Below are 56,180 nucleotides of genomic sequence, written 5' to 3'. Positions count from 1 at the left end.
CGGTCCGTCAACGGTCCCGTGCGTGACCTGGCGTTCTCGCCGGACGGTTCGTGGCTGACGTGGTCCCACCCCGGCATCGGGCGGTCCCTGCGCCACATCAAGATGGCCCGCATCGAGGGTCCTGGGCACCGCATCATCGTCGACGTCACCAACGGCCGCTTCGAGGACGAGAACCCGGTCTTCACCAGCGACGGCCGCTATCTCGCCTTCCTCTCCTGGCGCGGCTTCGACCCGGTCTACGACGTGCACACCGGCGACCTGTCCTTCCCGCTCGGCTGCCGCCCCTACCTCGTTCCCCTGTCGTCGGCGACCCCATCCCCCTTCGCGCTCTCCCCCGACGGCCGCCCGGCCGCGGGCGGCCTCGACCCGGCCGACGGCCTCTCGCCCGCCGGGTCCGCCATCGTCGAGGTGGAGGGCCTGGAGAGCAGGGTGACCCCGTTCCCGGTCTCGGCGTCCAAGTACTCGGCCCTCCACCCCGTCAGCGGCGGCGGCCTCGTCTGGATGCGCTGGCCGATCTCGGGCGCGCTCGGCGAGACGTTCGCCAACCCGGCGGACACCTCCGGGCGGCCCACCCTGGAGTACTTCAACATCACCAAGGGCAAGAAGTCCGAACTGGTCGACCACCTGGACCAGTTCGCACTCAGCGGTGACGGCTCGCGGCTCGTGGTGGTCGACGACGGCGACCTGCGCGCGGTGCCGTCGACGGAGTCCGGCGACAGCGACACGACCACCTGGATCGACCTGCGCCGCATCCTGCACGAGGTCGACCCCGCGGCCGAGTGGCGCCAGTCGTTCGACGAGGCGGGCCGCCTCATCCGCGCCTACTTCTGGGAGCCGCACATGTGCGGCATCGACTGGCCCGCGATCCTGGACCAGTACCGGCCGCTGGTGGAACGGGTCGCCTCCCCCGACGAGTTCGCGGACCTGCTCCGCGAGGTCCTGGGCGAACTGGGCACCTCGCACGCGTACGTCTCCCCAGCGCGCCGCAACGAAGGTCCGCCGCACTACCAGCGGGCGATGGGCCTGCTCGGCGCCAACCTCGTCTGCCGGGACGGCAGTTGGCTGGTCAAGCGCATCCTCCCCGGCGACTCGTCCGACTCCAAGGCGCGCTCACCGCTGGCGGGCGCGGGCATCCGTGAGGGCGCGATCCTCACCCACATCGACGGCCGCCCGGTGGACCCGGTGACGGGCCCCTTCCCGCTGCTCGCCGCCGCGGGCGGTACGACGGTGGAGCTGACGTTCCAGCCGGCGGAGCGGGAGGGCAGGTCGAGGAGGGTGGCGATCGTCCCGCTCATCAACGAACGCCCCCTGCGCTACCAGGACTGGGTGGCCAAACGGCGTGAGGTCGTACGGGAGTTGAGCGGGGGCAAGTGCGGCTACCTGCACATCCCCGACATGGGAGGGTCCGGCTGGGCGCAGTTCAACCGCGACCTGCGGCTCGAGGTCTCCCTGCCCGCCCTGCTCGTGGACGTACGCGGCAACGCCGGCGGGCACATCAGCGAGCTGGTGGTCGAGAAGCTGACGCGCAAGATCCTGGGCTGGGACCTGACACGGAACGCCCAGCCGGTGTCGTACGCGTCGAACGCGCCCCGGGGCCCGGTGGTGGCCCTCGCCGACGAGGCGACGTCCTCGGACGGCGACATGATCACGGCGGCCTTCAAGCTGCTCGGCCTCGGCCCCGTGGTGGGCCAGCGCACGTGGGGCGGCGTGGTGGGGATGACCGGGCGGCACGTCCTCGGCGACGGGACGGTCATCACGGTGCCGATGAACGCGGGATGGTTCGACGCGTACGGCTGGTCCGTGGAGAACCATGGCGTGTCCCCGGACCTGGAGGTGCTCCGCACGCCCCTTGACTGGGCCGAGGGGCGGCACGCCCAGCTCGACGACGCGGTCCAGGTGGCGCTGGACCTCCTGGAACAACAGCCGGCGGCGGAACCGCCGGGCCTCGATGACGTCCCGGACCGCCATCGACCGAAGCTGCCGCCGCGGGGGTAGACGGGGGGGGTGGCCGAGCCTCGTCGAGGCTCGCAACCACCCGTAATTGATCGAAATGCGAGGTTCGCGCCCTCATGTAAGTCTGGTCGAGGCCCTTCCAACCTCACCCTCTAGGAGTGAACCCGCATGGGTATCAAGGACCAGTTCCAGGACAAGGCCAACGACCTCGCCGGCAAGGCGAAGGGCGCCATGGGCAGCGAGAAGGACGAGGCGAGCGAGCGCGCCTCGCAGGCCCGTGACGACGCGCAGGAGCGCGGCCAGCAGGCCCAGGAGAAGTCGCGGGAGCGTTCCGCGAAGTCCCCGGACGAGGCGCAGCGGGCGGCGCAGGAGCAGCAGGACAAGTTCAACCAGGACTACGACGCCTGACGCTGCGCTGAGCTTTGACCAGTGGGGCCCCTGGGACGCCGGGGGCCCCACCGCTGTGGCACCCCGGGGGCAGGCGCCCGCCCCCGCAGGACCCGCCCCACCGCCAGGTGGGAACTACCCCCCGGTACGGGCCTGTTCGTCGGCGGAGCCGCCCGCTCCTACCAGGCCCGTGGAGACCGACCCCAGCCGCGGCTCGAACCTCCGCATCTCACGCTGCCCGACCGAGCCGATGACCCCGGGCAAGTACCCCCGGATACCCTGCATCCCCCGCAGCCACCACTGCGCGTAGACGTGACTCGACCGCCGCTCGATCCCGGCGACGATCCGGTCGACGGCCGGACCCAGCGGGTACGTCTTGTTGGACGGCCACGGCAGGCGCTGCCGCAACTCCCGCATGACGTCGTCCTGGTCCGCGCCCCGCACCATGTCCGTGTCCGTCCAGGACAGGTAACCGACGCCCACCTTCACCCCCTTGTAGCCGACCTCGGCCCGCAGACAGTGCGCGTACGCCTCGACGCCCGACTTCGACGCGCAGTACGCCGTCATCATCGGCGCCGGCGTGATCGCCGCGAGAGAGGCGATCTGCAGCAGATACCCCCGGCTCTCCATCAGGACCGGCAGGAACGCCCGCCCCGTCACCGCGCTGCCGATGAGGTTGACCTCGATCACCCGGCGCCACGCGTCGGGGTCGGACTCGACGAAAGGACCGCCGTTGGCGACGCCCGCGTTGGCCACGACGATGTCGACCTTGCCGAACCGCTCCTTGACCTCCTGAGCGACCCGCGCCATCGCCGCGTGGTCCGTGACATCCGCGTGCCAGGCCTCGGCCTCGGTGTGCAGCCGCCCCGCCACCTGCTTCAACTCATCCGGCTCCAGGCCGACGAGCGCGATCTTCGCACCCCGCGCCGACAGCTTGCGCGCGAGCAACTCCCCCACGCCCCGCGCCGCCCCGGTGACGACCGCGACCTGACCCTCAAGGCTGACCTTGCTCATGCGCTGCTCCCTTCGAGCCCCTGGACCTGCTGCTCGCCGACCCGTACGTACCTCTTCACGAGGTCCTTGATCCCGTCCGATATCGCTTCCGGCGCCTCGACGGGCGTCATGTGGCCGATCCCCGGCAGCTCGGTGAGACCGAGGGAGTCCGGCAGCATCGCGGCAAGGCGCCGTGCGCCCGCGACGGGCGTCATCCGGTCGGCGGTGCCCGCGATGATCGCGGTCGGCACCATCAACTCCAGTACCCCCGCGTCCAGTTCGAGCTCATCGAGCACGTGCGACCAGCGGTAGCGCACCACCCTCGGACACCCGTGCACGATCCGCGCGCACACCTCGACCCGCTCCGGGGGCGAACCGGGGCCCATCGTGGCGTACTTGAGGATCTTGCGAGCCATCGGCGTCACAGGACCCAGCGGCGCCTTCGCACCGAGGACCGACCGCGTGAGCCGGGTCCGCACCCGTCCTGCCCGCATCGGCACCACGAGCGACTCGGCGACGAGCCGCGAACTCCCCGTGCTGCACAGCACAACCGCAGCCGCGTGCTCCCGGAACCCGGGCCGCGTACTCGCGGCCATGATCGTCATGCCGCCCATGGAGTGCCCGGCGAGCACCGCCCGCTCCCCCGGCGCGAGGGTCGCCGCGAGCACGGCTTCGAGGTCGTCGGCGAGGGCAGTCGTGCTGTACCCCTGCGCCCCCGCCGGCGCGGCACTGCGCCCGTGCCCCCGCTGGTCGTACGCGATCACCCGGTGGTCGACCGCCAGGTCACGTATCTGCGCCGCCCAGAAGGCGGTCGAGCACGTCCACCCGTGCGCGAGCACCACCGCGGGCGCACCCTCGCGGCCGTGCACCTCGGCGTGCAACCGCGCGCCGTCCGCCGACACGACGGTCAGCTCCCGGGCCGCCGGAGGCGGCGCGAAAGGGCCGCTCGTCACATGCGTCAGCCTGCTCATGCCCCTGCCTCGACCTTCTTCGCCCCACGGGATTTCGGCGACACCGCCTGCGCAGTCACCTTCGGCGGCCGCACCACCTCGTACTCGGCGAGATCGACCCGCCGCGTGGCATTGCGGAACTCGGTCGTCGTACCCGGCCAGATCGTCGTGTTCACGCCGTTCTCGTCGAGGTACCAGCTGTTGCAGCCGCCGGTGTTCCACACGGTGCGCTTCATGCGCTCCTGCACCTTGTCGTTCCAGGCGTGCACGGCGCTCGTCCGCACGGCGAGCGCGGCCCGGCCACCGAGAACGTCCAACTGCCGTACGTAGTCGGCGAGATAGTTGAGCTGGGACTCGATCATCAGGATCATCGAGGAGTTGCCAAGACCGGTGTTCGGGCCGATGACCGTCATGAAGTTCGGGAAGCCGGCGGCAGTAGCGCCGCGCAGGGACTTCATCCCGTCCTTCCAGGACTCCATCAGCGTCCCGCCGTCGGCGCCCACCACACGGTCGGCGATCGGCATGTCCGTCACATGGAATCCCGTACCGAAGATGATCGCGTCGACCTCGGTCTCGGTGCCGTCGGCTGCGACGACGGTGTTGCCGCGCACCTCGCTGAGCCCGCTGGCGACGACGTCGACATTGGGCTGCGCGAGCGCCGGGTAATAGGTGTTGGAGAGCAGGATCCGCTTGCAGCCGATGCGGTACGAGGGTGTCAGCTTGGCCCGCAGCGCCGGATCCTTGATGGCGCGGGCGATGTTCCGCTTGGCCAGCTGCTCGACCGCGCCGAGCTCGTTCGGCCGCTTGGTGAACGCCTGGACCTGCAACTCCCGTATGCCCCAGAGGATTCCGCGCCGGGCGTGCGTGGTGAACGGCAGCTGGCGGTGCAGCCAGCGCTCGGCCTTGCTGATGGCGCGGTCCATGCGCGGCATCACCCAGGGCGGGGTGCGCTGGAAGAGGGTCAGTTTGCCGACCTCGCGCTGGATGGCGGGCACGATCTGGATGGCGGAGGCGCCGGTGCCGATCATCGCGACGCGCTTGCCGCGCAGGTCGTAGTCGTGGTCCCAGCGCGCGGAGTGGAAGACCTTGCCCTCGAAGGTGTCCAGGCCGGGGATGTCAGGGAGCTTGGGGTCGGAGAGCGGCCCGGTGGCGGAGACGACGACGTCGGCGGTGAGAGTGCCGTTGCTGGTCTCCACCTCCCACCACAGCTTGTCCGCGTCCCAACGCATTTGCCGCACCTCGGTGTTGAGGCGGATGTGCGAACGGAGGCGGAAGGTGTCGGCGACCTGCTCCAGGTACTCCTGGATCTTCCCCTGACCCGAGAAGGTGCGCGGCCAGTCGGGGTTGGGCGCGAAGGAGAACGAGTACAGATGCGAGGGCACGTCGCACGCGCAGCCCGGATAGCTGTTGTCCCGCCAGGTACCGCCCACGGCGGCGGCCCGCTCCAGGACGACGAAGTCGGTGACGCCTTCGCGGCGCAGCCGGACCGCGGCCCCGAGCCCGCCGAACCCGGACCCGATCACCGCCACCCGCACATGCTCGCGTCGGCCCCCTTGCGCACCCCCCGGCTCGCGCCCCTGCTCGCGCTCTTGCTGGCGCTCGTCCTCGGCCATGCCGCCGCCTCCCGAACTGCTTCACGACTCTGCCAGTGACCACTGGCGCAATTGGGAGAGTAGAACAGCTGCGTACTGATGGGTAGGGGTTCGGCGTCCCGAGTTACCGCCGGTACCGGCGGCGCGGGTCACCGCCGGGAGAGGCAGTACGGCTTACCGCCGGTAGAGGCTGTACCGGTTACCGCCGGTGGAACACGCGCACGATCCGGCAGCACATAGGCTGCTGCCGTGGCAGAAACACGCGAGTACCGCATGGAGGAGCTGGCCAAGGTCGCCGGCATCACGGTGCGCACCGTGCGCTTCTACCGTGAGCGCGGCCTGATCCCGCCGCCCCGCCGCGCGGGCCGCATCGCCTGGTACGACGACCATCACCTGGCCAGGCTGCGGACGATCGCCGCACTCCTGGAGCGCGGCCACACCCTGAGCGGCATCGCGGAACTCGCGGAGGCCTTCGAGAACGGCCGCGACGTCGGCGAACTCCTGGGCATCGGCGAATCCACCGAGGAGACCCCGGTCCGCCTGACCCCCGAGGAACTGGCCGACCGCTTCGCGGGCGAGGTCACCCCCGAGAACCTCGCCGCCGCCCTGGACCTCGGCTATCTCGGCACGGACGGCGACGAGATCGTCCACGTGAGCCGCCGCCTCCTGGACGTCTCATCCGCCCTGGTCCGCGAGGGCATCCCCCTGGCCGCGGTCCTGGAGGCGGGCCAGCGCGTGCGCGAACACGCGGACGCGCTCGCGGAGTTGTTCATCACGACCATCCGCGCGCACACGCCCGCCGAAGCGGGCAACGTCAGCATCGACCGCCTGCGCCCGCTGGCGAAGAGCGTGGTGGAGGCGGAACTGTCGATGGCCCTGGACCGCCGCCTGGCTTCGGAGAAGCCGGCCGAGGACTGAGGTACCCCCACCCGCCCGCACCCGAGCAGGCTCCCCCTACCGCGGCAGGAACCACCGAGCCTTGTAGATCCCGCCCCCGACCAACTCGTACTGCCCCCGCGGCCGATGGACACTCACCTTCGTCGTCCACCAGGTCTCCTCAAGACCGCCCTCCGGCACGGTGGAGATGACCTGCCCCGTCCGCGGATCGTCACCGACGGCCTTGACCGACTTCCGGGAGATCTCCTTCGCCCCCGCGAAATCCCGCACAAAGGCCCGGTCACCGATGTCGTACTGGAAGACGGACGCGTTCGTCGTCACCCAGAGCCGCCCCGACCGCCCGGCCACGGGGAAGAGATCATGCCCGCCGGGAGTCTTGCCGGGCGTCCCGACCGGAAGCCCGACCGAGGACCGGCGCCTCAGCGTCGGCCGCGCCCGCGTCCCACCCACCTCGTACCTGACCAACTCGTCGTCACCGATGGCCCACAGCACCTCGCGCGCACCGTCCCAGTGCAGCCCGTGCGCACCCTTCAGCTCCACCTCGGCGTACCGCGACGCACCCGGCCCCTGCGACGCCGCGTACAGCCTGACCAGCGCACCCGTGCTGCACGCCACCGCGACATTTCCGTCCGGCAGGATCTCCGCGCTGTGCGGATTGAAGAGGTCGTCACCGGGGCCGATCGCCGCGCCCCAGTAGCGCTTGCCGGATGGGTAGTCGACGACGGCGACGAATCCGAAGGACGCGGTGGTCAGGACGAACGTACGCCCCTTGTGTCTGCGCACCTTCGACTCGCACGGATACACCCAGCTGTCCTCCGGCCGGAGGTCCTCATACCCCTCATGCCGCGTCGGCGAGAACGCCCACCGCACGACGGACGGTTCGTTCTCGGGGTCCCAGACCCTGCGCCGCGGATCGAGCACGAGGATCTGCTGGGTGGCCTGCTCGGTGAGGAGGACCGGCGGTGTGCCGCGGGGCACTCCCCCGGTGGCGCCCGCGGGGGACGCGGCGGCCATCGGCAGCCCCGCCCCGATCCCCGCACCCAGCGCCCCGAGCAGCACACCGCGACGTGACGGTCTCGACATACCGGACATGAAGTCTCCCCCACACGGCTGACAGTTGAGACATTGTCAGGTACGCGCTCGCAACATGCCATGGCGCCGCGCGGCATCACATGTCGTAGACCACCGTGACGGGCGCATGGTCCGACCACCGCTGCTCATGAGTGGCCGCCCGCTCGACGAACCCCTTGACCGCGCGCTGGGCGAGGCCCGGCGTCGCCACGTGGTAGTCGATCCGCCAGCCCGTGTCGTTGTCGAAGGCACGCCCCCGGTAGGACCACCAGGAGTAGGGGCCCTCGACGTCGGGATGCAGCGCCCGCACCACGTCGACGTATCCGGCGTCCCCCTCGAAGACCTCACTGAGCCAGGCACGCTCCTCGGGCAGGAAGCCCGAGTTCTTCTTGTTGCCCTTCCAGTTCCTGAGGTCGGCCTCCTGGTGCGCGATGTTCCAGTCGCCGCAGACCACGACCTGGCGCCCCTCCGCGGCGGCCCGCTGCTTGAGCTCCTTCAAGTACGTGAGGAACTCCCCCATGAAACGGACCTTCTCGTCCTGCCGGTCCGTGCCGACCTCGCCGGAGGGCAGATACAGGCTCGCGACCGTGACGCCGGGCAGGTCGGCCTCGACGTAGCGCCCACTGCCGTCGAACTCCTGCGACCCGAATCCCACCTGCACGCGATCCGGCTCACGCCGCGTATAGAGGGAGACACCCGCGCGCCCCTTGGCGGCGGCCGGCGCGTGCACGACGTGCCAGCCCTCGGGCTCCCGCACCTCGTCCGGCAGCTGCTGCGGCTCGGCCCGCACCTCCTGGAGGCAGAGCACGTCGGCCGGGGTCTCGGCGAGCCACTCGACGAAGCCCTTCTTGGCGGCGGCCCGCAGCCCGTTCACATTCACACTGGTCACTTGGAGCATCCCGGAACGATACCGGCACACTTGATGGACACCTCCACCCCACCGCATAGAAGTACGATGATTCGCATGAGTATCCAGTCACCGTCGCAGAGGCCCGTCGTCGCGCTGCGCCCCACCCCCTTCGACCACCCCGACGCGGTCAAACTCAACGACCGCGTCCAGCTCGAGTACGCGGAGCGGTACGGCGATGAGGGCGACGTCACACCCCTCGACCCGGCCATGTTCGCCGCCCCGCGCGGTCTGTATCTCCTCGCGTACGACGAGAACGGCACCCCGGTGGCCACCGGCGGCTGGCGCGGCCACGAGGAGAACGACGAGGGCTACGCGCACGGCGACGCCGAGATCAAGCGCATGTACGTCACCCCGGAGGCCCGCGGCCTCGGCCTGGCCCGGCGCATCCTGGCGGCCCTGGAGGACGACGCGAGGGCGGCGGGACGCACGCGGATGGTCCTGGAGACGGGCACGAAGCAGCCGGAGGCCATCGCCCTCTACACGTCGGCCGGCTACACCCCGGCCCCCACCAAGTTCGGCCACTACCGCTTCGAGGACCTGAGCCGCTGCTACGTGAAGCAGCTGTAACCAACTCTGCGGCGCTGGAGTTCCGCGGCGCCGGAGTTCTGCGGCACAGCAAAGATCCCGCCCGGTTCGAAGAACCGGGCGGGATCTCATGTGCAGTGGACCTGTGGGGATTTGAACCCCAGACCCCCTCGATGCGAACGAGGTGCGCTACCAGACTGCGCCACAGGCCCTTGCAACGAGTGAAACTCTAGCATCCCGATCCGGGTGCTCGGAAATCCGTTCCTGGCTGGTCAGGCCTCACTCGTTGGCGGCCCTCGGCCGCTCCCCGTCCTCGTACTGATCGAAGAGAGGCGTACGTCCGCGTTCGCGGGCCCTGCGCGCGGAAGCGGCTCGCCGTGCTCCGCTGCGGCCACCGCCTCCGTCCACACCCTCGGCGCCCTCGGCGCCTTCCGCATCCGCTGCGTAGTCGGTGTACTCGCTCGCCTCCGCCTCGCCCCGCGCCTCGTCGGCGGCGGGCTCGACGGAGCTCGACCGCGCCGAGCTCCAGGCGTCGGGGGCTCCCAAGTCGACGTCACCGGTGGCCCGCGGGGCGACCGGCGCCGTCACGTACGTCGGCAGGGGCACCGGCACCGGGTCCCAGCTGTCGCCGTGCCCCGGGCGGCGCTGCCGCTCGCGCTGCTGGTCCACCCACTCCGCGTGGTCGGTCTGCTCGACCAGGGCGCGGCGGTCGGCGGCGAGTGCGGAGAGGCCGGTCTCCGTCTCGGGGGCCGGTCCTTCCTCCGCGTCGTCGACGATCGCGTCCGCGCCGGCCGCCGTGCGCCTGCGCGGCTGACGCTCCCGCAGCCGCTGCGCGGCGACCTCGGCCCGGCGCCGGTCCATGGTGTAGGTGAAGCGGCGCCGCTCCTGGCCCCGCAGATACACGATGTACGCGCTCAGGAGCGCGGCCGGGGCCGCCGGCGCCCAGAGGAACGCGAGTCCTCCGACGGCGGCGACGACCGTGCCGACCGTGAACGCGACGAACAGCATCACCGTCGTGCGCCGTCGGCGTGCGAGCACCTTCGTACGCCGGGCGCGCGCGGCGGCTTCCGCCGATGCGGCCCGCTGGGCGGGCGACTGCTGGGGTCGCGCTCCGGACGGGGCCGGGGTCGGGATCGGTGCCGGGGGCTTCGCCGCGGGCTGCGCCTGGGGCCGCGCCGGAGGCTGCTGCGCCTGCGGCCTCGCCGAGGGCTGCTGCGCCTGGGGGTTGACCGGCGCCTTGCCCTGCGGCTCGGGCCGCTCGTCCTGGCCGCCCTGTCGAAGCGGGGGCGCGACGAAGGCCCGGACGTCCACCGAGCCGGTGGCGTTGTCCGGGTCGCGCGACTCCTCCTCTTCGGGCGAGCGCGCTTGCAGGTCCTTGGCGTATCGGCGCTCCATCCCCGCACGTCCGGACAGAAGCCGGATGGCGGTGCTGAAGCGTTCCGTCGGACGGGCTTCATTGAGCTCGTCCTGCCTACGGAGCCACATCGGCACCAAGTAGGCGGCCCAGGCCCCGACGATGACTGCGTAGATGAGGCCGCTGCTGCTCACGCCTCACACGGTAGAGGGGTTTGCTTGAGGCCATCTGCCAATTGAGCCGGTGTGTCGCACGATCTGGCTGATATCTCGAACTTTTTTTGTGACTGGTGCGATCAACAGGCCACCGGGACCGTGAAATTAATGCCTCAGAGGGACCAAGTCGGGCCTGAGACGGTCGATCACCGATTAATTTCAAACACTTATTCTATTTACGCGGTGTTCCGGGGTCGTGCCTGGTGCCAGCGCCGCAGCAACCCTTCCGGTACCTCTTCCGTGGTGAGCGCGAAGACAAGATGGTCGCGCCAGGCACCGTCGATGTGGAGATAGCGTGGACGAAGCCCCTCCTCGCGGAATCCGAGTTTCTCCACGACCCTGCGGCTTGGCCCGTTCTCGGGGCGAATACAGACCTCGATACGGTGCAGCCCGACCGACCGGAAGCAATGGTCCACCGCGAGGGCCACGGCGGTCGGCATCACGCCACGGCCCGCGACGGACTGGTCGACCCAGTAGCCGACATGGCCCGAGCACATCGATCCCCAGGTGATCCCGGCAACCGTCAACTGCCCCACGAGCCGCCCCTGGTACTCGATCACGAAGGGCAGCATGCGCCCGGCGTGCGCCTCGGCGCGCAGATGCCGGACCATCTGACGGTACGTCGGGCGGTGCACGATCGGGCCGGTGGGCGTGGGCGGCGGGATGGTCGCCTCCCAGGGGCGCAGCCAGTCCCGGTTGCGCCGGTTGACCTCACGCCAGGGCCGCTGGTCGCGCATCTTTATCGGACGGAGGACGACATCGCCGTCCGTCAGCTCGACGGGCCAGGAAGGGCTGTTCAGCTCGCACCGCCTGGGGGTACCTCCCAGGCCTTTGGGGCACTGGGCGAGGGTCTTGGATGGTCGCCGCCCCGGAGCTGCTCGACGGCGTGCGCGAGGAGGGGCTCCAGGACCGCGATGCCGTCCCGCACGCCGCCGGTGGAGCCCGGCAGGTTCACGATGAGGGTGCGCCCCGCGACCCCGGCCAGACCACGGGACAGCGCGGCCGTGGGGATCTTCTCCCTGCCGTACGCGCGAATCGCCTCCGGGATGCCCGGCACCTCGTGGTCGATGACGGCGCGGGTGGCTTCGGGGGTGCGGTCGGTGGGCGAGATGCCGGTGCCGCCTGTGGTGAGGATCACGTCGTATCCGGCTTCGGCTCCGGCGCGCAGGGCCTGCTCGACGGGGCCGCCGTCGGGGACGACCTGGGGGCCTTCGACCTCGAAGCCGAGCGCGGACAGCGCCTCGGCGATGATCGGCCCGCCCCGGTCCGCGTAGACCCCGGCGGCCGCGCGGTTGGAGGCCGTGATGACGAGAGCCCGATAGGCGCTCATGCGCCGGCTCCTTCGCGGCTCCAGTCCCCGGACTTGCCGCCGGTCTTCTCCTCGACGCGTACGTCCGTGATGACCGCGCCCTTGTCGACGGCCTTGACCATGTCGATCACCGTGAGGGCGGCGACGGTCACCGCGGTGAGCGCCTCCATCTCGACGCCCGTGCGGTCCGTCGTCTTCACCGTGGCGAGGATCTCGACGGCGTCGTCCGCCACGGAGAGGTCGAGTTTCACTCCGGAGACGGCCAGCGGATGGCAGAGCGGGATCAGGTCGGGCGTGCGCTTGGCGCCCATGATGCCCGCGATCCGCGCGGTGGCCAGGGCGTCGCCCTTGGGGACGCCCTCCCCGCGCAACAGCTCGATCACGCGGGGCGAGACCAGGACGCGGCCACTGGCGCGAGCGGTGCGCGCCGTCACGTCCTTCGCGGATACGTCGACCATGCGGGCGGCGCCCGCTTCATCGATGTGCGTCAGTCGCTGCTGGCTACTCATGTGCTGTGGCGCTCCCGGTCCGGGCCCTCCCGCGGTGCGGCGCAAGGGGGCCTATGTGCGCGACACCGTACCGCGCGGACGCGCCTTTCAGCCGAGCAGGACCACTTCGACGTCGGTGCCTGTCTCCACCGACGTGGTGTCCTCCGGGACGACGATCAGCGCGTTCGCGTGCGCGAGTGCCGCGACGAGGTGGGAGCCCGCACCGCCCACGGGCCGCACGCTGCCCGCGTCGGCGTCGTACTGCCCGCGCAGGAACTGCCGCTTTCCCGCGGGCGAGGTCAGCGCCTTGTCGGCGGCGAGCGCCGCGCGCGCCGTGGGGCGGTGGACGTCCGGCAGGCCCATCAGGGCACGCACCGCGGGACGCACGAAGATCTCGAAGGAGACGTACGACGACACCGGGTTGCCCGGCAGGGCGAGCAGCGGGGTGTGGTCGGGGCCGATGGAGCCGAAGCCCTGGGGCTTGCCCGGCTGCATGGCGAGCTTGCGGAACTCGATACCGCTGCCCGTCTCGACGCCGTCCTCGTCGGCTCCCACGGAGGAGAGGGCTTCCTTCACGACGTCGTAGGCCCCGACGCTGACGCCGCCCGTGGTGACGATGAGGTCGGCCCGGATCAGCTGGTCCTCGATGGTGGAGCGCAGTGTCTCGGCGTCGTCGGCGACCGCGCCCACGCGGTAGGCGATCGCTCCGGCGTCCCGGGCCGCGGCGGTCAGGGCGAAGCTGTTGGAGTCGTAGATCTGGCCCTTGGCCAACTCCTCGCCGGGCTGGATCAGTTCGCTGCCGGTGGACATGACGACCACGCGGGGGCGGGGGCGCACCTTCACCGTGCCCCTGCCGATCGCGGCGAGCAGGGCGATCTGCGGGGCGCCGAGGACCGTGCCGGCGGTCAGCGCGCGGTCGCCGGCCCGGACGTCGCTGCCACGCGCCCGCACGTGCGCGCGTGCTTCGGCGGGGCGGTGCACGCGAACCTCACCGGAGGCTCCGTCGGGGGCTGCGCTGTGGGCGCGCATTCCGGAGACGGGGCCTTCGCCGAGGCCTCCGTCGGTCCACTCCACGGGGACGACGGCCTCGGCGCCGGGCGGCAGCGGGGCGCCGGTCATGATGCGGGCCGCCTGGCCCGCGCCGACATCCGGCTGCTCGCCCTGGCCCGCGGCCACGTCACCGATGACCGTCAGGACGGCGGGGAACTCCTCGCTCGCACCGGCGATGTCGGCGACCCGGACCGCGTAACCGTCCATGGAGCTGTTGTCGAAGGGCGGCAGCGAGACGGGCACCGTGACGTCCTCGACGAGGACGCAGCCCTGGGCGTCGAGGAGTTGGAGCTCGATGGGCTCCAGGGGGCGGACGGATCCGAGGATGTCGTCCAGGTGCTCGCTCACCGACCAGACGTGTTCCCGGCCGGTGACTTCGGTCGTCGCGCTGCTGCTCAAAGTGCTACATCTCCTCGGACACGTAACTGCGAAGCCAGGCCTGGAAGTCCGGGCCCAGGTCTTCACGTTCGCACGCGAGTCTGACAATGGCACGCAGATAGTCGCCCCGGTCGCCGGTGTCATAGCGGCGGCCCTTGAAGACGACGCCGTGCACGGGGCCGCCGACCTTCTCGTCGACCGCGAGCTGCTGGAGGGCGTCGGTGAGCTGGATCTCGCCGCCGCGGCCCGGCTCGGTCTTGCGCAGTATGTCGAAGACATGGGGGTCCAGGACATAGCGGCCGATGATGGCGTAGTTGCTGGGGGCGTCCGCCGCGTCGGGCTTCTCGACCAGGCCCGTGACCTTGACGACGTCGCCCTCGTCCGTGGCGTCCACGGCCGCGCAGCCGTAGAGGTGGATCTGCTCCGGGGCCACCTCCATGAGGGCGATGACGCTGCCGCCGTGCCGCTCCTGGACCTCGACCATGCGGGCGAGCAGCGGGTCGCGCGGGTCGATCAGGTCGTCGCCGAGGAGCACGGCGAACGGTTCGTTGCCGACGTGCGGGGCGGCGCACAGGACGGCGTGACCGAGCCCCTTGGGGTCGCCCTGGCGTACATAGTGCATGGTCGCGAGGTCACTGGACTCCTGGACCTTCGCCAGTCTCGCTTCGTCGCCCTTCTTCAAAAGGGCCGACTCCAGCTCGTAGTTGCGGTCGAAGTGGTCCTCGAGAGGGCGCTTGTTACGGCCCGTGATCATGAGGACGTCGTCGAGGCCGGCGGAGGCGGCCTCCTCGACCACGTACTGGATCGCCGGCTTGTCGACGACCGGCAGCATCTCCTTGGGAGTGGCCTTGGTGGCCGGCAGGAACCGGGTGCCCAGGCCTGCTGCGGGAATGACAGCCTTGCTGATCCTTGGGGGGTGAGACTCAGTCATGTCCGTAACCATAACCGGTGAGTATGTGCGGAATCTGTGGCTCCGGACATTTTGTTGTCATATGAGCGCACTTGAAAGGGTTTGTGAGCGCACCATGCAAGAAACCGGCTCTGACCAGCCGCCCGTTCAGCCAACCAAGCGCACGTTGCGCGGAGAATTCCTCGCGGTGAGAAGCCGGTTGACTAGAGATGACGCACAGAAGGCCGCCGCGGTTCTCGCCGACCGCGCATTGGAGCTGCCGGAGCTCTCCGGGGCGCGCACGGTCGCGGCGTACGTGTCCGTGGGGAGCGAACCGGGGACGCGCGCCCTCCTTGACGCCCTCCGCGCGCGCGGGACGCGGGTGCTGCTCCCGGTGCTCCTCGCGGACAACGACCTGGACTGGGCGGCCTACGAGGGCGAGGGTTCGCTCGCCCTCGTGCAACACCCGGGAAAGATCGCACTCTTGGAGCCCTCGGGGCCGCGGCTCGGGCCCGACGCCGTCGTGGCGGCGGACGCCGTGCTGCTGCCGGGCCTGGCCGTGGACACGCACGGGCTGCGGCTGGGGCGCGGCGGCGGGTCGTACGACAGGGTGCTCGACCGGCTGGGACGGGCCGGGGCCGACCCCGCCCTGGTGGTGCTCCTGTACGACACGGAGGTCGTCGCACAGGTCCCCCGGGAAGCGCACGACAAGCCGGTGCACGCCGTCGTCACCCCCTCGGGAGTCCGCCGCTTCCGGTGAGACCCATGAGGACGAGAAGGGCCCTCCACGCGCGCGTGGAGGGCCCTTTCACTGTCTCGTGCGTCAGCTCAGGGCCGCAGCACCAGGGTGTCGTTCGTGCTCTTCTTCACGGCGTCCTCCGAGAAGGACCACGGCAGCAGCTCGCCCTTGACCCACTTGCTGGTCTGGTCGGTGTAGTGCGCGCTGTAGGCGTGCCCCGAAGCGCCGGTGAGGTTGATCCACTTCGACTTGTCGAGGTCGTCGAGGTTCACGACCATGCGCATCGACGGCACCCACTGCACGCCATAGCCGCCCGCCGCGTTCCAGCCGGTGGCGTTGACCGCCGCCTCGCCGCCGCCCAGCTTGAACGGGCCGCGGTTGAGCATGAACTGGAGCCAGCCGGGGCCTTCGACGCCCAGGGTCTGGTTCTTCAGGGTCAGCCGGTGCAGACGGCCCCAGCTCCAGGTGTCGACGTCCTTGCCGAGCTTGGCCGTCAGGTCCCAGCGCGCGTCCTCCATCGCCCGGCCGAACAGCTGGTCGCGGGTCTTGGTCTCGGCGTCCGTGCGGGTCTTCGGCGACTTCCACCAGTCGTTGTCCTCGTCGTCGAGGATCGACCGGATCACTTCGTAGTAGCGGTCGCCGCCGTCGGGCTGCGCGGATTCCGAGTCGCGCTGGCCGCACTCGCGCACCGGCTCGGCCTCGTCGGCGGGACCGGTGTTCCCGGCCGGCTCGACGTTCAGGCACTGGCCCTTGACCCGCAGCTCCTTGGGCAGCTTGTTGCCGATGGAGAGCTTGAGGATGTTGCGCCAGACCGAGTTGAAGTACGCGGCTGCCGCCGAGTCGGCGTCCTGGGTGTAGTCCCAGCCCTCGAGGAGCTTCTGCGCCTCACGGACGTAGCTGTCCTTGACGTCGACCTTCAGCAGCTTGGGCACCAGCAGCTTGGCGATCTCGCTGCTGTTGTCCATCTGCATCGTGCGCATGTCCTCGGTGGAGACCTTCCCACCGTTCTTGATCTTCGACTGGATCAGGTCGGTGATGCGCTGGCTGCGCGCCCCGTAGCCCCAGTCCGCCGTGAGCTTGTACGGGTAGTCCGACTTCTCGCTGTCGATGACGGCCTGGTTGGCGGTCACGATGTAGCCGCGCTTCGGGTCGTACTCGTAGGGCAGCGCGGACTGCGGGATGTAGCCGGTCCAGCGGTAGTCGGAGTCCCAGCCGGGCGCCGGGAGCGCGCCGTCGCCCTTGCCGCGGACCGGGATCTTGCCCGGTGCCTGGTAGCCGATGTGGCCGTCCCTGTCCGCGTAGGTCAGATTCTGCGAGGGCACTTCAAAAGAAGACGCCGCCTTGCGGAAACCGGCGAAGTCCTTCGCCTTGTTGAGCTCGAAGACGGCGTCCATCGACTTGCCCGGCTGCAGCGCGGTCCAGCGCAGCGAGACTCCGTAGCCGTCGCCCCGGTCGGGGGCCGCGCTGTCGACGGTGGCCTTCTTGCCGACCTTCACCAGTTCGTCGTCCCGGTCGGACAGCAGGGGGCCGTTGCCGGTCTCCCGGACGGTGATCTTCTTGGACTTGCCGCCGGCGACCTTGATGGTCTCCACGCGCGTCTTGAAGGGCAGCACCTTGTTGTCGTACGAGTAGCCGTCGCCCTCGAACTTCTCGAGGTAGAGGTCGGTGACGTCCGCGCCCAGGTTCGTCATGCCCCAGGCGATCTGCTTGTTGTGGCCGATCACCACGCCCGGCATGCCGGCGAAGGTGTAGCCGGAGACGTCGTACTGGCAGTCCTTGGAGACCGACCGGCAGTGCAGTCCCATCTGGTACCAGACGGACGGCAGCTGGGGTGACAGGTGCGGGTCATTGGCGAGCAGCGGCTTCCCGGTGATCGTGTGGTCGCCGGAGACCACCCAGGAATTGGATCCGATGCCGTTGCCGTTCGGGCCGAGGCCCGCGTCCGGAACGCTGTCCAGGATGTCGGAGAGGCCCGAAAGCTGGGACTGGAGGCCATCGGGGGCCTGGGCGTTGCCCGCCAGGCCCGTGCCGGCCGCACCGCCGGACTGCGACTGACTGCCGGTGCCGCTGCCCTTGCCCTCGTACTCCTTGGTGGCGCTGTTGTAGGCGCCCTCCTGGACGATGGGCTTGTTCCGGGCGTACGGGTACTCCGGGTACAGGTCCTTGATCTGGGACGGGCCCAGGCGGCTTGTCATCAGGGAGCGGTCGATCTCGTCCTGCATGTTGCCGCGCAGGTCCCAGGCCATCGCCTTGAGCCACGCCACGGAGTCGACGGGGGTCCACTCCTGGGGCTCGTAGTCGTTGGTGAAGCCGAGGGCGGCGTACTCCAGGGAGATGTCCTTGCCGCCCTTGTCCTTCAGGTAGGCGTTGACTCCCTTGGAGTACGCCTGGAGGTACTTCTTGGTCGCGGGCGAGAGCTTGGAGTCGTACTCCTTCTGCGCCACGCGGTGCCAACCGAGCGTCCGCAGGAACTCATCGGTCTTTACTTGGCCCTTGCCGAACATCTCGGAGAGGCGACCGGAGGTCATATGGCGACGGACGTCCATCTCCCAGAAGCGATCCTGCGCCTGGACGAAGCCCTGGGCCATGAAGAGATCGGCGTCGGACTCGGCGTAGATCTGCGGGATGCCGTTGCCGTCGCGCTTCACGTCGACGGGACCGGCGAGACCGTCGAGCTTGATCGTGCCCTTGGTCTGCGGGAAGGAGGCACGCACCGTACTGACGCTCCAGTACGCCCCGTAGCCGATGCCCGCCACGATGGCCAGGACCAGGACGAGGACGAGGAGGCGGGCTCGGCGCCCCTTCTTCTTGCCGGACTTATGACCGGAAGAGGCGGTGGTATTCGAGGGCATCGCTGTCCTTGCTGTCCTTACGCGAGCGGCAGGGCTGGCTGGGCGGTGGTGGGAGCGCTGGAGCAACTGTAGGCGCAGGGCACTGCGGCCTCGGACGCGGAGTCAGGAACCTACATGGCGACGCGTCGGACGAGTGTTCGATGGCGTCAAGGAAGCGTTAACAATTAGGTAAGGTAACGAAGTACCTGGCTCGCGCGGAGGAAGGAACGGCCCCTGACTGTCCACGACCTCAACCAGCTTCTGCTCATCTGCTCGCTCGTCCTGCTCGTCGCGGTCGCGGCGGTCCGCATCTCGTCGCGCAGTGGGCTCCCCAGCCTGCTTCTCTACCTCGGCATCGGCATTGCCATCGGCCAGGACGGCATCGGCAACGTCACCTTCAACAATGCCGAGCTGACGCAGGTCATCGGCTATGCGGCGCTCGTCGTGATCCTGGCCGAGGGCGGTCTCGGCACGAAGTGGAAAGAGATCAGACCCGCGCTGCCCGCGGCCGCCGTCCTGTCGCTCGCCGGCATCGCGGTGAGCGTCGGCGTGACGGCCGCCGGCGCCCACTATCTGGTCGGCCTCGAGTGGCGGCAGGCGCTCATCATCGGCGCGGTGGTCTCCTCGACGGACGCGGCGGCGGTCTTCTCCGTGCTGCGGAAGGTGCCGCTGCCCTCCCGCGTGACGGGCATCCTGGAAGCCGAATCGGGCTTCAACGACGCCCCCGTGGTGATCCTGGTCGTGGCCTTCTCCATGGCGGGCCCCGTGGAGCACTGGTACGTCCTCCTCGGCGAGATCGCCCTGGAGCTCGCGATCGGTGCCGCGATCGGCATCGCGGTGGGCTGGCTCGGCGCCTACGGCCTGCGGCACGTGGCGCTGCCCGCCTCGGGCCTCTACCCCATCGCCGTGATGGCCATCGCGGTCGCCGCCTACGCGGCCGGAGCCATGGCGCACGGCAGCGGATTCCTCGCCGTCTACCTCGCCGCGATGGTCCTCGGCAACGCGAAGCTGCCGCACTGGCCCGCCACCCGCGGCTTCGCCGAAGGGCTCGGCTGGATCGCGCAGATCGGCATGTTCGTCCTGCTCGGCCTCCTGGTCACCCCGCACGACCTCCTCGACGACATGTGGCCCGCGATCATCATCGGCCTGATCCTGACCGTGGTGGCCCGCCCCCTGGGGGTCGTCGCGAGCCTGCTGCCGTTCCGCATGCCCTGGCAGGAGAAGGCCCTGATGTCCTGGGCCGGCCTGCGCGGAGCCGTGCCCATCATCCTGGCCACGATCCCGATGGTGAACGGCGTCGACGACAGCCAGCGGATCTTCAACATCGTCTTCGTCCTGGTCGTCGTCTACACCCTCATCCAGGGGCCTACGCTGCCGTGGCTGGCCAGGAAGCTGCGCCTGGGCGACTCTTCGGGCGCCGCCGACCTGGGCATCGAATCGGCGCCCCTGGAGCGCCTTCGCGGGCACCTGCTCTCGGTGGCGATCCCGAAGGGATCGCGGATGCACGGCGTCGAGGTGGGCGAACTGCGGATGCCCGCGGGGGCCGCGGTCACGCTCGTCGTGCGCAACGGCGAATCATTCGTGCCGCAGCCCACCACCGTGCTGCAGCGCGGTGACGAGCTCCTGGTGGTCGCGACCGACCCGGTGCGGGACGCGGCGGAGAAGCGGCTGCGAGCGGTCGGACAGGGCGGAAAACTGGCTGGATGGCTGGGAACCGCTGGTCAGGATGCCGAAGAGCGAGGAAATCACAGGTGACGGGCGCCTCAGTCTCCGTATTCACAGGTCTGACGGCCCCGTTGCCTGTACGATGAAGACACACTTCTTCTGTACCAACTGATCGAACCAACTCTGTCTGAAGCAGAGCTGGCGCCGACCGTATGGCGGCCGCGTGTCCTCGCAGTGGGCAACCGGCATCTACCGCAGTCCCGCGCAAGAGGACAGCTCTCGGCGCCCCCGCACGGGCGCGCTACCAGGCGGCAGAAAGGCACGGGCCGTGGCATCCACGGTCACCTCCCGCCCCGGATACGGACAGCTGCTGCGCACGCGCGGCGCCTGGACGTTTCTCCTGCCCGGCTTCGCGGCTCGCCAGCCCTTCGCGATGCTGACCATCTCCATCGTGCTGCTCGTGCAGCACACCACCGGCTCGTACGGCGTCGCCGGCGCCGTGTCGGCCGTCACCGGTGTCTCCATGGCGGTGTTCGCCCCCTTCGGAGGCAAGCTCGCCGACCGGTTCGGCCAGCGAGCCGTACTGCTGCCGGGCGTGCTCATCCACACGCTGTCGGTGCTCTCCCTGACGGTGCTCGCGCTCTCGGACGCCCCCTTGTGGGCACTCTTCGTCGCCGCCGTTCCCACCGGCGCCTCCCAGCCGCAGATCAGCCCCATGGTGCGGGCCCGCTGGGGCGTCAAGCTCCAGGACACCCCGCTCGCCGGCACGGCGGCCGCCTTCGAGTCCGTCACCGACGAGCTGACGTTCGTCCTCGGTCCGCTCTTCGCGACCGCCCTGTGCACGACCGTCGACCCGGCGGCCGGACTCTTCACGGAGGCCGGACTCACGCTGGTGGGCGGCCTGCTGTTCGCCGCGCAGAAGAGCACCCAACCCAAGCCCGCCTCCCGCGAGGAGCACGCGCGCGTGAAGCACGTCTCGGCGCTGCGGATCCCCGGTGTGCGCGTCCTGATCGTCACTTTCCTCGGCATCGGCGCCGTGTTCGGCGGCATGCAGGTCTCGCTGGCCGCCTTCACCGAGTCCATCGGCGAACCCGGCCTGAACGGCGTCCTGTACGGCACCTTCGCCGCGGGCAACATGCTCTCCGGACTCGTCTGCGGTGCCATCGCCTGGAAGATCGCCCCGCAGCGGCGCCTCCTCGTCGGGTACGCGGCGCTGACCCTGATGGCCTCCGGGCTGTGGGCCGCGCACTCCGTGGTGCTGCTCGCCGGACTCGGCCTCCTGGTGGGCGTCTGCATCGCGCCCGCGTTGATCACCGGCTACACGCTGGTCGACCGTCTCGTGGACCCGTCCGGCCGGACCGAGGCGTTCACCTGGCTCACCGGTGCCGTCGCGCTCGGCCAGGCCGCCGCGGTCACGGTCGCCGGACAGCTGGAGGACCACTTCTGGGACGGCGCCGGATTCCTGGTCCCGCTCGGCGGTACGGCGCTGGCCCTCGCGGTCCTCGTGACCCTGCGCTCGCGGCTCGTGCCGCGGTCCGTCGGACGCACCGTGGCACGTGGCGTGGGTCACCGCGAGCCGGTCACAGTGGACTGATCTCGCGGAATACGTCACTATGGACCGTCGTTAGCACTCATCGAGTGAGAGTGCCAGGAGGAAGCAAGTGCCGACGTACCAGTACCAGTGCACCGAATGCGGCGAGGGCCTCGAGGCGGTGCAGAAGTTCACCGATGACGCCTTGACCGTGTGCCCCGGCTGCGACGGACGCCTCAAGAAGGTGTTCTCGGCCGTCGGCATCGTCTTCAAGGGCTCCGGCTTCTACCGCAACGACAGCCGCGGCTCGTCGTCGAGCAGCACGCCGTCGACGGCGAACGCGTCGAAGTCCTCGGACTCCAAGGACTCGAAGTCGTCGGACTCCAAGTCCGCCGCGAGTGCTTCGTCGTCCTCCTCGGGCTCGTCATCGGACTCGAAGTCGTCCGGCTCCTCCTCGGGGTCGTCGACCAGCTCTTCGAGCTCGTCGGCCGCCTAGTCCTGGGCGGACCGCCGGGCGCGCGTCTTCCCTCCAGTTCCTTCCAGGTCCCCGCTGTCCTTTGACAGCGGGGACCTCGGCGTTTTCGGGCCTCCGACAGCGGGGACCTCGGCGTTTTCGGGCCTCCGACTGCGGGGTCCTGGGCGTTTTCAGGCCCTCCGACTGCGGGGTCCTGGGCGTTTTCAGGCCCTCCGACTGCGGGGACCTCGGCGTTTTCAGGCCCTCCGACTGCGGGGTCCTGGGCGTCACCGGGCCCGGCTACTGTGCTCGGCATGGTGAATACGGCGAACGCGACGCGGGCCGAGATCGGTGTCATCGGCGGCTCCGGCTTCTACTCCTTCCTCGACCACGTGACCGAACTCCAGGTCGACACCCCCTACGGAGCGCCGAGCGACTCGCTCTTCATCGGTGACCTCGCCGGGCGGCGGGTCGCGTTCCTGCCCCGGCACGGCCGCGGCCACCATCTGCCGCCGCATCGCATCAACTACCGCGCCAACCTGTGGGCGTTGCGCTCCGTGGGCGTGCGGCAGGTGCTCGGTCCGTGTGCGGTGGGCGGGCTGCGGCCCGAGTTCGGGCCCGGGACGCTGCTGGTGCCCGATCAGTTCGTGGACCGCACGAAGTCGCGTACGCAGACGTATTTCGACGGGGTGCCGCTGCCGGACGGGAGCATTCCGAACGTCGTGCACGTGTCGCTCGCGGACCCGTACTGCCCCGTCGGGCGCGGGGCCGCGCTGAAGGCGGCCCGCGGGCGGGAGTGGGAGCCGGTGGACGGCGGGACGCTCGTGGTGATCGAAGGGCCGCGGTTCTCGACCCGCGCCGAATCGCTCTGGCACGCGGCGCAGGGCTGGTCGGTGGTGGGCATGACCGGGCATCCCGAGGCCGTGCTCGCCCGTGAAATGGAGCTCTGCTACACGTCATTGACGCTGGTCACAGACCTGGACGCGGGCGCGGAGAGCGGCGAGGGCGTCTCCCACGAAGAGGTGCTGCAGGTGTTCGCGGCGAATGTGGACCGGCTGCGGACGGTGCTGTTCGACGCGGTGGCGGGGCTGCCGGCGGAGGGTGAGCGGGACTGTCTGTGTGCGGGGGCGCTGGGCGGGATGGACCCGGGGTTCCAGCTGCCGTGAGGTGATCTGCGGGGGGCGCTCGGAGCTGGAACTCCCCCTTCGAGTGAGAGAGTTGTCCACAACTCGGGAGTAGTGCACGGGGCTCAGCGGGATTCGGCGCGGGCCTGCATCGTGAGAGCGGAAGGCAAGATCCGCAGCTCTCCCGACTCAGCAGGCTCTCTCGATTTCACAGGCTCTCTCGACTCCGCAGGTGGTGGCCGCCGTGGCACACGTTTCCCCAGACATCTCATCCCCTTCCCCTCCTCCACCGTGCCCCGTGCCGCACTTCTCTCCCGTACGGGTGCGCGGCGGGCGGTGCCGCCTGCGAAGTCTGCTGCGGCACAGACGGCGGGCCATGGCCGCGGGACTCGCGGTGACCGCGGCGGCGCTCGTGGCCGCCGGGCCGCGGGACACCGAACGGGTGCGGCCGCAGGGCCATCCGGCAGCCGCCGCTGCGCCCTCGCGGGAGTCGGAGCGGGGGCGTCGGGCCGCCGCTCCGGTGACGGCGCCGGTGCGGATCGCGGACGCGGAGACGGTGCGCCTGCTGCACCGGGGCGATCGCGTCGATGTCGTCGCGTCCGACGGCTCCGCGTCGCGGGTGGTGGCGGCGGGGGCCAGGGTCGCCGAGGTGCCCGAGCCAGAGGAGGGTGCGGCCGAAAGCACCGCCGAGGCCGGGGCGTTGGTCGTGCTCTCCGTGCCGAGAGCGACGGCGGCGCGGCTCGCGGGAGCCGGTGCGAGCATGCGTCTGGCGGTGACGCTGTGCTGATTCACGATGTGTGCGACTGCACCGACTTCCTGTCAAGTAGCTCATTCGAGCTACCCAATTGGACAGTCCTGCCAGGCCCTGACGTAGTTTGCGAAGCTGTCTGTTTCACGAACTGCATTTGCAACGAAAGGCCTCGTGGTGAGCGAGAAGAACGAACCGGGTCTCTGGGACGGCTTCAAGGCCTTCCTGATGCGCGGCAATGTCGTCGACCTGGCGGTCGCGGTGGTCATCGGCGCCGCGTTCACGAACATCGTGAACTCCGTGGTGCAGGGTGTCATCAACCCGCTGGTCGGTGCCTTCGGTACGAAGGATCTCGATCACTACAGCTCGTGCCTGAAGGACCCGTGCAACATGAAGGCGGACGGGACGGTGGAGAGCGGCATCCCGATCATGTGGGGTTCCGTGCTCAGCGCGACCCTCAGTTTCGTGATCACCGCGGCCGTCGTCTACTTCCTGATGGTGCTGCCCATGGCCAAGTACCTGGCGAGGCAGGCCGCGCGGAAGGCCGAGAAGGAGGGCACGCAGGAGGTCATGGAGATCTCGGAGCTGGAGGTCCTCAAGGAGATCCGCGACGCCTTGGTGGCGCAGCGCGGCTCTGGGCACGACGAGCGCTAGCGCGGACTCAGAAGTGGTGGGGCGGCTTCTCGTCGAGGAAGCGCGCCAGGTCGGCGGCGCTGTCGCCGCCGACCGGAGGCCGCTCACCCCACCCGCGGTCCGTGTCGTCCGAAGACTGCTGCGACAGGGGGTCGTCGAAAACCAGGGCGCTCTTCGGCTTCTTCGGCGCCTCGGAGCCCTTCGGGGTCTCCGATTCCTTCGGATCTCGCGGTTCGGGGGCGGGGGCGGTGCTCATATGTCCAGGGTACGTCCGTGGGGCCTCGCTGCGGCGGTCAGACAGCCGTGAGCCCCTGAGCTGCGAAGATCTCCTTGGCGACGGCCACCTGCGCGGGAGTGGGCGAGGGGGTGGCGCGCAGGGTGAAGTCCTTGCCGAGGGCGGCCCACTTCGCCTCGCCCAGCTTGTGGAAGGGCAGCACGTCGACGCGCGAGACGTTGCCGAGCGAGGCGGCGAAGCGGGCGACGCCCTCGATGTTCTGAGGGTCGTCGGTGAGGCCGGGGACCAGGACGAAGCGCACCCAGACGTCCTTGCCGAGGCCGGCGAGGCGGCGGGCGAAGTCGAGGGTGGGCCGCAGCGGGCGTCCGGTGACCTTCTTGTACGTCTCGCGGTCCCAGGACTTGATGTCGAGGAGCACGAGGTCGACGTCCCGGAGCAGGGCGTCGGTGGCGCGCACGCCGAGGAAGCCCGAGGTGTCGAGGGCGGTGTGCAGGCCCAGTTCGTGCTTGAGGCGGTGCAGCAGTTCGCCGGTGAAGACGGGCTGCAGGAGGGGTTCGCCGCCGCTGACAGTGGCTCCGCCTCCCGCCGCCGAGATGAACTTGGTGTACTTGGCGACCTCCGTGATCACGTCGTCGGCGGTGGTCCGTTTGCCGTCCCGCATCCGCCAGGTGTCGGGGTTGTGGCAGTACAGACAGGTCAGCGGGCACCCGGAGAGGAACGTGACGAAGCGCGTTCCGGGGCCGTCGACTCCGGTGGACAGGTCCCAGGAGTGCAGGGATCCGGTGGCGGGTCGCCGGGTGACCGCGGCCGCCGGGGTCGCCGTGTCGAGCAGGACAGCCATGGCAGAACTCCCGAACTGCTGGTGGGCTCAGAGGGAGCCGTGGAAGGTGCGGTTGATGACGTCGAGCTGCTGGTCGCGGGTGAGCCGGATGAAGTTGACCGCGTAGCCGGAGACCCGGATGGTCAGCTGGGGGTAGTTCTCCGGGTGCTCCATGGCGTCCTGAAGGGTCGCCTTGTTCAGCACGTTGACGTTCATGTGGAAGCCGTCGCTGACCATGTAGCCGTCGAGGACTCCGGAGAGGTTCTGGATCCGCTCCCCGGGGGTTCGGCCCAGGGCGTCCGGCGTGATCGTGTTGGTGAGCGAGATGCCGTCCTCGGCGTCGTCGTAGTCGAGCTTGGCGACCGACAGCGCGGAGGCGATGTAGCCGTGCTCGTCACGGCCGTTCATGGGGTTGGCACCGGGGGCGAACGGCTCGCCCGCGCGGCGGCCGTCGGGTGTGTTGCCGGTCTTCTTGCCGTAGACGACGTTCGAGGTGATCGTCAGGACGGACTGGGTGTGCACCGCGTTCCGGTAGGTCGGGTGCTGCCGGATCTTGCCCATGAAGTCCGAGACGATCCGCCGGGCGATGTGGTCGGCCCGCTCGTCGTTGTTGCCGTAGGCGGGGTAGTCGCCCTCGATCTCGTAGTCGACGGCGAGACCCGTCTCGTCGCGGATGACCTTGACCTTGGCGTGCTTGATGGCCGAGAGCGAGTCGGCGGCGACGGACAGGCCCGCGATGCCGCACGCCATCGTGCGCAGGATCTCCTGGTCGTGCAGCGCCATCTCGATGCGCTCGTAGGCGTACTTGTCGTGCATGTAGTGGATGACGTTCAGCGCGTGGACGTACGTCTTGCCGAGCCAGCCGAGCATCGCGTCGTAGCGCTCGACGACGGTGTCGTAGTCCAGGTAGTCGCCCTCGATGGGCTCGAAGCCCTCGACGACGCGCTTTCCGGTCCTCTCGTCGCGGCCGCCGTTGATCGCGTAGAGCAGGGCCTTGGCGACGTTGACGCGGGCCCCGAAGAACTGCATCTGCTTGCCGACGGCCATGGCCGAGACACAGCACGCGATCGCGGTGTCGTCTCCGTACTTGGGGCGCATCAGGTCGTCGGACTCGAACTGGATGGCAGAGGTGTCGATGGCGACCTTGGCGGCGAAGTCCTTGAATCCCCTGGGCAGTTCCCGCGCCCAGAAGACCGTCAGGTTCGGCTCGGGGGCGGGACCCAGGTTGTAGAGGGTCTGCAGGGCACGGAACGTGGTGCGGGAGACGAGCGGGCGGCCGTCCTCACCGATGCCGGCCATCGACCAGGTGACCCAGGTCGGGTCGCCGGAGAAGCCCTCGTTGTACTCGGGGGTGCGCAGGAAGCGGACGATGCGGAGCTTGATGACGAAGTCGTCGATGAACTCCTGGGCCTCGGCCTCGGTGATGCGGCCTGACTCGATGTCGCGCTGGAGGTAGATGTCGAGGAAGTTGTCGATGCGGCCGATCGACATGGCCGCGCCGTTCTGCTCCTTCACGGCCGCCAGGTAGGCGAAGTACAGCCACTGGACGGCCTCGCGGCCGGTGGTGGCGGGGCCCGAGATGTCGTAGCCGTAGGACATCGCCATGGCCTTCAGCTCGCCCAGGGCCTTGATCTGCTCGGAGGTCTCCTCGCGGGCCCGGATGACGTCCTCGGTGGCCCACTCCTCACCCAGCTGGGCCTTGTCGGCCTCCTTCGCGGCGATGAGGCGGTCGACTCCGTAGAGCGCGACGCGGCGGTAGTCGCCGATGATGCGGCCTCGGCCGTAGGCGTCGGGCAGGCCGGTGATGATGCCGGAGGAGCGGCAGGCACGGATCTCGGGCGTGTAGGCGTCGAAGACACCTTCGTTGTGGGTCTTGCGGAGGTGCGTGTAGACGTTCCTGACCTCGGGGTCCGCCTCGTAGCCGTAGGCGTTGAGAGCGCCTTCGACCATCCGCCAGCCGCCGCCCGGCATGATGGCGCGCTTGAGCGGGGCGTCGGTCTGGAGGCCGACGATCAGGTCCGCGTGGTCGGCGGCGGTGCCGTCGACGTAGCCCGGCTTGAAGGCGTCGATGCGGGACGGGGTCTTCACGTCGACGTCGTGGATGCCGCGCTCGATCTCCGCGGGGAACATCGAAAGGAGCTTGTGCCAGACCTGGGTGGTGCGTTCGGTCGCGCCGGCCAGGAAGGAGTCGTCTCCCTCGTACGGGGTGTAGTTCTGCTGCACGAAGTCGCGGACGTCGATGGCGTCCCGCCACAGGCCGCCCTTGAAGCCGTCCCATGCCTCGCCGTGCACTGTCGTTTCCGCGGGAGTGGCAGTCATCGCCGACACCTTCCGAATCGCCTTTTCGCTATGCCTCCATTGCACTCCGGTCTGATCGATCGAGGGCTCCGCAATGGTCCCCACTTCAGGGTCCGAGGTCCTCATCCCCGGCTCCCCCGATCGGACACACCCACCCTGACCTGGTGCTTCTATCGGGACTTTGGACCTAAGTTCACTTGTGAATGCATTCACAAGAATGTGCGGACACACCAGTGGGCCGGGTGCTCCCACACCCGGCCCACTGTGCCGACGCCGCTCAGGACGTCAGCTCGGGGACTCCGCGCCCTTGCGGGCGTAGAACCACCAGCAGACCGCGATACAGCTGACGTAGAAGGCCACGAAGCCCCACATCGCGCTGGTGACCGCGAAGTTGGCGAACATCGCCGGGATGAAGAAGAAGCCGTAGGCCGCGATGGCGGAGGTGAAGCCGGTGACGGCGCCCGCTTCCATCTCCGACTGCTTCAGCGCCTTCGTGTAGGCGGGGGTGCCCTCCGTCAGGCCCTTCAGGTGCTGGCCGCGGAAGATCACCGGGATCTGGCGGAACGTCGAGCCGTTGCCGATGCCCGAGAAGAAGAACGCGCACAGGAAGCAGGCGAAGAAGCCCCAGAAGTTGCCGTTGTCGCCGCCCGAGGGAAGGAAGTTGATGACACCGATGATCGAGATCGCCATGCCGACGAACGAGATGATGGTGACCCGGGCGCCGCCGATCTTGTCGGCGATCCAGCCGCCGGCCCAACGGGCGAGCGCGCCCACGGCCGGGCCCATCCAGGCGTAGGTGGCCGCGGAGTAAGCCGCGTCGATCGGCGTGAACGTGGTCTTGATGAGCATCGGCAGAGCTGCCGCGAAGCCGATGAAGGAACCGAACGTGCCGACGTAGAGCCAGGTCATCAGCCAGTTGTGCTTGCGCTTGAAGATGATCTTCTGCTGGCTGAAGGGGGTCGACGCGACCTTGAGGTCGTTCTGGCCGAACCACGCGACGACGGCCAGGATCACCAGGACGGGCACCCACAGGAACGCGGCGTTCTGCAGCCACACGGGCGTGCCGTCCGCCTTGTGCTGGGCCGAGCCGACCGCGAGGACCGAGCTGGTGATGACGATCGGGGTGACCAGCTGGACTACGGAGACACCGAGGTTGCCGAGGCCGCCGTTGATGCCGGTGGCGTTGCCCTTGTCGCGCTTGGGGAAGAAGAAGCCGATGTTGGCCAGGGACGAGGCGAAGTTCGCGCCGCCGACACCGCAGAGGGCCGCGATGGCGACCATCACGCCGTACGAGGTGTTCGGGTCCTGCACCGCGATGCCGAGCCAGATGAGCGGGATGACCAGGACGACCGTGGAGAGCGCGGTGAAGCGGCGCTGGCCGATCATCGGGCCCAGGAAGGTGTAGAAGACGCGCGCCGTGCCGCCGGTGATGCCGGGGACGGCCGTCAGCCAGAACAGCTGCGAGGTGGAGAAGCCGAAGCCGACGTCCTTGAGGTTGGTCGCCGTGACCGACCACACCTGCCAGACGACGAACGCGACCAGAAGCGCGGGGACGGCGATCCACAGGTTGCGGGAGGCGACCTTCTTGCCGATGGACTTCCAGAAGAGCTCGTTCTCCGGCTCCCAGTCGGTGATGGTCTTGCCGGGACGGTACTGAGCGGGGTCGTACGTCGTGCCCGCGGGGGCGGTCCGCGCTTCTTGGATGGTGTCTTGGGTGGCAGGCGTTCTCATGTTGGTTCCCAGTTCGCTACGGGTCCCGACCTTGCTCCGGGGCCTGACGTATCCACGGTCCCGCGCGGGGCTCTTCGCCAGCAGAGTCGTAGGGCATCGGCCGTCCAGCCCAAAGACACGAAGGTCAGGGGGCCTTCGGTCCCGTTCGGCGGAAGCCGTCTGCTGTGCTGGCCACATGACGTCCACACCGGCCTCCGGGCCACCCCAGGAACCGGCTCCCACGCCCGCATCCGCCACCCTGCGGCCCTTGCGCGCACGCGGGCGAGAGGAGGCGCATCGGGCCGCGACCCCGCTGGAGCTCTTCTTCGACCTCTGCTTCGTGGTGGCGGTCGCGCAGGGCGGTGTCGAGCTCGTGCACGCCGTGGCCGAGGGGCACGCGGGCGAAGGCGTGCTCAATTACGCGATGGTGTTCTTCGCGCTGTTCTGGGCGTGGGTCAACTTCTCGTGGTTCGCGTCGGCGTACGACAACGACGACGTGCTCTACCGGGTCGTCACACTCGTACAGATCGCCGGTGTGCTCGTGTTCGCCGCCGGGGTCTCCAAGGGGTTCCAGGAGCACGACTTCCTGCTGATCTGGCTCGGTTACCTGATCATGCGGGTCGCGCTCACCACCCAGTGGCTGCGCGTCGCCAAGTCGGCCACGGGCGCCGAGCGCACCACCGCGCTGCGGTACGCGGGAGGTGTGCTGCTCTGTCAGATCGGCTGGTCGGGGCTGCTGTTCCTGCCCGAGGACGCACGCCCGTGGCTGTTCCTCGTGATGGCTGTCGCGGAGATGTGCGTGCCGGTGTTCGCGGAGCGCGCCTACACCACGGCCTGGCATCCGCACCACATCTCCGAGCGGTACGGCCTGTTCACGATCATCGTGCTCGGCGAGACGATCGCGGCGGCGACCGTCGCCGTGAAGTCCGGCATCGAGGAGAACGACGCGCTCGGCGAGCTTCTGCCCATCGCCGCGGGCGGTCTCCTGATGGTCTTCGCCGCGTGGTGGATCTACTTCGTCGTGCCCATCCACGGCCGCCTGAGCAGCAACCGGCAGGCCTTCCTGTGGGGATACGGGCATTACGTCATTCTGGGCGCGGCCGCCGCGATCGGTGCCGGGATCGAGGTAGCCGTCGAGGAGGCCGTCGGCAAGGCGCACATCTCGACGCTCGCCGCGTCCGCGGCCGTGACCGTACCGATGGCTCTGTACCTCCTCACCGTCTGGCTGCTGCACTCCCGTTACTACAAGGTGGGGCTCGCCCAGCAACTCGTGCTGCCGGTCAGTGCGTTGGCGACCCTGGCGAGTACGTTCGCCGGGGGCTGGGCCGTCCTGGTCGCGGGGCTCGTGGCGACGGCCACCGTCGCGACCGGCGTGACGCTCACCAGTCGGATGGTCCGGCTCACGGCACGCAACTCCCCCTCGTGATACGCACGTCGGTATGACCTCCCACTCCCTCACCGACGTATCCGGCCTCCGCGTGGGCCACGCGACGCTCACCGGCGAAGGCCACCTCACCGGTACCACCGTCGTGCTCGCCCCGGCGGGCGGCGCCGTCACGGCCGTGGATGTGCGCGGCGGCGGTCCCGGCACCCGTGAGACCGACGCCCTCGACCCCCGCAATCTGGTGCAGCGCGTCGAGGCCGTCGTACTGACCGGCGGCAGCGCGTACGGCCTGGACTCCGCGACCGGCGTGATGACGTGGCTGGAGGAGCAGGGCCGCGGCGTGCGGGTCGGGCCCGATCCCACCCACGTCGTCCCCGTGGTCCCGGCCGCCTGCGTCTTCGACCTCGGCCGCGGCGGCGATTTCAGGGCCCGCCCCGACGCCACGACGGGCCGCGCCGCGGTGGAGGCCGCCGCGGGCAGCGAGCCGTTCACCCCCGTCGAGGAGGGGAACGTGGGCGCGGGCACCGGCGCCGTGGTCGGCAAGGTCAAGGGCGGTGTCGGCAGCGCTAGCGTCAGGCTGGACTCGGGCATCACGGTCGCGGCGCTGGTCGTGGCGAACGCCGCGGGCTCGGGGGTCGATGCGGGTACGGGCGCGCTGTACGGGCGGTACTTCGAGGGGCGGCGGGTGGCCTACCCCGACCCCGAGGTCCATGAGGAGGCCGCGCGGCGCCTCGCCGAAGCCGCCGCCGGGAACGGGCCTCCCCCGCTGAACACCACCCTCGCCGTGGTCGCCACGGACGCCGAACTCACCAAGGCCCAGGCGCAGAAGCTCGCCGGAACGTCGCACGACGGCATGGCGCGCGCCGTGCGCCCCGTCCATCTCCTCAACGACGGGGACACCGTCTTCGCCCTCGCGACCGGCGATCGTCCGCTGCCGGGGGACGGGCAGAACCCGCTCGCCCTGAACGAGGTCCTCGCGGCGGGCGCGGACATGGTGACGACTGCGATCGTCCGGGCGCTCCTGGCCGCGGAGTCCGTCCGGACGCCGGGCGGCAAGTTCCCCTCGTACCGCGACCTTTACAGCACGTAGCAAAGAGCAAATAGCTTCCAAAGAAAACCCTAAGGGAATTCCCAGAAAGAACAGCTACAAATACCCGCAGACCACCGCCTGTTGGGCCGGCGCCGGGCCATGTCCATGTGCCCGCCCTCACATCAAGCGGACGGAACCTTTCCGCCCGCAGGCCGCTCTTAACTCGTACTGGATCAGAACGCGCACTTCGCACAAAGATGGAGCAGCCCGTGACAACGTCGCACATAGCCAAGCCCCGGCGGCGCACCCTTCTGGCGGCCACCGCGCTCGCCGCCGTGGGTGCGCTCGCCCTCACGGCCTGTGGCGGCGACGCGGACGCCAATGGCGACAGCGACGGCGAGGACGGCAAGACCAAGACGCAGGGCGCCGACATCACCATCTCGGCGAAGGACGGCTCCACCGGCGCCTCCATCAACGCCACCGGCGTCAAGGTCGAGGGCGGCAAGCTGACCGAGGTGAAGATGACCCTGGTCTCCACCGGAGCCGCGGTCGACGGCACCCTCGCCTCCGATGGCACCAGCTGGAAGCCCAAGGCCCAGCTGGAGCGCGGCATGAAGTACAAGATCGAGGCCAACGCCGAGGACGGCAAGGGCAAGGAAGCCACCGAGAACTCCATCTTCACCACCGTCTCGAAGGCCAACAGCTTCATCGGCAGTTACACCCCGGACAGCGGCACGAAGGTCGGCGTCGGGATGCCGGTCTCCTTCAACTTCGACAAGGCGATCACCGAGAAGCAGTCCGTCCAGTCGCACATCAAGGTCACCTCCGACAGCGGCCAGAAGGTCGTGGGCCACTGGTTCGGCAACCAGCGCCTGGACTTCAGGCCCGAGGAGTACTGGAAGGCCGGCTCCAAGGTCACGATGAAGATCGACCTGGAGGGCGTGAAGGGCGCGGACGGCGCCACCGGCGTACAGAACAAGACCGTCACCTTCACCGTCGGCCGCGCGCAGGTCTCCACGGTCGACGTGAAGGCCAAGAAGATGACGGTCGAGCGCGACGGGAAGGTCATCAAGACCATCCCGATCTCCGCGGGCAGCCCGTCGAACCCCACGTACAACGGGAAAATGGTGATCTCGGAGAAGTTCACGCAGACCCGTATGAACGGCGACACGGTCGGGTTCGGCGGTGAATACGACATCAAGGACGTCCCGCACGCGATGCGCCTGTCGTCCTCCGGCACCTTCATCCACGGCAACTACTGGGGCTCGCCCTCGATCTTCGGCAGCGCCAACACCAGCCACGGCTGCGTCGGACTGCAGGACGCGCAGGGAGCGGGCGACTCCAGCACGCCGGGCGCGTGGTTCTACGACAACTCCCTCATCGGGGACGTCGTGACGGTCAAGGGCTCCCCGGACGAGACCATCGCCCCGGACAACGGCCTCAACGGCTGGAACATGTCCTGGAGCGAGTGGACGGCGGGCAGCGCGGGCTGATCGGCAGAGAGCGCGGGCTGATCCGCGGGCAGCGCGGGCTGACTTCGGCCGCCCTTTCCGGCCCTCTCACCAGGCCCAACACCGCGAGCCGCACGGGAACTTGCCGTGCGGCTCGTACGTTTTCCCGTTCCCGGACATGATGTCCGACGCAGGGGCTACGGTATGCACTCACAAGGTGACATGCAGCAACGCCGGGAGAGACCTTGAGCGTTCCGTACGAGTACGAGACGGCGTGCGAGCCACAGTCTGCCGAGCGGAAGTCCGCGCACTCTCCGCAGGAGCATCTGGAGCGGCTTCTTCGCCGCGCGATGAACTCCTTCGACCTGCCGGACGACACGATAGGGCGTCTGGACTCGGCTCTGGCGTACGACAGTTCGCTGCACTCCGCGCACCACAGCGCGGGCCTGCGCCGCGAGACCTACCGGCATACGTGGCTGCTCGCCGACGCCGGTGCGCTCACCCTCTGGGAGCTCGTGCACAACACCGGCCCCGGAAGCCACCGCCAGTACGAGCTGTACGCGGACGAGGAAGAGGCCGGCGTCGCCACCTCGCGCCTGCCGCTCCCGCCCGACACCCCTGCCACCTTCTGCGAGCAGCCCATAGTGCTCCAGCTCCCGGTCGGCGACGAGCCCCGCCACACGTATGTCCCGGACGACTCCGCGGATCACGGCCGCCGGCTGCTGCGCCGCGCGGAGAACGAGGTGAGCGAGGGGCGTCCCGGCGAGGAGCTGGAGCGGTTATTGCGCTCGGCGTTCGCGCACCAGATCACCCAGGCTTTCGGCCGCCCCTGCCTCGCGGGCGAGGCACGCCTCTCCTTCTCGCTCTACGAGCACGCGTTCCTGCTCTTCGACGGCAGCGAGCTCAGCCTCTGGGAGGTCGAGCACACGGTCACACCCGACAAGCGGCACCGCTGCGAGGTGTACGTCACCGAGGAAGCGGCCCGCACGGCGATGGAGCAGCGCGCGAGGAGCATTCCGCAGGAGCGTACGAAGTAGGGGCGCCGTACGGCTTCAGGGCGACCGACGCCTACCGGCGCCCTACGGCTTCAGGGCGTACGGCTTCAGGGGCGACTGTCGCCGAACTGCCGCACCAGGCCTGCGAAGGCGGCCCGCTCCTCCGCCGTCAGGTCGGCCGTCTCCGCGCGCGGCGGGCCCGACTGCGCGGGCAGGGCGCGCAGCGCCTGCGACCGGCGCCAGACCTCCACGTCGACCTGGTCGCGCCGCATCACCCGCACCAGGCCCACGGCCCAGACGACGGTCGCCGCGGCCAGGACGGCCACGCCTGCCTGCTGGAGGATCGAGACATTCGGGAGCATGCCGCACAGTAGACATCACGACCCAGGGCTTACGACAGGGGGTTGTGGGACTTACGTCCTGAAGTGACGCATGTCGCACAACCCCCCTCATTGCGGCCGAATCCCTGCGGGGTCCGGTCGACCGGGTTCAGACAGCCGCAGGCACCCGCTTCTCCGCCACGGCCTCCTCGGCCGTGGCGCCGCTCTCCGAAGGGACCGTCTTCCGGGCGCCCTTGAGCAGAATGACCGCCAGGGTCGATACGCCGACACCGGCCACGATCGCCACCAGGTAGAGCAGCGGCTGCCCGATGAGCGGCACCACGAAGATGCCGCCGTGCGGGGCCCGCAGCGTGCAGCCGAAGGCCATCGACAGGGCGCCGGTGACCGCGCCGCCCGCCATCGACGCGGGAATCACCCGCAGCGGGTCGGCCGCGGCGAACGGGATCGCGCCCTCCGTGATGAAGGAAGCACCCAGGAACCAGGCCGCCTTGCCGTTCTCCCGCTCCGTCTTGGTGAAGAGGCGTCCGCGAATCGTGGTGGCAAGCGCCATGGCGAGCGGCGGGACCATGCCGGCCGCCATCACCGCGGCCATGACCTTGAAGCTGCCCTCGGTGGGGTTGGCGAGACCGCCGACGGCGAAGGCGTACGCGACCTTGTTCAGCGGACCGCCGAGGTCGAAGCACATCATCAGGCCGAGGATGACGCCGAGGATGATGGCGTTGGCGCCGGACAGGCCCTCCAGCCAGTCCGTGAGCGCGCTCTGCAGCGAGGCGATGGGCTTTCCGATGACGAGGAACATCAGGAAGCCGACGATCGCGGACGAGATCAGCGGGATCACGACCACGGGCATGATGCCGCGCAGGACGGCCGGGATCCTCACGCGCTGGATGCCCATGACGACCGCGCCCGCGATCAGGCCCGCCGCGAGGCCGCCCAGGAAGCCCGCGTCGATCGTGACGGCGACGGAGCCGCCGACGAATCCGGGGACGAGTCCTGGCCGGTCGGCCATTCCGTACGCGATGTAGCCCGCGAGGACCGGCACCAGGAAGGCGAAGGCGAGCCCGCCGATCTGGAAGAGGAGCGCGGCCCAGCTGGTGGTGTCCGTCCACACGAAGTGCTCGGCGACGGACGGCGCCTTGTCGATCTTCCAGCCGCCGATGGCGAAGCCGAGTGCGATGAGGAGACCGCCGGCGGCGACGAACGGGACCATGTAACTGACGCCGGACATCAGCCACTTGCGCAGCTTGGTGCCGTAGCCGTCGCCGCTTTCTCCCGCGTCGTCCACGGGGCTCGACCCGGCCCCCGAGGAGACCTCGCCGCGGGCCGCCTTCTCCTGGGCCTCCGCGATGAGTTCCGCGGGGCGGTTGATGCCTGCCTTGACGCCTACGTCGACCGTGGGTTTCCCGGCGAAGCGGTTCTTGTCCCGTACGGGGACGTCGTGGGCGAAGATGACCGCGTCCGCGGCGGCTATGACCGCCGGGGCGAGGCGGGTGAATCCCGCTGACCCCTGGGTCTCCACCGTCAGCTCTACGCCTGCCTCGCGGGCGGCGTTCTCGAGGGACTCGGCTGCCATGTAGGTGTGGGCGATGCCCGTCGGGCAGGACGTGACCGCCACGATGCGGAACGGCTCCGCCGGGGCTGGGTCGTCTTCCGGCTGCGGGTCTGTGGGCTCTTCCGCCGCGCTGCGCGCGGCTCTTTCACCACCCGCCCGCCTGTTCTCGGCGGCTGGTTCCGTGTCCGGGCGCGCGTCGCCCGTGATCAGCGCCGCTGCCGCCTCCGCGTCATCCGCCGCCCGCAGCGCGGTCGTGAACTCCTCGTCCATCAACTGCCGTGCCAGCGAGGAGAGGATGGTCAGGTGGGCGTCGTCCGCACCGGCGGGGGCGGCGATCAGGAAGATCAGGTCGGCGGGCCCGTCCGGCGCCCCGAAGTCGATGCCGTCGGCCGAGCGGCCGAAGGCCAGGGTCGGCTCGGTGACGTGGGCGCTGCGGCAGTGCGGGATCCCGATGCCGCCGTCGAGGCCGGTCGGCATCTGCGCCTCGCGGGCCGCCACGTCGGCCAGGAAACCGTCGAGGTCGGTCACCCGGCCCAGGGCCACCATGCGCTCGGCGAGGGCACGGGCCGCCGCTTCCTTGGTTCCGGCGGACCGGTCGATTTCGAGGTCGACCAGTTCCGCGGTGATCATCTCGCTCATCGCGGGCTCCTTCGCACGCGTATCGCCCGGAGGGCGGGGGTGGGGACGGGGGTGGAGAAGGGATGTGGGGTGGGGGTCATGGCGCGGGCTCCGTCAGTACGCGGTCCAGGGGGATCTCCGCCGTGACCGTGACCGCGTCGGGCGCGAGGTCCGAGGGGGTCGGCATCGCGCTGCCGGGGAGCTGGACCGCCGCCGCGCCGTGCGCCACGGCCGAGGCGAGGGCGGGGGCTCCGGCGCCGCCCGCGATGAGGAAACCGGCCAGGGAGGAGTCACCGGCGCCGACGTTGCTGCGTACGGCTTCGACTGGGGCGCTGCCGAAGTACGTCCCCGAGTCGTCCACCAGGAGCTGGCCGTCCGCGCCGAGGCTCGCGAGCACGGCGCGCGCGCCCAACTGCCGCAGCTCTTCGGCCGCCTTGACCGCGTCGCCGACCGTCGCCAGGGGGCGGCCCACCGCTTCGGCGAGCTCCTCCGCGTTCGGCTTGACGACGTCGGGGCGCTCGGCGAGGGCGGCGAGCAGGGCAGGGCCCGAGGTGTCGAGGGCGATGCGGGCACCCGCGGCGTGCGCGCGGGCCACCAGGTCGGCGTACCAGGAAGGGGCGAGCCCACGGGGCAGGCTGCCGCAGCAGGCGATCCAGTCGGCGCCTGTGGACCGCTCCCGTACGGCGGAGAGCAACAACTCGGCTTCCGCCCGCGTCAGTTCGGGCCCGGCCGCGTTGATTTTGGTGAGGGTGCCGTCCGGTTCGGCCACCGCGATGTTGGAGCGGGTCTGGCCCGCGACCGGTACCGGTGCGACCTCGATGCCCTGCTCGTCGAGGAGCTGGGCGACGAGCGCGCCGGGTGCGCCGCCGAGCGGCAGGACGGCGAGCGTCGCCGCGCCCGCCGCCGCGACCGCCCTCGACACGTTGACTCCCTTGCCGCCCGGGTCCATGCGGTCACCGGTGGCCCGGATGACCTCGCCGCGGTCCAGCGAGGGGACCTCGTAGGTGCGGTCGAGGGAGGGGTTGGGGGTGACGGTGAGGATCATGCGGGTACGTGCCGTTTCGTTGCCGAGCTGCGTGTTGCCACTGTTCGCGTGCGGGTCTGTGCCGGTTTCGCTCATGCCCGGATCACCTCCGTGCCGCCGGACTCGATCGCCGCGGCGTCTGCGGGGCTGAGCCCGGTGTCGGTGATCAGCAGATCCACGTCGTCGAGACCGCCGAAGCGCGCGAAGTGCTCCTGGCCGTGCTTGGTGGAGTCGGCGAGGAGCACCACGCGGCGGGCCGCGCCGATGGCCGCGCGTTTGACCGCGGCTTCGGCGAGGTCGGGGGTGGTGAGCCCGGCTTGCGCGGAGAAGCCGTTCGCCGCGACGAAGAGGACGTCGGCGCGGATCTCTCCGTACGCCCGCAGCGCCCACGCGTCGACAGCGGCGCGCGTACGGCTGCGGACACGGCCCCCGATGAGGTGGAGCTGGATGCCGGGGTGGTCGGCGAGGCGGGCGGCGGTGGGGAGGCCGTGCGTGACGACGGTGAACGTCGCTTCCAGCGGGAGGGAGGCGGCGAGGCGGGCGACGGTCGACCCGGCGTCGAGGATGACGCTCCCTTCCGCCGGGAGTTCGGCGAGGGCGGCGCGTGCGATGCGGTCCTTCTCGTCGGCGGACGTGCCTTCCCGCTCCGCGAGGTCGGGCTCGAAGTCGAGGCGCCCTGCCGGTATGGCACCGCCGTGCACGCGGCGTACCAGGCCTGCGCGGTCGAGGGCCTTCAGGTCACGCCGGATGGTCTCGGCGGTGACCTTGAACTCCTCGGCCAGCGACAGCACGTCGACCCGGCCGCCGTCGCGTGCGAGCCGCAGGATCTCCTGCTGCCGCTCCGGTGCGTACATGTCTGCTTGCCTCCGCCTGATGCCCGAACCTGTGGTTTCTCTCGCAGAGTACGGGTTGCTTCGGCGCAAAGTAAACAGGCCCGGGCCTGATCCGGACACAAACGGACTTCCGTCCTGGCCCTGGCGGGCCCAAGGCCTCTCCCATTCCCCCGCATCCGCCTCTGACCGAACAGGCCTCTCCCACTCCCCCGCATCCACCTCTGACCGAACAGGCCTCTCCCACCCACCCGCATCCACCTCTGACCGAACAGGCCTCTCCCACCCACCCGCATCCACCTCTGACCGAACAGGCCTCTCCCACCCACCCGCCCGATCACCCCGCAGCGGATTCCCGACCGAACAAGCCTTTCCCGCCCACCCACCCGATTGCCCTGTGGGGGCAGTGGTCCGCGTGGCGGGCGAGTGGGGGGCAGAGATCCGGCTGGCGGGTAGGAGGGGGGCGGTGGTCCGCGTGGCGGGTGGGGGGCGCGGCGGGGTTTCAGCGGGGTGGGTACAGCCGTGGGGGTGGGCGGGATCTGGTTCGCATGCACCCGCAGGCGGCGACGCTCGCGAGGGGACGTGCCGGTATGTCTGCCCGGAGCACGGTTCGCGGCACTCCAGCGCCGAAGCAACCCAGCGGCCACCGGACGACAGCGAGGACGGACATACCGGCACGGCCCCGCTCCCAGCCGGACCAGCACCGCAGCAACACACGACGCCCCGCAGACGGCAGCGCACGCAAGGGGACGTGCCGGTATGTCTGCCCGGAGCACGGCTCCCAGCACTCCAGAGCCGAAGCAACCCAGCGGCCACCGGACGACAGCGAGGACGGACATACCGGCACGGCCCCGCACCCACACACGCAGCAACCCCGCAGCACACACCCACCCGCGGGCGGCATCTGCCCGGAGCACGGCTCCCGGCGCTCCGGAACCCAAGCACCCAAGCACCCAAGCACCCACCGGACGACAGTGAGGACGGACATACCGGCACGGCCCCGCACCCACACACGAACCAGCCCCGCTCTACGGCCAGCTAAAGTCGTCCAGCGCTTGGATGCAGTGGTCGGCCAAGGCCGCAGGCCCACCCGGACCCCCGGCCGGATCGTCGCCGGAGGCCCACGTTTCCACCGCCACCCGCACCGCCGCGCTCGCCACAGCCGCCGTGAGCCGCAGTTCCAGCGAGGGCGTCCCCGCCTCGTGGCCCTCCCGTTCCGCCAGGACGGCGATCAGCGTCTGCTCAGAAGCGTGGCAGGCGCCCGACCACACCGCCCGCAGAGCCGCACTCTCCCCCGCCATCCGCAGCAGCGCCCGCACCCACTCCAGCGCCTCCGCGTCCCCCGCGGCCAACCCCGGCGCCGCGTCACTGTCAGGGACCAGCGCCCTCGCCGCCGCGTGCCGCAGCGCATCCCGTACCGAGAGGTCCGCGGGAGCTTCCCGCACCGCGTCCGCCCACTGCTGCGCGCCCGCGGCGAACAGCGGGGCCACGGCTTCCTCCTTCGTCGCGAAGTAGCGGTAGAAGGTGCGCGGCGCGACGCCCGCCGCACGGGCGACGTCCTCGGCACGCGTGGCCCGCAGCCCGTTCTCGACGAACAGCGCGGCCGCGGTACGGGCGATGTCCAGGCGCGTCTCCGCCTTCCGGCGCTCGGTGAGCGAGATCGGCGATGCAGGCGAGGTCAGCGAACTTGCGGGCATGCCAGGCAGGTTATGCCAGCCGCCGGACAGGGATGGCCTCACACAGACACTCCATGCCTGTGTGACAGAATCTGCCACCCGTGGCGGTTACTGATGTGCACACCGCCCGTACGTGCAACAAGTCTTGAGAAGGTGGGCAAAGCCCGGTGCGTCGTCGTCGACAGTTCCTGACCAACTCCGCCGGCCTCGGCCTCAGCCTCAGCCTCGGCCTCGGCCTCGGCGCAGGCCTCGGCCTCAGCGCCTGCTCATCCGGCAGCGACATCACCACGCTCAAAGTCCTCGTCGCCAGTTACGACAAGAGCGTCGGCTCCTCCATCGGCGACCAGTGGGGCGGCCTCGTCACCGCCTTCGAGAAGGCGCACCCCACCGTCAGAATCGCCCTGGAACGCGTCCCCTTCGACAAGCTGGACCGGACACTCGCCCGCCGAGTGAAGGACGGCAACGCCCCCGACATCGCCCAGTCGAACGTCTTCGCCCCCTACGCCGAGGACGACCAGCTCTACGGCTCCTCCGAGCTCTTCGACATCCGCACCGAGGCCGACTTCACCCGCTCGTACGCCGAGGCGGGCTCGGTCAAGCACATCCAGTACGGCATCCCGTTCCTCGCCAGCACTCCGCGCCTCTTCTACAACAAGGCCCTCTTCAAGCAGGCCGGCATCACCGGCGCCCCCACCTCCTGGGACGAGCTGCGATCGGCGGCCCAGGCACTGAAGAGGGTCGGCGTGAAGACGCCGTACGGGCTGCAGTTGGGCCCCGAGGCCGCCGAGGACGAGACCCTGTCCTGGCTGCTCTCGGACGAGGGCGGCTACGCGGGCCTGGCGGGCTACGACTTCAACACCGCGAACAACGTCCGGACGCTGACCTGGCTGCGGGACGAACTCGTGACCAAGGGGCTCGCGGGCGCGGACCCGGCGGGGCTCAACAGGACTGCCGCGTACGAGCAGTTCATGCGCGGCCACATCGGAATGCTGATCGCGCACCCGGTGCTCATGGGCGCCGCCGACAAGGTCAAGTTCCCTTACGCGCATGCCGCGTTCCCGACCCGGCGGGGCGGGGCGGCGGCGCCGGTGGGGCTGAGCGACTGGCTGATGGCGTTCAAGCAGAACGGCCACGGCGACGCGTGCGGCACGTTCCTCAGCTATCTCTACGGCCGCAAGTCGGCGAAGGCGTACGGCGGCGGCCAGGCCGCACTCCCGGTGACCAGCTCCGCGTCGGACGCGCTGCGCGCGGACGCGGCCCAGCGTCCGCTGTGGAGGTTCATCGACCAGATGCCGCAGGCGCAGTTCCAGCCGGTGAACCTGCGCTCGTGGCCGACGGTCCGTGCGGCCATCCGCAGGGAGATCGGGGCCGCCGTCACCAAGGGCGGCAACCCCGGTGCCGTACTCGAATCCCTGGACACGACGGCGGCCCGGGCAGAGCTCTAGGCTCCACCCGGGCCGCGCCCGCCCCGCCGCGCCCGTCCCCTCGCGCCCACCCCGCCGCGGCCGTCCCGCCGCGCCCGCTCAGGAGGTCAACGCGGGTTCCCGCTCGGGGAGTTCGTCGTCGGCGGTCTCGACGGCCGCATCCTCGCCGCCGCCCTCGACATGCTGACGGGGCTTGCTCGGCAGGGCGAACATCAGCAGGAAGATGGCGACGAGCACGCCGACGACCCACCACAGCGAGTTCTGGAACGCGCCCACGATCTCCATGGGCACCTCGCTCCGCGGCGCCTTCTCGTCGATCGCGCCGAAGAACGCCACGGAGACCAGGCCGAGTCCGAGCGCCGTGCCCATCTGCTGCACGGTGTTGAGCAGCCCGGACGCGGACCCCGAGTGCTCGTGCGGCACGTCCGAGAGGATGGCGTCCATCAGGGGCGCGACGATGAGCCCCATCCCGGCACCCATCACGACCAGCGGCAGCGCCATCTGCCAGGACGCGATGCCCGCGCCGTACCGGTCGGCCTCCCAGATGTAGAGCAGCACCCCGGTGGCCATGATGAGCGCGCCGCCCTGCAGCACCTTGCGACCGAACCGCGGCACGAGCTTCTGCACGGACACACCGGCAGCCACCGAGACGGCGATCGAGAACGGAATGCCGGTCGTGCCGGCCCGCAGCGCGCTCCAGCCGAGTCCCGTCTGCATGTAAAGCGTCCAGACCAGGAAGAAGATGCCCATCGAGACACCGAACACGGTCTGCACCGCGATGCCCGCGGCGAAGCTCTTCACCTTGAACAGGGACAGCTCCACGAGCGGCGAACCGTCCTTGGCCGCCTTCGCCTTCTCGTACGCGATGAGCGCGCCGAAGACCGCGAGCCCGCCCGCCATCATGGCGTAACCCCACAGCGGCCAGTCCAACTCCCGCCCACGGGTGAGCGGGTAGAGGACCATCAGCAGGCCGAGCGTGACGAGGACGACGCCGACGAGGTCGAGCCTGAGGGCCTTCGGCGCCTTGGACTCACTGATGAACTTGCTGCCCAGGATCAGTCCCGCGATCCCGACGGGCAGGTTGATGAGGAAGATCGGCCGCCATTCGAGCCCGAACAGATTCCACTGGGTGAGGAGCGCGCCGAGCAGCGGCCCGGATACGGCGCCGAGCCCCACGATCATCCCGAAGAGCCCGAAGACCCTGCCGCGCTCGTGGGCGGGGAAGGTGGCGTGCACGATCGACAGGACCTGCGGCACCATCATCGCGGCCATGGCGCCCTGCAGAATCCGCGACGCGACCAGCATCTCCGGGTTGGCGGCGAAGCCGCAGAGCGCGGAGGCGAGCGTGAAGCCCGCGATCCCTATGAGGAACATCCGCTTGCGCCCGTGGATGTCGCCGAGCCGTCCGCCGGTGATGAGCCCGGCCGCGAAAGCGAGCGCGTAGCCCGCGGTGATCCACTGGATCTGACTGTCCGTGGCGCCCGCGTCCTTCTGGATGGAGGGGATGGCGATGTTGACGATGGTGACGTCGACGAGGTCCATGAAGGCCGCGGTCATCACGATGGCGAGGGCGAACCAGCGGCGCCGGTCGGCGGCGGCGGCCGGTCCGGGGGGTGCTGTGGCGGGGCTGCTGTAAGTCATGAGAGGAGATTAGAAGTCATATAGGCCAGGCCATGTCCTAGATGCGCGGCATCCTGGAAGACATGACAACGACTTCCGGCACGACCTCGGGAACCTCGGGAACTTCGGGAACCTCGGAAATCTCGGGAACCTCGGGAACCTCGGAACGGTCCGGCGGTACGGACACGCCGGCTCGGCTGCTGCAACTCCTCTCCCTCCTGCAGACCCCGCGCGAGTGGCCGGGCGGGGAGCTGTCGGACCGGCTCGGCGTCAGCCGCCGGACCGTGCGGCGCGACATCGACCGGCTACGGGACCTCGGCTATCCGGTGCAGGCGAGCCAGGGCGCGACCGGCGGCTACCGCCTGGTCGCGGGCAAGGCGATGCCGCCGCTCGTCCTGGACGACGAGGAGGCGGTGGCGATCGCGGTGGGTCTGCGGGCCGGGGCGGGCCACGCGGTGGAGGGGGTGGAGGAGGCGTCGGTCCGAGCCCTGGCGAAGCTCGAGCAGGTGCTCCCGTCGCGACTGCGCCACCGGGTACAGACCCTCCAGATCGCGACGACCCCGCTGACCAGCGGGGACGGGGCGAGCATCGCGCCCGAGACGTTGACGGTCATGGCGTCCGCGGCGGCGGGCCAGGAGCGGCTCCGCTTCGCGTACCGCTCCGGCGACGGCACGGAGTCCCGGCGCCTGACGGAGCCGCACCGACTCGTGTCGACGGGACGGCGCTGGTATCTGGTGGCGTACGACATCGACCGCGACGACTGGCGCACGTTCCGGGTGGACCGGGTGTCGTCCCCCTTCGCGACCGGCGCGCGCTTCGTCCCCCGGGAGCTGCCGACGGGGGACGCCGCGGAGTACATCCGTACGTCGATGTGGCGGGGCCAGCCTTCGTACGCGATCGACGTGACGTTCGAGGCGTCCGCGGAGACCATCGCGGCGAGGCTCCCGGCGGTCCTGGGCACGCCGGAGCGCCTCGCGGACACGAGGTGCCGGGTGCGGTCGGAAGTGACGGACGCGGTGGACTGGTTGGCGGTGCGGTTGACCATGGCCGGCTGCGACTTCGTGGCCCACGGCCCACCGGAGCTGGTCGCTTCCCTCCGTGAACTGGGCTCCCGCATGACGCGGGCGGCGGGGGCGTGAGGCGTTCCTCGCGGGGCGGGACGTAACGCTCCACCGCGCTGCGCGCGCGGATCTTTCCCCTGCGGGACGGACGCCCTGCGGGCCGTGGAGGCGCCCCCGTACCGCGCTCCGCGCGGATGTTTCCCGCCCACCCACCCGATTGCCCCGGGTAGCGGGGCGGGTGGGGGATCTCCCCGGGGCAACATGCGGGCGCGTGGGTGATGGATCTCCCCGGGGTATCGGGTGGGTGGGGAAGCTCCCCGGGTAACCGGCGGGCGCGTGGGCGCGGAAACTCCCCGGGGCGACACGCGGGTCCGTAGGTGAGGGGATCTCCCCGGGGCAATCGGGTGGGTGGGTGGGAAACATCCGCGCGGAGCGCGGTACAGGATCGCCCCCCGCCCCCCGGGCAGAAAGCGGCCCCCGCCCAGAAAGCAGAAATGAGCCCCGGTGCCGGGGGGGGGATGGCACCGGGGCTCAGCTGAGGGACGGCTTCGCGGGCCGCCAAGGCCACGGCTTCGCGGGCCGCCAAGGCCTAGGCCGCCGCGTCGAAGCCCGTGTCCCGCGCCAGCTTCTTCAGTTCCAGCAGCGCGTGCTTCTCTATCTGGCGGATCCGCTCCCGCGTCAGACCATGCTGCTTGCCGACCTCCGTGAGGGTCCGCTCGCGGCCGTCCTCGATGCCGTACCGCATCTTGATGATGGAGGCCGTGCGCTGGTCGAGCCGGCCGATCAGATCGTCGAGCTCCTCGCTGCGCAGCAGCGTCAGGACGGACTGCTCGGGCGAGACCGCCGAGGTGTCCTCGAGCAGGTCACCGAACTGCGTGTCGCCGTTGTCATCCACGCCCATGTTCAGCGAGACCGGGTCGCGCGCCCAGTCCAGGACGTCCGTGACACGCGCAGGCGTGGAGTCGAGCTCGGCCGCGACCTCCGCCGGCTCCGGGTCACGCCCGTGCTTGCGGTTGAACTCGCGCATGACGCGGCGGATCCGGCCCAGCTCCTCCACCAGGTGCACGGGGAGGCGGATCGTGCGGGACTGGTCGGCTATGGAACGCGTGATGGCCTGACGGATCCACCACGTGGCGTACGTGGAGAACTTGAAGCCCTTGGCGTAGTCGAACTTCTCGACCGCGCGGACCAGGCCCGCGTTCCCCTCCTGGATCAGGTCGAGGAGCGGCAGACCACTGCGCGGATAGCGGCGGGCCACGGCGACGACCAGACGGAGGTTGGACCGGATGAAGACGTCCTTCGCCCGCTCGCCGTCGGCGACGAGCGCCTCGAGCTCCTCGCGGGAGGCGGAGGCGCCGGGGACGGAGTCCTCGACGTCGCCGTCGATTATCTTCCGGGCGTACACACCGGCCTCGATGATCTGGGACAGCTCGACTTCCTTGGCGGCGTCGAGCAGCGGCGTACGCGCGATCTCGTCGAGGTACATGCCGACCAGGTCGCGGTCGGCGATCTCCCCGCCTACGGCGCGAACACTGCGTGCCGCGTCGGTCTCGCCGGTGGAGGCGGACTTACGACGGGCGACGGCACGGGTTGCCATGCGTGCTCCCTTGCGTGTGGAGGTCCTGGTCGGCCCTTTTCACGGGCCTCTGTGGTGGAGACGTGGTGGAAACCACACCCTCGCGGGTGCCCTGCTTCCGATGGAAACAACGACTGGAATCCGGACAGAATTCCCAAGCCGCGCATCTATTTTCCTGACGTTGCAGTACCCTGTGCCGCCACAACGGGAGGCCGGATGCCGTCGGAACGTACAGAGGCGCAGGTCAGGCCGGGCACGGAGGCCGATCTGGAGGCCCTGACCGCTATCTACAACCACTACGTACGTGAGACGGCGATCACATTCGACACGGCCGTCTTCCTGCCACAGGAGCGCCGCCCTTGGCTGCTCTCCCATCCTGAAGACGGCCCCCACCGCCTCTTGGTTGCCCAGGAGCGGAATTCCGGGCTGATCCTCGGGTACGTCACGAGTTCTCCTTTCCGGGCCAAGCCCTCGTACGCCACCTCGGTGGAAGTCAGCGTCTACTGCGCGCCGGATGCCGCGGGCCGCGGCATCGGCACCCTGCTCTACAAGGCCCTCTTCGAGGCCCTCGAAGGCGAGGACCTGCACCGCGCCTACGCCGGGATCGCCCAGCCGAACGTCGCCTCCGGCCGCCTCCACGAACGTTTCGGCTTCCGGCATGTCGGCACGTACCGCGAGGTGGGCCGCAAGTTCGGCCGCTACTGGGACGTCGCCTGGTACGAGCGTCCCCTCGGCCCCGAGGCCCGAAGCGGGACCTAGGTCCCGCGAGCTCCGGCCTAGGCCCTGTCCTGGTTCGCAAGGCCGTTACGTCCCCGCCGGCACCGCACTTAACGTGCCGCCATGGACGCCAAAGCCGATGCACGAGCCGACGCCAAAGCCGACGCCAGAGCCGACGCCACCAATGCCAACACCGCAGCCGACACCACCGGCACCCTCGACGAAGCGCTGCAGCGCCTGCACGCCTCGGGCCCCGAGCGGCTCGGACGGCTCACCAACCACGCGCCGATGGCCGTCGAGGCGCTCGCCGCGCACGGCCACTCCGGTGCTGTCCACCGCTGGCTCGAGCTGTACGCGCCGAAGTTGGAGGGGTACCCGAGCGCGGTCGAGCCAATCACCGGCGACAACGGGCGCGAGGCCCTCGGTGATCCGCGCCGCGCCGCGGACTGGATCGCGTACTTCGGCAGAGAGGTCGGCGAACGCCCGTGGCGCGACGTCCTCGCCACGTGGTGGCCACGCCTGCTTCCGGGCATGTACGGCGGCTCCACCCACCCGGTGATCCGGGTGGGCCACGCGGTCCGCACGATCCTGACCTGCGAGGCGACCGAACCCCGCGTCGCCGAACTGGCCCACGGCCTCGGCTACTGGGCCGCCCGCCACCACCCCGTCACCGGCGTCGAACTCCTGCCGGTGGGCACGGGCACCGCGGCCGCCGCCCTGGACGCCGTCGAGCCGATCCCGGACCGGGAGAGCGGCAGCTTCCCCGCAAGGCTCGGCCGGGTCGCGGGCCTGCCCGCGTGGGCGGCCGGCGTGAGCGACCCCGACGAGGCGTACCGCGGGCTCACCGAGTTGGTGCGGGCGGCCACCCACCGGTACGCCACGCACGGCCATGGTGAGGAGACGATGCTGGTGCACGCGGCGACCGCGCCCAACGCCGTGCTGCGCGCCCTGCCCGCGCTGCCCCGCACCCTGTGGGCGCCGAGCCTGCACGCGGCGTGGACGGCATCGGCGGCGGTGACCTCGATGTACGCCCCCAACGCCCCCGTCGCGTACACCGCCCCCGGCACCTTCGCCCCCGAGGAGGTCTTCGAGCGGGCCCTGGCGCACGGCGACGAGCACGTCATCAAGTTCACCGACACGGCTCTGGACGTGGGCGACGAGCGGGCTCTGACGGCGGCCCTGCGCGCGATCGAGATCAGCGAGCCGCCGGCATAAGGCGCCGCGCCCCCGCACACGGTTCAGCCGAACTGCACCGACCTCTTCGCGAGCCCCATCCAGAACCCGTCGATCACACTCCGCTGCCCGCCGAGGTCCCCCGAGGCCTCGGCGGCCCCCAGCGTCACGAACAACGGCGCGAAGTGCTCCGTGCGCGGATGTGCGAGCTCGCCCGCCGGGGACTTGTGCAGGAAGTCGAGGAGAGCGTCCACATCGCCCGCGTCGAGCGCCTCGTGCCCCCACGCGTCGAACTCCACCGACCACGACGGCACTCCGCTGCCCAGATGGCGCAGCGCCGCCAGATTGTGGGTGAAGAAGCCGCTCCCGACGATGAGCACGCCCTCGTCCCGCAGCGGCGCGAGCTTGCGGCCGATGTCCATCAGGCGGCTCGGGTCGAGGGTCGGCAGGGAGATCTGGAGCACGGGGATGTCGGCATCGGGATACATCTCGACGAGCGGGACGTACGCCCCGTGGTCGAGCCCGCGATCCGCGATGTCCTGCACCGGTGTGCCCGCCCCGCGCAGCAGTTTGCGTACGGAATCGGCCAGTTGAGGGGCGCCCGGGGCGGCGTACGTGACGTGGTAGTAGTGCTCGGGGAAGCCCCGGAAGTCGTGGACGAGCGGCAGCGCCTTCGTCGCGCCGAGGGCGAGCGGGGCCTCTTCCCAGTGAGCGGAGATCATGAGGATGGCTTTGGGCCGCGGCAGCACCGCCGACCAGGCACGGAGCTGGTCCGGCCAGATCGCGTCGTCGGCCAGCGGCGGTGCGCCGTGACTGAGGTAGAGGGCGGGCATGCGCTCCTGGGTTGCGGTCATGACGGCGCCTTCCGAGAACGTACGAGGAACGAATTACTTTAACTCTCAAGCTCTTGCTCGAGGCCGACCCTACCCCCGTATTGTTTAAGTTTCAAGGAAGGGCTGCGTACAGTGGAGTACATGGACACGGCACCCACTTCTCCCCCCGACCTTCCCGACGGGGAACCGCGCTGGCTCGACGACGACGAACAGCGCACCTGGCTCGCGTATCTGCAGGCCACCACGCTCCTGGAGGATCACCTCGATCGCCAGTTGCAGCGCGACGCCGGCATGCCGCACATCTACTACGGCCTCCTGGTCCAGCTCTCCGTCGCCCCGCGGCGGCGGATGCGCATGACGGAGCTGGCCAGGAACACCAAGATCACCCGGTCCCGTCTCTCGCACGCCATCGCGCGCCTGGAGAAGAACGGCTGGGTGCGCCGAGAGGACTGCCCCTCCGACAAGCGCGGCCAGTTCGCGATCCTCACCGACGACGGGTACGAGGTGCTGCGCAGGACCGCGCCCGGCCATGTCACCGCCGTACGCCAGGCCCTCTTCGACCGGCTCACCCCACAACAGCAGAAGTCCCTCGGCGAGATCATGATGATCGTCGCCGAGGGACTTCAGCCGAAGGAGGCGGGGGCGGACCTGCCCTGGCTCCGCTGAGCCTCCCCTGTCGTGAAACCCGGGGTCAGTGCGCGACCACCGGGATCCGGATCTCTTCCTCGGAGTCCAGCGCACCCTTGGTGTCGCCGGACCCCGAGGCGGCCGGAGCGCCGCCCTGGGCGCCCGTGTTGATGAGAGCGAAGGCGATCGCGGCGGCGGCCACCAGGATGCCGACGGCCCACCAGATGGCACTGGTGTAGCCCTCGACCATGGCCTCGGCCTGCATCAGCTTCTGCGCGGCCGGAGTCGTCGCGCCCGCCGCGTGCGAGGTGACGTACGCGGTGGTGGCGGAGGCGGCGATGGTGTTCAGGAGAGCCGTGCCGATGGCGCCGCCGACCTGCTGCGAGGTGTTGACCATCGCGGAGGCGACACCGGAGTCACGCGGCTCGACACCGTGCGTGGCGAGCGACATGGCGGGCATGAACGCCGTACCCATGCCGAGGCCCAGCATCAGCTGCGCGGGCATGATCAGACCGGCGTACGAGGAACCGACCTCCAGCTGCGTCAGGAGCAGCATGCCGAGGGCCGCCAGCACGAAGCCCGGCCCCATGAGCAGCCGCGGTGCGACGCGGGTCATCAGACGGGCGCCGATCTGCGTGGAGCCCGTGATCATGCCGACGATCATCGGCAGGAACGCGAAGCCGGTCTTGACCGGCGAGTAGCCCTGGACGATCTGCAGGTAGTACGTGAGGAACAGGAACAGGCCGAACATCGCGATGATCGCGAGGCCGAGCGACAAGTAGACGCCACCGCGGTTGCGCTCGGTCAGGACGCGCAGCGGAAGCAGCGGCGACTTGACCTTCGCCTCGGTGAGGACGAACGCGGCGAGCAGGACGGCGGATGCGACGAACATGCCGACCGTCAGGGAGTCCGACCAGCCGGCCGACTCGGCGCGGGTGAAGCCGTAGACGAGCGCGACCAGACCGAGGGTGGACAGGACCACGCCGGGGATGTCGAGCGGCGAGCGGTTGCGGGCGCCTGCCGGCTCACGGATGACGAAGTACGCGCCGAGGGCGGCGACAATGGCGAACGGGATGTTCACGAAGAACGTCCAGCGCCAGTTCAGGTACTCGGTGAGGAAGCCGCCGAGGATCAGGCCCACGGCGCCACCGCCACCGGCGATCGCACCGTAGATGCCGAACGCCTTGGCGCGCTCCTTGGCATCGGTGAACATCACGGCGAGCAGCGAGAGGGCGGCGGGCGCGAGCAGCGCGCCGAAGACACCCTGCAAGGCGCGGGCGCCCAGCATCATGGCCTCGCCGGTCGCGGCGCCGCCGAGCGCGGAGGCCGCGGCGAAGCCGATCAGGCCCGTCACGAAGGTGCGCTTGCGGCCCCAGAGGTCGGCGATGCGGCCACCGAAGAGCAGCAGACCACCGAAGGCCAGGGCGTAGGCCGTGATGACCCACTGGCGGTTGCCGTCCGAGATGCCCAGGTCCTGCTGGGCGGAGGGCAGCGCGATGTTCACGATGGTCGCGTCGAGCACGACCATCAGCTGCGCGAGCGCGATGAATATCAGCGCTTTCCAGCGCCTGGGATCTGTTTCTGACATGGGAGTAGCCACCTAGCGGTACGTGTGGTGAAAAAGTGATGGAAAGTCGACGCGTTCAGGCCGGTCGGGCGGGGCTCAGGAGTGAGCTCAGGAGTGGGCTCAGGAGTGGGCTCAGGACTGGCGGAGGTCCTCCAAGGTCGCCGCCTCACCGGGCAGCTCGGAACGGGCCGGCGTCATCAGGCCGTCGAGGAACAGTTGAAGATGGCGGTGGACGAAGCGGTCCATGTTCGGGCACGCGGTGCCGGGCAGCGGCCTGGTGAGCTGGGAGAGGGCGACCATCAGGTCCCCGACGGCGATGTCGGTGCGCAGCTGCCCGGCCGCGCGCGCCCTTCTCATGAGCCCGCCGGTGACGGCTTCGAGCCGCTCACGGGCGTCGACCAGATCCGGGTGATCGGGGTCGAAGGCCTCCTGGAGCATCGGGCACAGGGCACCGATCCGCTCGTCGGCACAGGCGTGCACGAACCGGCGCAGGGCGTCGAACGCGACACTCGGGTCGGCGTCGGCCGCCGCGATCGCCTCCTCGGCGTGTGCCGAGACGCGGTCGGTGACGAGCAGGACGACCTGGTGGACCAGTTCGGAACGGTCGCAGAAGTGCCGGTAGACCGTGGCGTTGCCGACGCCGGCCCGGCGCGCGACCTCGTCGAGCGGCACGTCGGGGCCGAACTCGACGAACATCTCGCGTGCGGCGGCGACGATCCGCTCCCGGTTGCGCAGGGCGTCGGCCCGCGGGCGGGGCGTGCGGCGCTGGGCAGCGGTGGCGGTCTCCACGACGGCTCTCCTCAAGCTTGCGGTCGAGCCTCCGGACGGTGCCGGAGCCTCGGATGCGCGATGCGGGGAATCTCTCCCCGTTTCGCTCGGACACAGGTCTAAACGGGGAGAGAGTCCCCGGATATTTCCCGCACTCCGACTTTCTTCGCGTGACCTGGGTCACCACCGCACGGGCCCCCTCTCCCCGCGCCCCGCATCACGCCCACGTGCACGAGAAACCCACGATCGGTCCCGCTCAGCGAGCGCCCGCGCATCCACCGGCACAGGGTGATCGGAAGGGTGCAGCCAGGACCGGCGGCTGCCGCGAGGTGAAGGGCTACGCATGCAGCAGCCGACCTGGAGGCAGATACGCGGAGCGCGACGTGGCACAGCACTCGCCACATGCGCCGTCCTTGCCCTCACGGTCACCACATCGGCGAGCACCGGCCGCCTGATGGAGGAGTCCCCCACGGCGGCAGGGCCCGCCTCCCTGACCCGGGCGACGAAACTCAGCCCGTGCATGATCAACGGCACGATGGGCGTCCAGATGTCGGAGGGCGTGCCCACCTCCGCCGGCTACTCCCGCTCCACGGGCACCGTCCGGGCCCTGAACCTCATGATCGACTTCTCGGACGCCCCCGGCGAGGGGAGCGCGCCCGACCGCCTCGCGGAGTTCTTCCCGCAGACGGCTGACTGGTTTCGCACCAGCTCCTACGGACGGCTCGACTACCGCCCGGAGTCCCCGATCCAGGACTGGCTGCGGATGCCCAAGAGCTTCAAGGAGTACGGGATAGAGCGCGGCGCCCCCTTCGATCCGGGCTACCGCGAGCTGGTCCAGGACATCGTGGCGGAGGCCGACCCGGACGTGGACTTCCGGGAGTACGACCTGGTGAACATCCTCATGACGCCGAACGCGGGCCCTTCCGCGCTCGACACGGTCCTTTCGGTGACCTTCGCGGGCAACACCGAGGCACCCGTCGCGGACGGCGTGCCGGTCTCCAACGCGTCCTTCGTCTACAGCAGGCAGGACGACGGTTCGGGCAGCTACCGCGAGACCGGCTACCGCGTGCTCCCCCACGAGAACGGCCACGTCTTCGGCCTGCCCGACCTGTACACACAGGAGGGCGGCGGCGCGGTCGGCCACTGGGACATCATGAGCGAGGACTGGGGCGCCAACAACGACCTGCTGGCCTGGCACAAGTGGAAGCTCGGCTGGCTCGGCGACGACCAGATCAGCTGCGCGTCGAACGCGGGCACGACCGAGCACACGCTGAGCCCGCTGCCGACCGAGGGCGGCACCAAGCTCGCCTTCGTGCCGCTGAGCACACGGACGGGGTACGCCGTCGAGGTGCGCACCCGCGGCGGCAACGACGAGGCGATCTGCAAGCCCGGAGTGCTCGTCTACCGGGTGGACGCGGAGGTCGACACGGGCCAGGGCCCGGTCACCGTCTCCGACTCCACGAAGGACAGCGGCGGCTGCACGCGTCGGCCGAACGTCCACGCGGAGCTGTCCGACGCGACCTACGAGCCCGGTCAGACGTTCACGGACAAGAAGACGGGCGTGCGCATCACGGTGACCGACATCGACGAGGACGGCCGCTACCGGGTGCATGTCACGCGCCCGTGAGGGGTGTCACGCGCCCGTGAGGGGTGTCGCGCACTCGTGAGGGGTGTCAGGCGCCCGTCAGCGCCCTGAGGGGTGTCAGGCGCCGTTGACCTTCGAGGAGCCGGCGCCGGGCACGGTCTGCTGCACCTGGCGCAGGAAGGCGGCGTTGTCCGGGGTCTTGCGCAGGCGCTCGATCAGCGTCTCCAGGTTGCTCTGCGCGTCCCTGCCGTGCAGGGCACGCCGCAGGCCGCGTACGGCCGTCAACTCGTCGGCGGGCACCAGGAGTTCGTCACGGCGCGTGCCGGACGGGGTGACGTCGACTGCGGGGAAGACCCGTCGCTCGGCCATGCCGCGGTCGAGGCGGAGCTCCATGTTGCCGGTGCCCTTGAGCTCCTCGAAGTAGTAGTCGTCGGCGCGCGATCCGGTCTCCACGAGCACGGTGGCGAGCATGGTCAGGGACCCGCCCTCCTCCGCGAGCCGCGCGGCACCGAAGAGGCGCTTGGGGCCCTGGATGGCGGCGGCGTCGACACCTCCGGAGAGGGTGCGGCCGCCACTGGACGCCGCGTTGTTGTACGCACGGCACAGCCGGGTGAGGGAGTCGAAGAGCATGACGACGTCCTTGCCCTCCTCTGTGAGCCGCTTGGCGCGCTCGACGGCGAGTTCGGCCAGGGCGATGTGCTGCTTGGCGGGCCGGTCGAAGGTCGAGGCGAGTACTTCGCCGCGTACGGAACGCTTCATGTCCGTGACTTCTTCGGGCCGTTCGTCGAGCAGCACCACCATGAGGTGTGCCTCGGGGTGGTTCGCGCTCACGGCGGCGGCGATCTGCTGGAGCAGAACGGTCTTGCCGGTGCGGGGCGGCGCGACGATCAGGCCGCGCTGGCCCTTGCCGACGGGGGCGACGAGGTCGATGAGCCGGGTCGCGACACTGCCGCCACCGGCGCCCGGCGTCTCCAGGCGGAGCCGCTCGCGGGGGTGCAGCGGGGTGAGGTCACCGAAGCGTGCGCGCCGGTGCAGGGCTTCGGCGGAGTGTCCGTTGACACGCTCGACGGAGGTCAGTGTGCGGGCCCGCCCGCACTCGCCCCGCACCACGTCGCCCGCACGCAGGCCGAGCCGGCGGATGAGCGCGGAGGGGACCTGTACGTCGGTGGGGGTGGGGAGGCAATCGCCGGTACGGAGATGGCCGTTGGCGTTGTGACCGACGTCGAGGATGCCTGATGCGGCGACAGGGATGTCGGTGGCTGTGGTGGTCTTGTTCCGGGTGATGGTCGCGGTACTCATGGTGGGGTCCTTTCGCAGGCATGCGAATGAAGGGGCCCGGCGGGACGGTGTGTTCACGTCCCGTACGTCGGGCGGAGAAAAGAACTGCGGCAAAGGGCTTCGCGGAACAACAGAAGTCACGGAAGCCACAGAGCTGCGGGAGCCTCGACGAGGCGGAAGAAAAGAAGATCGGCACCGGCGCCGCAGAAAGCGGCGTACACACGTGCTGTTCGCAAGGTAGCACAGCATTCGGGCCGCGGAGCATGACGTGGGTCACCCGGCTCGTACGCGGGCCCGCGCCCGGACTGTCGTGCCCACCCACATGACGCGCTCCCCGGTTATGTGGGCCCCGCACATGGGAACCCCGTGCGGCGCACCCTTACGTTTCCGGCCATGACGAGCCCCACTCCCCGCGGTGCCGACCCCGCCGGAACCCCCTCCGGCGTCCCCGCACGCTCCCCCGCCGGAACCGACCTCACCGGACGCACCGCCCTGGTCACGGGCGGCGCGAGCGGCATCGGCCGGGCCTGTGCCGTGGCCCTGGCCGATGCCGGCGCCTTCGTGCATGTGGTGGATCAGCACGCGGACGCGGCCAAGGACGTGGCCGACGGGATCGACGGCGAGGCGCACGCCGTGGACCTCGCCGACCCCGCCGCGGTGGACACCCTGCCCGCCCGCGTCGACATCCTCGTCAACAGCGCCGGTCTCCAACACGTCGCCGCCATCGAGGAGTTCCCCCCGGAGCGGTTCGACCTGATCCAACGGGTCATGGTCACCGCGCCGTTCCTCCTGCTGCGCCGGACGCTGCCCCATATGTACGCCCACGGCTGGGGCCGCGTCGTGAACATCTCCAGCGTGCACGGACTGCGCGCGAGCCCCTTCAAGTCCGCCTACGTCGCCGCCAAGCACGCCCTGGAGGGCCTGAGCAAGGTCACCGCCCTGGAAGGCGCGACGCACGGCGTCACCAGCAACTGCCTCTGCCCCGGCTACACCCGCACGCCCCTGGTCGAGGACCAGATCAGCGCGCAGGCAGCCGCCCACGACATCGCCCCCGAGCAGGTCCTCACCGACGTACTGCTGCGGCGTTCCGCGGTGAAGCGTCTGATCGAGCCCGCGGAGATCGCCGCCGCCACCCTCTGGCTCTGCGGCCCGCACAGCGGTTTCGTGACCGGCGCCTCGCTGCCCCTGGACGGCGGCTGGACCGCCGGCTGAACTTCCGCTCCCCCAGCGCCAATTCACCACACGTCCCCATCGAGAAACGGATCACGCCATGGCAGCCGCAACGCCGCGCGCCCAGGGCA

Annotated in this window: 50 protein-coding genes and 1 tRNA gene (2 of these 51 cut by a window edge); 23 read left to right on the top strand and 28 right to left on the bottom strand. The window is 70.1% G+C overall.

Going from position 1 to position 56,180, the window contains the following annotated elements:
- On the top strand, positions 1-1,995 hold the 3' portion of the coding sequence (locus ACZ5WE_RS30965) for a S41 family peptidase (protein WP_467689500.1). 1,284 nt of this gene lie to the left of the window's left edge; 1,995 of the gene's 3,279 nt are visible here — the last part of the coding sequence; the start codon falls outside the window, past its left edge; the stop codon is at positions 1,993-1,995.
- A gap of 126 nt (positions 1,996-2,121) precedes the next feature.
- Complete coding sequence (locus tag ACZ5WE_RS30960; protein ID WP_467689502.1) at positions 2,122-2,361, top strand: hypothetical protein; 240 nt, start codon at positions 2,122-2,124, stop codon at positions 2,359-2,361.
- Positions 2,362-2,475: 114 nt separating this feature from the next.
- Here ACZ5WE_RS30960 and ACZ5WE_RS30955 read toward each other — a convergent pair whose 3' ends face one another.
- Genes ACZ5WE_RS30955 through ACZ5WE_RS30945 form a run of 3 tightly spaced genes read right to left on the bottom strand, consistent with a single transcriptional unit; the run spans position 2,476 to position 5,896 of the window.
- Positions 2,476-3,354 (bottom strand): SDR family oxidoreductase, encoded by an 879-nt coding sequence (locus ACZ5WE_RS30955; protein ID WP_467689504.1) that lies wholly within the window; start codon positions 3,352-3,354, stop codon positions 2,476-2,478.
- Positions 3,351-4,304, bottom strand: a complete 954-nt coding sequence (locus tag ACZ5WE_RS30950; RefSeq protein WP_467689506.1) for an alpha/beta fold hydrolase — start codon at positions 4,302-4,304, stop codon at positions 3,351-3,353. The genes ACZ5WE_RS30955 and ACZ5WE_RS30950 overlap by 4 nt, the downstream gene beginning before the upstream one ends.
- The gene (locus ACZ5WE_RS30945) at positions 4,301-5,896 is read right to left on the bottom strand and encodes a flavin-containing monooxygenase (RefSeq protein ID WP_467689508.1); all 1,596 of its coding nucleotides are present in this window, start codon (positions 5,894-5,896) and stop codon (positions 4,301-4,303) included. Before ACZ5WE_RS30945 ends, ACZ5WE_RS30950 begins: the two co-directional genes overlap by 4 nt.
- Before the next feature lie 252 nt (positions 5,897-6,148).
- Between ACZ5WE_RS30945 and ACZ5WE_RS30940 the strand changes: the two genes are divergently transcribed.
- Positions 6,149-6,793, top strand: a complete 645-nt coding sequence (locus ACZ5WE_RS30940) for a MerR family transcriptional regulator (RefSeq protein ID WP_467689814.1) — start codon at positions 6,149-6,151, stop codon at positions 6,791-6,793.
- A gap of 36 nt (positions 6,794-6,829) precedes the next feature.
- On the opposite strand, the gene ACZ5WE_RS30935 is transcribed toward ACZ5WE_RS30940, so the two are convergent.
- Positions 6,830-7,864 (bottom strand): DUF6528 family protein, encoded by a 1,035-nt coding sequence (locus tag ACZ5WE_RS30935; RefSeq protein ID WP_467689510.1) that lies wholly within the window; start codon positions 7,862-7,864, stop codon positions 6,830-6,832.
- Between the two features lie 76 nt (positions 7,865-7,940).
- Entirely contained in the window at positions 7,941-8,741 is an 801-nt protein-coding gene (locus tag ACZ5WE_RS30930) for an exodeoxyribonuclease III (RefSeq protein WP_467689511.1), read from the bottom strand.
- 66 nt (positions 8,742-8,807) lie between these two features.
- Between ACZ5WE_RS30930 and ACZ5WE_RS30925 the strand changes: the two genes are divergently transcribed.
- Entirely contained in the window at positions 8,808-9,320 is a 513-nt protein-coding gene (locus ACZ5WE_RS30925) for a GNAT family N-acetyltransferase (RefSeq protein WP_467689513.1), read from the top strand.
- Between the two features lie 96 nt (positions 9,321-9,416).
- Here the strand turns inward: ACZ5WE_RS30925 and ACZ5WE_RS30920 are convergent.
- From ACZ5WE_RS30920 to galU, 7 genes are all read right to left on the bottom strand, one after another.
- Positions 9,417-9,490: transfer RNA gene (locus ACZ5WE_RS30920), tRNA-Ala, on the bottom strand.
- Between the two features lie 67 nt (positions 9,491-9,557).
- Positions 9,558-10,826, bottom strand: coding sequence for a divisome protein SepX/GlpR (gene sepX, locus ACZ5WE_RS30915; RefSeq protein ID WP_467689515.1), 1,269 nt, complete (start codon positions 10,824-10,826; stop codon positions 9,558-9,560).
- 197 nt (positions 10,827-11,023) lie between these two features.
- Positions 11,024-11,647: a GNAT family N-acetyltransferase gene (locus ACZ5WE_RS30910; protein ID WP_467689815.1), complete on the bottom strand. Its 624-nt coding sequence runs from the start codon at positions 11,645-11,647 to the stop codon at positions 11,024-11,026.
- Complete coding sequence (locus ACZ5WE_RS30905; RefSeq protein ID WP_467689517.1) at positions 11,644-12,177, bottom strand: MogA/MoaB family molybdenum cofactor biosynthesis protein; 534 nt, start codon at positions 12,175-12,177, stop codon at positions 11,644-11,646. The genes ACZ5WE_RS30910 and ACZ5WE_RS30905 overlap by 4 nt, the downstream gene beginning before the upstream one ends.
- The gene (moaC, locus tag ACZ5WE_RS30900; protein ID WP_160505558.1) at positions 12,174-12,665 is read right to left on the bottom strand and encodes a cyclic pyranopterin monophosphate synthase MoaC; all 492 of its coding nucleotides are present in this window, start codon (positions 12,663-12,665) and stop codon (positions 12,174-12,176) included. Before moaC ends, ACZ5WE_RS30905 begins: the two co-directional genes overlap by 4 nt.
- Positions 12,666-12,752: 87 nt before the next feature.
- On the bottom strand, positions 12,753-14,093 hold the full coding sequence (glp, locus tag ACZ5WE_RS30895) for a molybdotransferase-like divisome protein Glp (protein WP_467689519.1): 1,341 nt from the start codon (positions 14,091-14,093) through the stop codon (positions 12,753-12,755).
- A gap of 4 nt (positions 14,094-14,097) precedes the next feature.
- Positions 14,098-15,003 (bottom strand): UTP--glucose-1-phosphate uridylyltransferase GalU, encoded by a 906-nt coding sequence (gene galU, locus ACZ5WE_RS30890; RefSeq protein ID WP_351162871.1) that lies wholly within the window; start codon positions 15,001-15,003, stop codon positions 14,098-14,100.
- 94 nt (positions 15,004-15,097) lie between these two features.
- Between galU and ACZ5WE_RS30885 the strand changes: the two genes are divergently transcribed.
- The gene (locus ACZ5WE_RS30885; protein ID WP_467689521.1) at positions 15,098-15,721 is read left to right on the top strand and encodes a 5-formyltetrahydrofolate cyclo-ligase; all 624 of its coding nucleotides are present in this window, start codon (positions 15,098-15,100) and stop codon (positions 15,719-15,721) included.
- Between the two features lie 68 nt (positions 15,722-15,789).
- Here ACZ5WE_RS30885 and ACZ5WE_RS30880 read toward each other — a convergent pair whose 3' ends face one another.
- Positions 15,790-18,552 (bottom strand): penicillin acylase family protein, encoded by a 2,763-nt coding sequence (locus ACZ5WE_RS30880; protein WP_467689523.1) that lies wholly within the window; start codon positions 18,550-18,552, stop codon positions 15,790-15,792.
- A gap of 213 nt (positions 18,553-18,765) precedes the next feature.
- On the opposite strand from ACZ5WE_RS30880, the gene ACZ5WE_RS30875 reads away from it, so the two are divergent.
- The 6 genes from ACZ5WE_RS30875 to mscL all read left to right on the top strand — a co-directional run bounded on the left by ACZ5WE_RS30875 (position 18,766) and on the right by mscL (position 24,707).
- Positions 18,766-20,286 carry a potassium/proton antiporter gene (locus ACZ5WE_RS30875; RefSeq protein ID WP_467689817.1) on the top strand — a complete coding sequence of 507 codons (1,521 nt, stop codon included), beginning with the start codon at positions 18,766-18,768 and terminating at the stop codon, positions 20,284-20,286.
- Positions 20,287-20,524: 238 nt separating this feature from the next.
- The gene (locus tag ACZ5WE_RS30870) at positions 20,525-21,790 is read left to right on the top strand and encodes an MFS transporter (RefSeq protein ID WP_467689525.1); all 1,266 of its coding nucleotides are present in this window, start codon (positions 20,525-20,527) and stop codon (positions 21,788-21,790) included.
- A 67-nt stretch (positions 21,791-21,857) separates the two neighbouring features.
- Positions 21,858-22,223, top strand: a complete 366-nt coding sequence (locus ACZ5WE_RS30865; protein ID WP_467689527.1) for an FmdB family zinc ribbon protein — start codon at positions 21,858-21,860, stop codon at positions 22,221-22,223.
- Positions 22,224-22,495: 272 nt separating this feature from the next.
- Complete coding sequence (locus ACZ5WE_RS30860) at positions 22,496-23,347, top strand: S-methyl-5'-thioadenosine phosphorylase (protein WP_467689529.1); 852 nt, start codon at positions 22,496-22,498, stop codon at positions 23,345-23,347.
- 190 nt (positions 23,348-23,537) lie between these two features.
- Positions 23,538-24,092 (top strand): hypothetical protein, encoded by a 555-nt coding sequence (locus ACZ5WE_RS30855; protein ID WP_467689531.1) that lies wholly within the window; start codon positions 23,538-23,540, stop codon positions 24,090-24,092.
- Between the two features lie 138 nt (positions 24,093-24,230).
- On the top strand, positions 24,231-24,707 hold the full coding sequence (gene mscL / locus ACZ5WE_RS30850) for a large conductance mechanosensitive channel protein MscL (protein WP_467689533.1): 477 nt from the start codon (positions 24,231-24,233) through the stop codon (positions 24,705-24,707).
- A 7-nt stretch (positions 24,708-24,714) separates the two neighbouring features.
- Here the strand turns inward: mscL and ACZ5WE_RS30845 are convergent, their stop codons facing one another.
- The 4 genes from ACZ5WE_RS30845 to ACZ5WE_RS30830 all read right to left on the bottom strand — a co-directional run bounded on the left by ACZ5WE_RS30845 (position 24,715) and on the right by ACZ5WE_RS30830 (position 29,770).
- Entirely contained in the window at positions 24,715-24,942 is a 228-nt protein-coding gene (locus tag ACZ5WE_RS30845; RefSeq protein ID WP_160505567.1) for a hypothetical protein, read from the bottom strand.
- Between the two features lie 37 nt (positions 24,943-24,979).
- A complete protein-coding gene (gene pflA / locus ACZ5WE_RS30840; protein ID WP_467689535.1) occupies positions 24,980-25,762 on the bottom strand; it encodes a pyruvate formate-lyase-activating protein in 783 nt (260 codons plus the stop codon).
- Positions 25,763-25,789: 27 nt separating this feature from the next.
- Positions 25,790-28,060, bottom strand: a complete 2,271-nt coding sequence (gene pflB, locus ACZ5WE_RS30835; protein WP_467689536.1) for a formate C-acetyltransferase — start codon at positions 28,058-28,060, stop codon at positions 25,790-25,792.
- Between the two features lie 264 nt (positions 28,061-28,324).
- The gene (locus ACZ5WE_RS30830) at positions 28,325-29,770 is read right to left on the bottom strand and encodes a NarK family nitrate/nitrite MFS transporter (protein ID WP_467689537.1); all 1,446 of its coding nucleotides are present in this window, start codon (positions 29,768-29,770) and stop codon (positions 28,325-28,327) included.
- A gap of 175 nt (positions 29,771-29,945) precedes the next feature.
- On the opposite strand from ACZ5WE_RS30830, the gene ACZ5WE_RS30825 reads away from it, so the two are divergent.
- The 4 genes from ACZ5WE_RS30825 to ACZ5WE_RS30810 all read left to right on the top strand — a co-directional run bounded on the left by ACZ5WE_RS30825 (position 29,946) and on the right by ACZ5WE_RS30810 (position 34,651).
- On the top strand, positions 29,946-31,175 hold the full coding sequence (locus ACZ5WE_RS30825) for a low temperature requirement protein A (protein WP_467689538.1): 1,230 nt from the start codon (positions 29,946-29,948) through the stop codon (positions 31,173-31,175).
- A 13-nt stretch (positions 31,176-31,188) separates the two neighbouring features.
- Positions 31,189-32,223 (top strand): P1 family peptidase, encoded by a 1,035-nt coding sequence (locus ACZ5WE_RS30820; protein WP_467689540.1) that lies wholly within the window; start codon positions 31,189-31,191, stop codon positions 32,221-32,223.
- Between the two features lie 197 nt (positions 32,224-32,420).
- Positions 32,421-33,656, top strand: coding sequence for a L,D-transpeptidase (locus ACZ5WE_RS30815; protein ID WP_467689542.1), 1,236 nt, complete (start codon positions 32,421-32,423; stop codon positions 33,654-33,656).
- Between the two features lie 203 nt (positions 33,657-33,859).
- Positions 33,860-34,651 carry a DUF6227 family protein gene (locus tag ACZ5WE_RS30810; RefSeq protein ID WP_467689544.1) on the top strand — a complete coding sequence of 264 codons (792 nt, stop codon included), beginning with the start codon at positions 33,860-33,862 and terminating at the stop codon, positions 34,649-34,651.
- 65 nt (positions 34,652-34,716) lie between these two features.
- On the opposite strand, the gene ACZ5WE_RS30805 is transcribed toward ACZ5WE_RS30810, so the two are convergent.
- From ACZ5WE_RS30805 to ACZ5WE_RS30785, 5 genes are all read right to left on the bottom strand, one after another.
- The gene (locus ACZ5WE_RS30805) at positions 34,717-34,971 is read right to left on the bottom strand and encodes a hypothetical protein (protein ID WP_467689546.1); all 255 of its coding nucleotides are present in this window, start codon (positions 34,969-34,971) and stop codon (positions 34,717-34,719) included.
- A 127-nt stretch (positions 34,972-35,098) separates the two neighbouring features.
- Positions 35,099-37,141: a PTS fructose transporter subunit IIABC gene (locus tag ACZ5WE_RS30800; RefSeq protein ID WP_467689548.1), complete on the bottom strand. Its 2,043-nt coding sequence runs from the start codon at positions 37,139-37,141 to the stop codon at positions 35,099-35,101.
- A gap of 76 nt (positions 37,142-37,217) precedes the next feature.
- The gene (gene pfkB / locus ACZ5WE_RS30795) at positions 37,218-38,165 is read right to left on the bottom strand and encodes a 1-phosphofructokinase (protein WP_467689818.1); all 948 of its coding nucleotides are present in this window, start codon (positions 38,163-38,165) and stop codon (positions 37,218-37,220) included.
- A 71-nt stretch (positions 38,166-38,236) separates the two neighbouring features.
- Positions 38,237-38,998, bottom strand: coding sequence for a DeoR/GlpR family DNA-binding transcription regulator (locus ACZ5WE_RS30790; protein ID WP_467689550.1), 762 nt, complete (start codon positions 38,996-38,998; stop codon positions 38,237-38,239).
- A 1,004-nt stretch (positions 38,999-40,002) separates the two neighbouring features.
- Positions 40,003-40,671, bottom strand: a complete 669-nt coding sequence (locus tag ACZ5WE_RS30785; protein WP_467689552.1) for a TetR/AcrR family transcriptional regulator — start codon at positions 40,669-40,671, stop codon at positions 40,003-40,005.
- A 146-nt stretch (positions 40,672-40,817) separates the two neighbouring features.
- On the opposite strand from ACZ5WE_RS30785, the gene ACZ5WE_RS30780 reads away from it, so the two are divergent.
- On the top strand, positions 40,818-42,095 hold the full coding sequence (locus ACZ5WE_RS30780; protein WP_467689554.1) for an extracellular solute-binding protein: 1,278 nt from the start codon (positions 40,818-40,820) through the stop codon (positions 42,093-42,095).
- Positions 42,096-42,173: 78 nt separating this feature from the next.
- On the opposite strand, the gene ACZ5WE_RS30775 is transcribed toward ACZ5WE_RS30780, so the two are convergent.
- Positions 42,174-43,715: an MFS transporter gene (locus ACZ5WE_RS30775; RefSeq protein ID WP_467689556.1), complete on the bottom strand. Its 1,542-nt coding sequence runs from the start codon at positions 43,713-43,715 to the stop codon at positions 42,174-42,176.
- A gap of 62 nt (positions 43,716-43,777) precedes the next feature.
- Here ACZ5WE_RS30775 and ACZ5WE_RS30770 point away from each other — a divergent pair, with 62 nt between their 5' ends.
- Positions 43,778-44,833 carry a helix-turn-helix transcriptional regulator gene (locus ACZ5WE_RS30770; protein WP_467689558.1) on the top strand — a complete coding sequence of 352 codons (1,056 nt, stop codon included), beginning with the start codon at positions 43,778-43,780 and terminating at the stop codon, positions 44,831-44,833.
- 511 nt (positions 44,834-45,344) lie between these two features.
- Here the strand turns inward: ACZ5WE_RS30770 and ACZ5WE_RS30765 are convergent.
- A complete protein-coding gene (locus ACZ5WE_RS30765) occupies positions 45,345-46,352 on the bottom strand; it encodes a sigma-70 family RNA polymerase sigma factor (protein WP_467689560.1) in 1,008 nt (335 codons plus the stop codon).
- A gap of 195 nt (positions 46,353-46,547) precedes the next feature.
- Here ACZ5WE_RS30765 and ACZ5WE_RS30760 point away from each other — a divergent pair, with 195 nt between their 5' ends.
- Together ACZ5WE_RS30760 and ACZ5WE_RS30755 are read left to right on the top strand one after the other, a co-directional pair.
- Complete coding sequence (locus tag ACZ5WE_RS30760; RefSeq protein ID WP_467689562.1) at positions 46,548-47,090, top strand: GNAT family N-acetyltransferase; 543 nt, start codon at positions 46,548-46,550, stop codon at positions 47,088-47,090.
- 81 nt (positions 47,091-47,171) lie between these two features.
- On the top strand, positions 47,172-48,263 hold the full coding sequence (locus tag ACZ5WE_RS30755; RefSeq protein ID WP_467689564.1) for a questin oxidase family protein: 1,092 nt from the start codon (positions 47,172-47,174) through the stop codon (positions 48,261-48,263).
- Positions 48,264-48,286: 23 nt separating this feature from the next.
- Here the strand turns inward: ACZ5WE_RS30755 and ACZ5WE_RS30750 are convergent, their stop codons facing one another.
- Complete coding sequence (locus ACZ5WE_RS30750) at positions 48,287-49,075, bottom strand: dioxygenase family protein (protein ID WP_467689566.1); 789 nt, start codon at positions 49,073-49,075, stop codon at positions 48,287-48,289.
- 120 nt (positions 49,076-49,195) lie between these two features.
- Here ACZ5WE_RS30750 and ACZ5WE_RS30745 point away from each other — a divergent pair, with 120 nt between their 5' ends.
- Positions 49,196-49,720, top strand: a complete 525-nt coding sequence (locus ACZ5WE_RS30745; RefSeq protein ID WP_467689568.1) for a MarR family winged helix-turn-helix transcriptional regulator — start codon at positions 49,196-49,198, stop codon at positions 49,718-49,720.
- 25 nt (positions 49,721-49,745) lie between these two features.
- Here the strand turns inward: ACZ5WE_RS30745 and ACZ5WE_RS30740 are convergent, their stop codons facing one another.
- On the bottom strand, positions 49,746-51,269 hold the full coding sequence (locus tag ACZ5WE_RS30740; RefSeq protein ID WP_467689570.1) for an MFS transporter: 1,524 nt from the start codon (positions 51,267-51,269) through the stop codon (positions 49,746-49,748).
- 111 nt (positions 51,270-51,380) lie between these two features.
- Entirely contained in the window at positions 51,381-52,037 is a 657-nt protein-coding gene (locus tag ACZ5WE_RS30735) for a TetR/AcrR family transcriptional regulator (RefSeq protein ID WP_467689572.1), read from the bottom strand.
- A gap of 322 nt (positions 52,038-52,359) precedes the next feature.
- On the opposite strand from ACZ5WE_RS30735, the gene ACZ5WE_RS30730 reads away from it, so the two are divergent.
- Positions 52,360-53,643, top strand: coding sequence for a M6 family metalloprotease domain-containing protein (locus tag ACZ5WE_RS30730; protein ID WP_467689574.1), 1,284 nt, complete (start codon positions 52,360-52,362; stop codon positions 53,641-53,643).
- Positions 53,644-53,718: 75 nt separating this feature from the next.
- Here the strand turns inward: ACZ5WE_RS30730 and rho are convergent, their stop codons facing one another.
- A complete protein-coding gene (rho, locus tag ACZ5WE_RS30725; RefSeq protein ID WP_467689576.1) occupies positions 53,719-54,900 on the bottom strand; it encodes a transcription termination factor Rho in 1,182 nt (393 codons plus the stop codon).
- A gap of 372 nt (positions 54,901-55,272) precedes the next feature.
- Here rho and ACZ5WE_RS30720 point away from each other — a divergent pair, with 372 nt between their 5' ends.
- On the top strand, positions 55,273-56,091 hold the full coding sequence (locus ACZ5WE_RS30720; RefSeq protein WP_467689578.1) for a 3-hydroxybutyrate dehydrogenase: 819 nt from the start codon (positions 55,273-55,275) through the stop codon (positions 56,089-56,091).
- Positions 56,092-56,149: 58 nt separating this feature from the next.
- Positions 56,150-56,180 carry the 5' portion of an MFS transporter gene (locus ACZ5WE_RS30715; protein WP_467689580.1) on the top strand. Its footprint extends 1,367 nt past the window's final position, so only the first 31 of its 1,398 coding nucleotides appear in the window; the start codon lies at positions 56,150-56,152; its stop codon lies off the right edge, out of view.

The organism is Streptomyces sp. NPDC033180, from assembly GCF_055577645.1.
Note: the sequence above shows the minus strand (reverse complement) of the source record. Positions and strands in the feature narration are given on the sequence as shown.

What these genes read in the sequence shown, in the direction of transcription:
- pflB (WP_467689536.1), bottom strand. Translation starts at nt 28,060, where the DNA reads ATGACTGCCACTCCCGCGGAAACGACAGTGCACGGCGAGGCATGGGAC.
- ACZ5WE_RS30750 (WP_467689566.1), bottom strand. Translation starts at nt 49,075, where the DNA reads ATGACCGCAACCCAGGAGCGCATGCCCGCCCTCTACCTCAGTCACGGC.
- ACZ5WE_RS30805 (WP_467689546.1), bottom strand. Translation starts at nt 34,971, where the DNA reads ATGCTCCCGAATGTCTCGATCCTCCAGCAGGCAGGCGTGGCCGTCCTG.
- ACZ5WE_RS30945 (WP_467689508.1), bottom strand. Translation starts at nt 5,896, where the DNA reads ATGGCCGAGGACGAGCGCCAGCAAGAGCGCGAGCAGGGGCGCGAGCCG.
- ACZ5WE_RS30740 (WP_467689570.1), bottom strand. Translation starts at nt 51,269, where the DNA reads ATGTCAGAAACAGATCCCAGGCGCTGGAAAGCGCTGATATTCATCGCG.
- rho (WP_467689576.1), bottom strand. Translation starts at nt 54,900, where the DNA reads ATGAGTACCGCGACCATCACCCGGAACAAGACCACCACAGCCACCGAC.
- ACZ5WE_RS30790 (WP_467689550.1), bottom strand. Translation starts at nt 38,998, where the DNA reads ATGTACGCACCGGAGCGGCAGCAGGAGATCCTGCGGCTCGCACGCGAC.
- ACZ5WE_RS30825 (WP_467689538.1), top strand. Translation starts at nt 29,946, where the DNA reads ATGACGTCCACACCGGCCTCCGGGCCACCCCAGGAACCGGCTCCCACG.
- ACZ5WE_RS30960 (WP_467689502.1), top strand. Translation starts at nt 2,122, where the DNA reads ATGGGTATCAAGGACCAGTTCCAGGACAAGGCCAACGACCTCGCCGGC.
- ACZ5WE_RS30820 (WP_467689540.1), top strand. Translation starts at nt 31,189, where the DNA reads ATGACCTCCCACTCCCTCACCGACGTATCCGGCCTCCGCGTGGGCCAC.
- ACZ5WE_RS30940 (WP_467689814.1), top strand. Translation starts at nt 6,149, where the DNA reads ATGGAGGAGCTGGCCAAGGTCGCCGGCATCACGGTGCGCACCGTGCGC.
- ACZ5WE_RS30860 (WP_467689529.1), top strand. Translation starts at nt 22,496, where the DNA reads ATGGTGAATACGGCGAACGCGACGCGGGCCGAGATCGGTGTCATCGGC.
- ACZ5WE_RS30930 (WP_467689511.1), bottom strand. Translation starts at nt 8,741, where the DNA reads ATGCTCCAAGTGACCAGTGTGAATGTGAACGGGCTGCGGGCCGCCGCC.
- ACZ5WE_RS30885 (WP_467689521.1), top strand. Translation starts at nt 15,098, where the DNA reads ATGCAAGAAACCGGCTCTGACCAGCCGCCCGTTCAGCCAACCAAGCGC.
- ACZ5WE_RS30755 (WP_467689564.1), top strand. Translation starts at nt 47,172, where the DNA reads ATGGACGCCAAAGCCGATGCACGAGCCGACGCCAAAGCCGACGCCAGA.
- ACZ5WE_RS30880 (WP_467689523.1), bottom strand. Translation starts at nt 18,552, where the DNA reads ATGCCCTCGAATACCACCGCCTCTTCCGGTCATAAGTCCGGCAAGAAG.
- ACZ5WE_RS30800 (WP_467689548.1), bottom strand. Translation starts at nt 37,141, where the DNA reads ATGAGCGAGATGATCACCGCGGAACTGGTCGACCTCGAAATCGACCGG.
- ACZ5WE_RS30765 (WP_467689560.1), bottom strand. Translation starts at nt 46,352, where the DNA reads ATGGCAACCCGTGCCGTCGCCCGTCGTAAGTCCGCCTCCACCGGCGAG.
- pflA (WP_467689535.1), bottom strand. Translation starts at nt 25,762, where the DNA reads ATGGCTGTCCTGCTCGACACGGCGACCCCGGCGGCCGCGGTCACCCGG.
- ACZ5WE_RS30815 (WP_467689542.1), top strand. Translation starts at nt 32,421, where the DNA reads ATGGAGCAGCCCGTGACAACGTCGCACATAGCCAAGCCCCGGCGGCGC.
- ACZ5WE_RS30730 (WP_467689574.1), top strand. Translation starts at nt 52,360, where the DNA reads ATGCAGCAGCCGACCTGGAGGCAGATACGCGGAGCGCGACGTGGCACA.
- moaC (WP_160505558.1), bottom strand. Translation starts at nt 12,665, where the DNA reads ATGAGTAGCCAGCAGCGACTGACGCACATCGATGAAGCGGGCGCCGCC.
- ACZ5WE_RS30935 (WP_467689510.1), bottom strand. Translation starts at nt 7,864, where the DNA reads ATGTCCGGTATGTCGAGACCGTCACGTCGCGGTGTGCTGCTCGGGGCG.
- ACZ5WE_RS30770 (WP_467689558.1), top strand. Translation starts at nt 43,778, where the DNA reads ATGACAACGACTTCCGGCACGACCTCGGGAACCTCGGGAACTTCGGGA.
- ACZ5WE_RS30950 (WP_467689506.1), bottom strand. Translation starts at nt 4,304, where the DNA reads ATGAGCAGGCTGACGCATGTGACGAGCGGCCCTTTCGCGCCGCCTCCG.
- ACZ5WE_RS30905 (WP_467689517.1), bottom strand. Translation starts at nt 12,177, where the DNA reads ATGAGCGCCTATCGGGCTCTCGTCATCACGGCCTCCAACCGCGCGGCC.
- ACZ5WE_RS30785 (WP_467689552.1), bottom strand. Translation starts at nt 40,671, where the DNA reads ATGCCCGCAAGTTCGCTGACCTCGCCTGCATCGCCGATCTCGCTCACC.
- ACZ5WE_RS30745 (WP_467689568.1), top strand. Translation starts at nt 49,196, where the DNA reads ATGGACACGGCACCCACTTCTCCCCCCGACCTTCCCGACGGGGAACCG.
- ACZ5WE_RS30925 (WP_467689513.1), top strand. Translation starts at nt 8,808, where the DNA reads ATGAGTATCCAGTCACCGTCGCAGAGGCCCGTCGTCGCGCTGCGCCCC.
- ACZ5WE_RS30775 (WP_467689556.1), bottom strand. Translation starts at nt 43,715, where the DNA reads ATGACTTACAGCAGCCCCGCCACAGCACCCCCCGGACCGGCCGCCGCC.
- ACZ5WE_RS30720 (WP_467689578.1), top strand. Translation starts at nt 55,273, where the DNA reads ATGACGAGCCCCACTCCCCGCGGTGCCGACCCCGCCGGAACCCCCTCC.
- ACZ5WE_RS30760 (WP_467689562.1), top strand. Translation starts at nt 46,548, where the DNA reads ATGCCGTCGGAACGTACAGAGGCGCAGGTCAGGCCGGGCACGGAGGCC.
- galU (WP_351162871.1), bottom strand. Translation starts at nt 15,003, where the DNA reads ATGACTGAGTCTCACCCCCCAAGGATCAGCAAGGCTGTCATTCCCGCA.
- ACZ5WE_RS30830 (WP_467689537.1), bottom strand. Translation starts at nt 29,770, where the DNA reads ATGAGAACGCCTGCCACCCAAGACACCATCCAAGAAGCGCGGACCGCC.
- ACZ5WE_RS30845 (WP_160505567.1), bottom strand. Translation starts at nt 24,942, where the DNA reads ATGAGCACCGCCCCCGCCCCCGAACCGCGAGATCCGAAGGAATCGGAG.
- pfkB (WP_467689818.1), bottom strand. Translation starts at nt 38,165, where the DNA reads ATGATCCTCACCGTCACCCCCAACCCCTCCCTCGACCGCACCTACGAG.
- ACZ5WE_RS30955 (WP_467689504.1), bottom strand. Translation starts at nt 3,354, where the DNA reads ATGAGCAAGGTCAGCCTTGAGGGTCAGGTCGCGGTCGTCACCGGGGCG.